This is a genomic window from Agromyces sp. CF514, assembly GCF_900113185.1.
Lineage (GTDB): Bacteria > Actinomycetota > Actinomycetes > Actinomycetales > Microbacteriaceae > Agromyces.
Genome location: NZ_FOZD01000001.1, coordinates 284,480 through 342,150, shown reverse-complemented (window position 1 = coordinate 342,150; position 57,671 = coordinate 284,480). Strand labels below are relative to the sequence as shown.

At 71.6% G+C, this 57,671-nt stretch carries 46 protein-coding genes (2 of these 46 running past the window's edge); 16 read left to right on the top strand and 30 right to left on the bottom strand.

The window, feature by feature from the left end; translation table 11 throughout:
* Window positions 1-360, top strand: the 3' portion of a protein-coding gene (locus BM342_RS01545; protein WP_255368451.1) for an HAD hydrolase-like protein. Its footprint begins 327 nt before the window's first position; only the last 360 of its 687 coding nucleotides appear in the window; its start codon lies beyond the left edge, outside the window; the stop codon is at window positions 358-360.
* Window positions 361-398: 38 nt separating this feature from the next.
* Here BM342_RS01545 and BM342_RS01540 read toward each other — a convergent pair whose 3' ends face one another.
* On the bottom strand, window positions 399-1,334 hold the full coding sequence (locus tag BM342_RS01540; RefSeq protein WP_143109725.1) for a hypothetical protein: 936 nt from the start codon (window positions 1,332-1,334) through the stop codon (window positions 399-401).
* Window positions 1,335-1,555: 221 nt separating this feature from the next.
* Here BM342_RS01540 and BM342_RS01535 point away from each other — a divergent pair, with 221 nt between their 5' ends.
* Complete coding sequence (locus tag BM342_RS01535) at window positions 1,556-4,366, top strand: immune inhibitor A domain-containing protein (RefSeq protein WP_092963773.1); 2,811 nt, start codon at window positions 1,556-1,558, stop codon at window positions 4,364-4,366.
* A 115-nt stretch (window positions 4,367-4,481) separates the two neighbouring features.
* Here BM342_RS01535 and BM342_RS01530 read toward each other — a convergent pair whose 3' ends face one another.
* Complete coding sequence (locus tag BM342_RS01530) at window positions 4,482-5,123, bottom strand: TetR/AcrR family transcriptional regulator (RefSeq protein ID WP_092963772.1); 642 nt, start codon at window positions 5,121-5,123, stop codon at window positions 4,482-4,484.
* 121 nt (window positions 5,124-5,244) lie between these two features.
* On the opposite strand from BM342_RS01530, the gene pepT reads away from it, so the two are divergent.
* The gene (gene pepT / locus BM342_RS01525; protein WP_092963771.1) at window positions 5,245-6,552 is read left to right on the top strand and encodes a peptidase T; all 1,308 of its coding nucleotides are present in this window, start codon (window positions 5,245-5,247) and stop codon (window positions 6,550-6,552) included.
* Window positions 6,553-6,621: 69 nt separating this feature from the next.
* Here pepT and BM342_RS01520 read toward each other — a convergent pair whose 3' ends face one another.
* From BM342_RS01520 to BM342_RS01510, 3 genes are all read right to left on the bottom strand, one after another.
* A complete protein-coding gene (locus tag BM342_RS01520; protein WP_255368450.1) occupies window positions 6,622-7,131 on the bottom strand; it encodes a GNAT family N-acetyltransferase in 510 nt (169 codons plus the stop codon).
* Window positions 7,128-7,655, bottom strand: a complete 528-nt coding sequence (locus BM342_RS01515) for a glutathione peroxidase (RefSeq protein ID WP_092963770.1) — start codon at window positions 7,653-7,655, stop codon at window positions 7,128-7,130. Before BM342_RS01515 ends, BM342_RS01520 begins: the two co-directional genes overlap by 4 nt.
* Window positions 7,656-7,880: 225 nt before the next feature.
* Entirely contained in the window at window positions 7,881-10,958 is a 3,078-nt protein-coding gene (locus BM342_RS01510; protein ID WP_177232010.1) for a helix-turn-helix transcriptional regulator, read from the bottom strand.
* Between the two features lie 172 nt (window positions 10,959-11,130).
* On the opposite strand from BM342_RS01510, the gene BM342_RS01505 reads away from it, so the two are divergent.
* Window positions 11,131-11,616, top strand: a complete 486-nt coding sequence (locus BM342_RS01505) for a LysM peptidoglycan-binding domain-containing protein (protein WP_177232009.1) — start codon at window positions 11,131-11,133, stop codon at window positions 11,614-11,616.
* 232 nt (window positions 11,617-11,848) lie between these two features.
* Here the strand turns inward: BM342_RS01505 and BM342_RS01500 are convergent, their stop codons facing one another.
* On the bottom strand, window positions 11,849-12,562 hold the full coding sequence (locus BM342_RS01500) for a pyridoxamine 5'-phosphate oxidase family protein (RefSeq protein WP_218154877.1): 714 nt from the start codon (window positions 12,560-12,562) through the stop codon (window positions 11,849-11,851).
* Window positions 12,563-12,607: 45 nt separating this feature from the next.
* On the opposite strand from BM342_RS01500, the gene BM342_RS01495 reads away from it, so the two are divergent.
* Entirely contained in the window at window positions 12,608-14,179 is a 1,572-nt protein-coding gene (locus BM342_RS01495) for a MocR-like pyridoxine biosynthesis transcription factor PdxR (RefSeq protein ID WP_143109723.1), read from the top strand.
* Window positions 14,180-14,279: 100 nt separating this feature from the next.
* Here the strand turns inward: BM342_RS01495 and BM342_RS01490 are convergent, their stop codons facing one another.
* Both BM342_RS01490 and BM342_RS01485 read right to left on the bottom strand, forming a co-directional pair.
* On the bottom strand, window positions 14,280-14,495 hold the full coding sequence (locus BM342_RS01490; RefSeq protein ID WP_092963766.1) for a hypothetical protein: 216 nt from the start codon (window positions 14,493-14,495) through the stop codon (window positions 14,280-14,282).
* A 101-nt stretch (window positions 14,496-14,596) separates the two neighbouring features.
* The gene (locus BM342_RS01485; protein WP_092963765.1) at window positions 14,597-17,716 is read right to left on the bottom strand and encodes a glycosyl hydrolase family 95 catalytic domain-containing protein; all 3,120 of its coding nucleotides are present in this window, start codon (window positions 17,714-17,716) and stop codon (window positions 14,597-14,599) included.
* 176 nt (window positions 17,717-17,892) lie between these two features.
* Here BM342_RS01485 and BM342_RS01480 point away from each other — a divergent pair, with 176 nt between their 5' ends.
* The gene (locus BM342_RS01480) at window positions 17,893-18,285 is read left to right on the top strand and encodes a hypothetical protein (protein ID WP_092963764.1); all 393 of its coding nucleotides are present in this window, start codon (window positions 17,893-17,895) and stop codon (window positions 18,283-18,285) included.
* A gap of 84 nt (window positions 18,286-18,369) precedes the next feature.
* Here BM342_RS01480 and efeB read toward each other — a convergent pair whose 3' ends face one another.
* The 3 genes from efeB to efeU all read right to left on the bottom strand — a co-directional run bounded on the left by efeB (window position 18,370) and on the right by efeU (window position 21,898).
* Complete coding sequence (gene efeB / locus BM342_RS01475; RefSeq protein ID WP_092963763.1) at window positions 18,370-19,695, bottom strand: iron uptake transporter deferrochelatase/peroxidase subunit; 1,326 nt, start codon at window positions 19,693-19,695, stop codon at window positions 18,370-18,372.
* On the bottom strand, window positions 19,695-20,900 hold the full coding sequence (efeO, locus tag BM342_RS01470) for an iron uptake system protein EfeO (RefSeq protein ID WP_092963762.1): 1,206 nt from the start codon (window positions 20,898-20,900) through the stop codon (window positions 19,695-19,697). The genes efeB and efeO overlap by 1 nt, the downstream gene beginning before the upstream one ends.
* A 62-nt stretch (window positions 20,901-20,962) precedes the next feature.
* Complete coding sequence (gene efeU / locus BM342_RS01465; protein WP_092963761.1) at window positions 20,963-21,898, bottom strand: iron uptake transporter permease EfeU; 936 nt, start codon at window positions 21,896-21,898, stop codon at window positions 20,963-20,965.
* 194 nt (window positions 21,899-22,092) lie between these two features.
* Between efeU and BM342_RS01460 the strand changes: the two genes are divergently transcribed.
* Window positions 22,093-24,276: a S9 family peptidase gene (locus BM342_RS01460; protein ID WP_092963760.1), complete on the top strand. Its 2,184-nt coding sequence runs from the start codon at window positions 22,093-22,095 to the stop codon at window positions 24,274-24,276.
* A gap of 193 nt (window positions 24,277-24,469) precedes the next feature.
* Here the strand turns inward: BM342_RS01460 and BM342_RS01455 are convergent, their stop codons facing one another.
* Together BM342_RS01455 and BM342_RS01450 are read right to left on the bottom strand one after the other, a co-directional pair.
* Window positions 24,470-25,096, bottom strand: a complete 627-nt coding sequence (locus BM342_RS01455; protein WP_092963759.1) for a dihydrofolate reductase family protein — start codon at window positions 25,094-25,096, stop codon at window positions 24,470-24,472.
* A 105-nt stretch (window positions 25,097-25,201) separates the two neighbouring features.
* Entirely contained in the window at window positions 25,202-25,852 is a 651-nt protein-coding gene (locus tag BM342_RS01450; protein WP_092963758.1) for a hypothetical protein, read from the bottom strand.
* 123 nt (window positions 25,853-25,975) lie between these two features.
* Between BM342_RS01450 and BM342_RS01445 the strand changes: the two genes are divergently transcribed.
* Window positions 25,976-26,554, top strand: coding sequence for a GIY-YIG nuclease family protein (locus BM342_RS01445; protein WP_092963757.1), 579 nt, complete (start codon window positions 25,976-25,978; stop codon window positions 26,552-26,554).
* 8 nt (window positions 26,555-26,562) lie between these two features.
* On the opposite strand, the gene BM342_RS01440 is transcribed toward BM342_RS01445, so the two are convergent.
* From BM342_RS01440 to BM342_RS01425, 4 genes are all read right to left on the bottom strand, one after another.
* A complete protein-coding gene (locus BM342_RS01440) occupies window positions 26,563-27,495 on the bottom strand; it encodes an EamA family transporter (protein WP_255368449.1) in 933 nt (310 codons plus the stop codon).
* 119 nt (window positions 27,496-27,614) lie between these two features.
* The gene (locus BM342_RS01435; protein ID WP_092963756.1) at window positions 27,615-28,601 is read right to left on the bottom strand and encodes an epimerase; all 987 of its coding nucleotides are present in this window, start codon (window positions 28,599-28,601) and stop codon (window positions 27,615-27,617) included.
* A complete protein-coding gene (gene arr / locus BM342_RS01430) occupies window positions 28,601-29,011 on the bottom strand; it encodes an NAD(+)--rifampin ADP-ribosyltransferase (protein ID WP_092963755.1) in 411 nt (136 codons plus the stop codon). The genes BM342_RS01435 and arr overlap by 1 nt, the downstream gene beginning before the upstream one ends.
* Before the next feature lie 42 nt (window positions 29,012-29,053).
* The gene (locus BM342_RS01425) at window positions 29,054-30,601 is read right to left on the bottom strand and encodes an FAD-dependent monooxygenase (protein WP_092963754.1); all 1,548 of its coding nucleotides are present in this window, start codon (window positions 30,599-30,601) and stop codon (window positions 29,054-29,056) included.
* A 48-nt stretch (window positions 30,602-30,649) separates the two neighbouring features.
* Here BM342_RS01425 and BM342_RS01420 point away from each other — a divergent pair, with 48 nt between their 5' ends.
* Complete coding sequence (locus BM342_RS01420; protein WP_092963753.1) at window positions 30,650-31,630, top strand: cation diffusion facilitator family transporter; 981 nt, start codon at window positions 30,650-30,652, stop codon at window positions 31,628-31,630.
* A 39-nt stretch (window positions 31,631-31,669) separates the two neighbouring features.
* On the opposite strand, the gene BM342_RS01415 is transcribed toward BM342_RS01420, so the two are convergent.
* From BM342_RS01415 to BM342_RS01405, 3 genes are all read right to left on the bottom strand, one after another.
* A complete protein-coding gene (locus BM342_RS01415) occupies window positions 31,670-32,503 on the bottom strand; it encodes a DNA/RNA non-specific endonuclease (protein ID WP_092963752.1) in 834 nt (277 codons plus the stop codon).
* A gap of 74 nt (window positions 32,504-32,577) precedes the next feature.
* Window positions 32,578-36,426 carry an SCO7613 C-terminal domain-containing membrane protein gene (locus BM342_RS01410; protein ID WP_143109722.1) on the bottom strand — a complete coding sequence of 1,283 codons (3,849 nt, stop codon included), beginning with the start codon at window positions 36,424-36,426 and terminating at the stop codon, window positions 32,578-32,580.
* Between the two features lie 175 nt (window positions 36,427-36,601).
* The gene (locus BM342_RS01405) at window positions 36,602-37,708 is read right to left on the bottom strand and encodes a phospholipase D-like domain-containing protein (RefSeq protein ID WP_177232008.1); all 1,107 of its coding nucleotides are present in this window, start codon (window positions 37,706-37,708) and stop codon (window positions 36,602-36,604) included.
* 337 nt (window positions 37,709-38,045) lie between these two features.
* Here BM342_RS01405 and BM342_RS01400 point away from each other — a divergent pair, with 337 nt between their 5' ends.
* A complete protein-coding gene (locus tag BM342_RS01400) occupies window positions 38,046-39,476 on the top strand; it encodes a pyridoxal phosphate-dependent decarboxylase family protein (protein ID WP_092963749.1) in 1,431 nt (476 codons plus the stop codon).
* A gap of 54 nt (window positions 39,477-39,530) precedes the next feature.
* Here BM342_RS01400 and BM342_RS01395 read toward each other — a convergent pair whose 3' ends face one another.
* The 3 genes from BM342_RS01395 to BM342_RS01385 form a co-directional block, all read right to left on the bottom strand.
* Complete coding sequence (locus tag BM342_RS01395) at window positions 39,531-40,130, bottom strand: pyridoxamine 5'-phosphate oxidase family protein (protein ID WP_092963748.1); 600 nt, start codon at window positions 40,128-40,130, stop codon at window positions 39,531-39,533.
* 47 nt (window positions 40,131-40,177) lie between these two features.
* Entirely contained in the window at window positions 40,178-40,771 is a 594-nt protein-coding gene (locus BM342_RS01390) for a GNAT family N-acetyltransferase (protein WP_092963747.1), read from the bottom strand.
* Between the two features lie 140 nt (window positions 40,772-40,911).
* Window positions 40,912-43,251, bottom strand: coding sequence for an LLM class flavin-dependent oxidoreductase (locus BM342_RS01385; RefSeq protein ID WP_092963746.1), 2,340 nt, complete (start codon window positions 43,249-43,251; stop codon window positions 40,912-40,914).
* Window positions 43,252-43,328: 77 nt separating this feature from the next.
* Between BM342_RS01385 and BM342_RS01380 the strand changes: the two genes are divergently transcribed.
* A complete protein-coding gene (locus BM342_RS01380) occupies window positions 43,329-43,778 on the top strand; it encodes a winged helix-turn-helix transcriptional regulator (protein ID WP_092963745.1) in 450 nt (149 codons plus the stop codon).
* Window positions 43,779-43,791: 13 nt separating this feature from the next.
* Here BM342_RS01380 and BM342_RS01375 read toward each other — a convergent pair whose 3' ends face one another.
* Window positions 43,792-44,802, bottom strand: a complete 1,011-nt coding sequence (locus BM342_RS01375) for an acetylxylan esterase (protein WP_092963744.1) — start codon at window positions 44,800-44,802, stop codon at window positions 43,792-43,794.
* A gap of 119 nt (window positions 44,803-44,921) precedes the next feature.
* Window positions 44,922-45,851 (bottom strand): DNA-3-methyladenine glycosylase family protein, encoded by a 930-nt coding sequence (locus BM342_RS01370; RefSeq protein WP_255368448.1) that lies wholly within the window; start codon window positions 45,849-45,851, stop codon window positions 44,922-44,924.
* 80 nt (window positions 45,852-45,931) lie between these two features.
* On the opposite strand from BM342_RS01370, the gene BM342_RS01365 reads away from it, so the two are divergent.
* Window positions 45,932-46,648, top strand: coding sequence for an SOS response-associated peptidase (locus BM342_RS01365; protein WP_092963743.1), 717 nt, complete (start codon window positions 45,932-45,934; stop codon window positions 46,646-46,648).
* A gap of 116 nt (window positions 46,649-46,764) precedes the next feature.
* Here the strand turns inward: BM342_RS01365 and BM342_RS01360 are convergent, their stop codons facing one another.
* Window positions 46,765-48,060, bottom strand: a complete 1,296-nt coding sequence (locus BM342_RS01360; RefSeq protein ID WP_092963742.1) for a choice-of-anchor A family protein — start codon at window positions 48,058-48,060, stop codon at window positions 46,765-46,767.
* Between the two features lie 91 nt (window positions 48,061-48,151).
* Between BM342_RS01360 and BM342_RS01355 the strand changes: the two genes are divergently transcribed.
* Window positions 48,152-48,586: a pyridoxamine 5'-phosphate oxidase family protein gene (locus BM342_RS01355; protein WP_092963741.1), complete on the top strand. Its 435-nt coding sequence runs from the start codon at window positions 48,152-48,154 to the stop codon at window positions 48,584-48,586.
* 114 nt (window positions 48,587-48,700) lie between these two features.
* Entirely contained in the window at window positions 48,701-50,038 is a 1,338-nt protein-coding gene (locus BM342_RS01350) for an ion channel protein (RefSeq protein WP_255368447.1), read from the top strand.
* 68 nt (window positions 50,039-50,106) lie between these two features.
* Here BM342_RS01350 and BM342_RS01345 read toward each other — a convergent pair whose 3' ends face one another.
* A complete protein-coding gene (locus BM342_RS01345; protein ID WP_092963740.1) occupies window positions 50,107-51,924 on the bottom strand; it encodes a glycoside hydrolase family 3 protein in 1,818 nt (605 codons plus the stop codon).
* A 4-nt stretch (window positions 51,925-51,928) separates the two neighbouring features.
* Window positions 51,929-53,245: an MFS transporter gene (locus BM342_RS01340; RefSeq protein WP_092963739.1), complete on the bottom strand. Its 1,317-nt coding sequence runs from the start codon at window positions 53,243-53,245 to the stop codon at window positions 51,929-51,931.
* 138 nt (window positions 53,246-53,383) lie between these two features.
* On the opposite strand from BM342_RS01340, the gene BM342_RS01335 reads away from it, so the two are divergent.
* A complete protein-coding gene (locus tag BM342_RS01335) occupies window positions 53,384-54,661 on the top strand; it encodes a TetR/AcrR family transcriptional regulator (RefSeq protein WP_092963738.1) in 1,278 nt (425 codons plus the stop codon).
* 29 nt (window positions 54,662-54,690) lie between these two features.
* On the opposite strand, the gene BM342_RS01330 is transcribed toward BM342_RS01335, so the two are convergent.
* Both BM342_RS01330 and BM342_RS01325 read right to left on the bottom strand, forming a co-directional pair.
* Window positions 54,691-55,674 (bottom strand): alpha/beta hydrolase, encoded by a 984-nt coding sequence (locus BM342_RS01330; RefSeq protein WP_218154876.1) that lies wholly within the window; start codon window positions 55,672-55,674, stop codon window positions 54,691-54,693.
* Between the two features lie 61 nt (window positions 55,675-55,735).
* Window positions 55,736-57,238 (bottom strand): arylsulfatase, encoded by a 1,503-nt coding sequence (locus BM342_RS01325; RefSeq protein WP_092963737.1) that lies wholly within the window; start codon window positions 57,236-57,238, stop codon window positions 55,736-55,738.
* Window positions 57,239-57,344: 106 nt separating this feature from the next.
* Here BM342_RS01325 and BM342_RS01320 point away from each other — a divergent pair, with 106 nt between their 5' ends.
* Window positions 57,345-57,671: the 5' end (the start) of a formylglycine-generating enzyme family protein gene (locus tag BM342_RS01320; protein ID WP_092966355.1), read on the top strand. The gene runs 567 nt beyond the window's last position; the window shows 327 of its 894 coding nt (coding positions 1-327); the start codon lies at window positions 57,345-57,347; its stop codon lies off the right edge, out of view.

The window sequence follows — 57,671 nt, the reverse complement described above, 5'->3', positions numbered from 1 at the left end:
CACACCGCAGGCGTGCCGATCGCCCTCGCGACCTCGAAGCCCGAGACCATGGCGAACGCCGTACTCGAGAATGCCGGCCTCAGCCGCTACTTCACGGCCATCGCCGGCGCGAGCGACGACGAGACCCGCAGCACCAAGGCGGATGTCGTGGCCGAGGCGCTGCGACGCCTGCAGGCCGTGGGCATCGACACCGAGCACTCGGTCATGGTCGGCGACCGCGTGTTCGACACGCTCGGCGCCTCGGCGAACGGCGTGCCGACGATCCTCGTGGAGTGGGGCTACGGCTCTCCCGCCGAGGCCGACGGCGCGATGGCGGTCGTGCACTCGACCGACCAGCTGCGCGGGCTCCTGCTCGGCTGACGCCTCGGCCAGGGCGCGGTCCGGCCGCGCCCGGTCGGTCATCGGAACTGCAGGAGCTTGATCACGGCGTTCCGCGCCTGAATGAAGAAGTTGTCGCCGAACTCCTGCGCGACCACCCGCCACGACGACGCCGGGATCTTCACCTGCGCCTGTTTCGCGACTCCTTTGAAGTACTTCTTGCAAGCCGAGTAGGTCGCGAGACTCGCAAGCACGTCATCGTACGCATCAGCGGTCTGGTCGATCGCGAGCAGCGCTGCGGCGCCCTCGGATGCGCAGGCCTTCGCGCGTTTCACGATCCTGTACAAGTTCGATCGTTTCGTCGCGACATCGTCGGCTGCGGTGAGCGCACTGGCGAGCGTGATCATCGCCGCAGTCGCCTCGGCGTTGTATCGGAGCTCGCCCTCCGGGAACGGGTAGACCGTTCCGTCCCAGCTCAAGGGGGCGGGCATGTATGCGGTTTCATCCGGCTGAACGGGGAGGCCGGAATAGTCCCGATCGTTGGTCCACAGACGGGTGAAGTACGACTTCAGGTCCGTGAGCGACGGCCAGTCCTCGACCTCGATCGTCTCGGTCCAGGCATTCGGCGAGTACAGATCCAGTACCCACTCCGTATTGTTCGTCAGCGCCCATCGCGCACTCTGCCCGGCATCCTCCTCCTGCAGACACAACGTCGCAGCCGCGGCGACGGGAGTATCCACCGAGAAGCACTCGGAGTCGAAGAATGCAGTGCGAGTGATGCCCTGTTCGACGGGCGCACCGCCCAACGGAAGAATCAGGGCCAGCCCAGCCGCTCCGGCCGCCATCGTCAACATCGACATCGCGATTCCCTTCTTCGGGAGATGCCGCCCATGCTGCACCCTCGACGGGTGGATGCCGTCAGGGTATCCCCGGAGTTCTCCGGCCGCACCGGACGGCCCGGAATCGCCCGCGCGCCGAGGCGCGCGGCACCGCAGCATCCGCTCGATCCACGACATCCGTCATTTCGCGCGCCCTCGCGGCTCAGACGTGCGCAGGATGACAATCCTGCGCGCACGATCGACATCACAGGCCCTTCAACGCAAATATTCTGCGAATCCATAGGTTGAGGGTTTACCCCCCGAACAGGCCACAGATAGATTCCCCCTTACGTCCGCCCACCGACGGACGACGTCGCGGACGACGGCATTCCCCCGTCGGCCGCACCGAGGGGAGAAGAATGTCTGGAATCTCCACGCGCGCGAACAAGCGCGCGGTGGCGATCGTTCCGGTCATCGCTCTCGCGGCCGCCACGCTGGCGGCAACGGGAGTGGTCGGTTCGAGCGCATCAGCAGCACCAGCGGAGCCGCCGATCATCAGCGACTCCGAGTACTACATGAACTACGTCGAGCCGCGCGCCGAGGCCGCGTTCGGCGTGGACCAGACGGTCGACGCGGGGGTGACCGCGCAGGAGCAGCAGGCCGCACTCGTCAAGGCCGACGCACTCGAGCGCAAGTTCACGTCAGGCAACCCGGTCGCCGCCGCCGGACTCGCGAAGCTCGAGGCGAAGTCGATCAAGTCGGGCAAGAGCCCGAAGTGGCTGAAGAGCCTGTACAAGTCCGCCAAGCAGACGCAGACCGCGAAGCTGCTGACGATCCTCGTCGAGTTCGACGAGAACGCCGCAGACGACTTCACGGGCGTGCAGGTGCCGACCTCGTTCGGCGCCAGCGACTGCAAGCCGGGCGACGTGCAGAGCGGTCCGCTGCACAACAACCTGCCGAACCCGGCGAACCTCGCCAACCTCGACAACAACTCGATGTGGGTGCCCGACTTCTCGCCGAAGCACTACAACGACATGCTCTTCTCCAAGAAGGGCATCACCGAGCGCGTGCGCAAGGACCTCAAGGGCCCCGATGGCAAGAAGGGCATCGACATCTCGGGCTACACCATGAAGGCCATGTACGAGGAGATGTCGCAGGGCGCGTACACCGTGACGGGCACGGCCACGCCGTGGGTCAAGGTGCCGCACTCCGAGGCGTACTACGGCGCGAGCGTCTGCCACCTCAACGCCGACGGCGTCTACGAGGCCGGCGCGATCCAGGACATGCAGGGCCACCCCGACAACCCGCTCGGCGCAGGCCAGCTCCCGGTCGACGCGGTCGCCGCGCTCGCAGCGGCGCAGCCGGCCTTCCCGTGGGCCGACTACGACATCGAAGACCAGGGCGACCGCGACGGCGACGGCAACTACAACGAGCCCGACGGCGTGATCGACCACGTCGTGCTGGTGCACGCGGGTGCCGACAAGTCCGGCGGCGGCGGCGACGAGGGCACCTACGCCCTCTGGGCGCACTCCTCCGCTGTCGCGGGCGGCGCAGCCATCCCGGGCACGAACCTCAAGCTGTCGAACTACATCGTGCAGCCCGAGGACTCGGGCGTCGGCGTGTTCGCGCACGAGTACGGTCACGACCTCGGCCTGCCCGACCTCTACGACACGTCAGGTGTCGGCGACTCGGACATCGACTTCTGGGACCTCATGTCGTCGGGATCGCACTCCGGCCCGATCTTCCAGTCGATGCCGACCCACATGGGCCTCTGGGACAAGTGGGTGCTCGGCTGGGCCGACCCGAAGATCGTCAACCCGGGCGACAAGACGCAGTCGGTGCTGGTCGGACAGAACTCGCGTCCGCTCAAGGGCACCCAGGACGGCGTCAAGATCAACCTGCCCGATAAGACGACCACGCTGACGACGCCGCACAGCGGCGCGAACGCGTGGTACACCGGCGCAGACCAGGACTGGGGCGACATCCGCCTCGCTCGCACCGTCGACGTGCCTGCCGGCGCGACCGACGCGAAGTTCTGGATGTGGAACGACTACGTCATCGAAGAGGACTGGGACTTCGGCTTCGTCGAGGTCTCGACCGACGGCGGCACCACCTGGACCGACGTGAAGGTGCTGACCGAGGGCGGCGGCGAGGTCACCACGCCCGACGGGTACCCCGACCCCAACGGCAACCTCGCGACGTTCGGCGGCAAGAAGTACGGCCTCACCGGCACGTCCGACGGCTGGCGCCACGACTACATCGACGTCTCAGCCTATGCCGGGCAGTCGATCGGCGTGCGCCTGCGGCTCGCGACCGACGCGGCCTACCAGGACCGCGGCTGGTTCGCCGACGACTTCTCGCTGGTCGCCGACGGCACCACCACGTGGAGCGACGACGTCGAGTCCGGCGAGAACGGCTGGACCAAGACGGTCGCCTCGTGGGCCGGCACCACCGGCGCGGGTTGGCGCATCGACAGCGGCACCTCGACCCAGGCGCAGTACTACCTGGTCGAGTGGCGCAACTTCGACGGCTTCGACGAGGGCCTGAAGTACGCGTACGACACGGTCTACCAGACCGACGAAGGCGCCTGGAAGGTCGACAAGATCAAGTACAACGCGCCCGGCGCGCTGGTCTGGTACCGCGACACCACCTACGGTGACTCGAACCAGGTGCAGTCGAACCTCACGGCCCTGCCGAGCGGCGGAGCCAAGGGCGGGCTGTTGATCGTCGACAGCCACTTCGACCCGCTGCGACGCACGGGCGCCGCGGCGACGATCGACCCGTCGACGCTGAAGAACATGCCGTCGAGGGCGCAGTCCTCGAACGCGGCCTTCGGCGTGCAGAAGACGTACCCCTTCAAGGAGTGCATCACCGACGCGGCCCTCACCGAGTACTGCACGGACGTGCCGGCGCTGCCCGCCGTCAAGTCGTTCAGCGACCAGAAGGGCTGGGTGCCGGGACTGGAGCTCCGCAACGGCTCGCTGTTCTGGCGGTACGCGAACGGTTCGGTCGTGGTTCCCTCGGTCGACGGCGCGCCGTACACGACGCGCGTCGTCAACCCCGACGGCACGCCCGCGACCGGTGTCTACGGCACCGACCTCGGGTTCACCGTGCTCGGCACGGGCAACCCGGGTGACGCGGGCGTCGGCTACGGCACCGGCGTCGACGTGCAGCTGCCGCTGCTCGGCAACCGCGCCGCACTCGTGAAGATCACGGCCCCCCAGGGCTGATCCGAGCGGATGCCACGACGAGGCGTCGGCCCTTCGGGGTCGGCGCCTCGTCGCTTGTCGGGGCGGGCCCGCCGGTCGAGGAGCGAAGCGTCTCGGGACCAGCCGTTCTCCGCGACTACTCGATCGGCGAAGCCGGCCGGATGCCGAACCCGTCGAGCAGGCGATCGAGGTTCGAGGCGAAGGCGTCGCCCTGGGCGAGCAGTTCGGCTGCCTCGGTGAGCGGATGCTGCGTGGCCTCCGTCCAGAGGGGCGCCGGCGCATCGGCGGCGTCCGTGTCGGAGCCGGCCGCCGCGGCATCCAGCGTGATGGCGCCGAGCACGAGGGCGCGCACGGCGGCCGCTGCCCGCGCGGCGTCGGCCAGCGGCATCCCCTCGCCCGTGAAGCCCTCGATCAGCGTCTCGCCGAAGCTCAGGGCCTGCCGACCGTCGAGCGGCCCGCTCGCCACGAGCACGATCGCGCCCGGGTGCTCGGCGAACCGCGCGCGGAGGTCGGCGGCGAGGCGCTGCACGCGCACGCGCCACGGCGCGGACGGGTCGGATGCCGCGGCCAGGTCGAGCTTCGAGAACACCTGCTCGACCATGGCCCGCTGCAGCGCGTTCTTCGACGTGAAGTACGTGTACATGGCCGTGGGCGTCAGGCCGAGTCGCGCGGCGACCCCGCGGATCGAGACGGCGTCGCCGCCCTTCTCCTCGAAGATCTCGAATGCGGCGTCGACGATGTCAGCCTGGCTGATGCTGCGCCTGGGTCCGGGCTTCATGCGGTGGGGCTCCTCGGGGTCGCGACAACGCTACCCCGACGCGCCCGATCGGACCCGCGGCCGATGCGCTCGGGGCTTTCCCGCCCGTGTGCTCGGGTCGGCCCTGTGGCACGCTGGAGGGATGGCCGCCGCAGCACCCGCACCGTTCACGTCCCCCCTCGCCGAGTCGCTCGCACCCGAGCTGCTCGAGCGCTTCGACCGTTACGTGCGGGTCGGCACGCAGTCCGACCGCGACGGCAGCGCGACGCCGAGCTCCGCCCGCCAGTTCGACCTGGGCCGGGTGCTCGTCGACGACCTGCTCGCCCTCGGCATCGACGACGCGCGACTCGACGAGCACGGTTTCGTGTACGCGACGGTTCCGGCGACGATCGCGCCGGCTGACGGGCCGGTGCCCGTGATCGGCCTCATCGCGCACATGGACACGAGCCCCGACGCCCCTGGCGACGGCGTCGAGCCGATCGTGCATCGCGCCTACGACGGCGGCCGTCTCGAGCTGCCCCGCGGCGGCACGGTGCTCGATCCCGACGAGATCGTCGAACTGCGCGACCACGTCGGCCACGACCTCGTGACGAGCTCGGGCGACACCCTGCTCGGCGCCGACGACAAGGCCGGCGTCGCCGCGATCCTGACCGCCGTCGCGCACCTGCTCGCGAACCCCGAGCTGCCGCGGCCCACGCTGCGCCTCGCGTTCACACCCGACGAGGAGATCGGCACGGGCGTGCGCTCGTTCGACGTCGAGGGCTTCGGCGCGCTCTGCGCGTACACCGTCGACGGGTCCGAGATCGGCGAGCTGCAGGACGAGACCTTCTCGGCCACCGAGGGCATCGTCACGATCGAGGGCCACGAGGTGCACCCCGGATTCGCGACCGGCAAGCTCGTGAACGCGGCGCGCCTCGCCGCCGAGGTCGTGGCGGCACTGCCTGCCGACCTCACGCCCGAGCGCACCTCGGGCCGCGACGGCTTCATCCACGTCTACGAGGTGCAGGGCGGGGCGTCGCACGCCGTCGTCCGCACGATCCTGCGCGACTTCGATGACGAATTGCTGGCCGCGCACGGCGAGGTACTGCGCCGCACGGTCGACGAGGTCATGGCACGCGAGCCCCGCGCCCGCGCGACCGTCGAGATCACCGCGCAGTACCCGAACATGCGCACCTACGTCGACGCGTTCCCGCAGGTGACGGATGCCGCGGCGCTGGCGATCCGCGCAGAGGGCCTCGAGCCGCTCCGCACGTCGATCCGCGGCGGCACCGACGGCTCGCAGCTGAGCGCGATGGGGCTTCCGACGCCGAACCTCTTCACCGGCGGACACGAGTTCCACTCGGTGCGCGAGTGGGCATCGGTGCAGGAGATGGCCGCAGCGGCGGCGACCCTGGTGCGACTCGCCGAGGTGTGGACGACGCCCGAGTTCCGCGGTGCGACGCGCGGCTGACGCGCGGCGCACCGCCCGGGCCGCTGGCGCAGCGCGCACCGCACGGCGCACCGCGCAGCGCGCACGGGGTCAGCGCACGTAGCGCAGCTCGTGCACGTGCCAGTAGTCGTCGAACTTCTCGGTGCCGTCGGGCGCGAACCCGTTGCGCCGGTAGAACGCCTGCGCACGCGGGTTGTCGTCGAGCACCCAGAGGTAGGCGGGGCGACCGTCGAGCGCGGCGTCGACCAGCCCCTGCCCGACGCCGGTGCCGTGGTGCTCGTCGAGCACGTAGAGGCCCTCGAGTTCGAGGTCGCGCGGAGCGTCGGCATCGCGGCCGCCGCTCGTGTTCGCCCAGCCCACGACCTCGCCGTCGACCTCGGCGACCCAGACGCGCATCGCGCGGAAGCCGTCTGGCGGCGGGTAGAGGCCAGACGAGATCGCCGTGTGAGCGGTCCATGCGAGCACTCGATCGCGCATCGTCCAGTTCTCGACGACGTCGCGGGCGACCCGACCGGGTTCGACGTAGGTGGTCTGGTGGCTCCGCCAGTGCACGCTCGCGATCGCGGGAGCGTCCGCGACGGTCGCCGGCCGGACGATCACCGTTCCTCTGCGGGCTCCGGCTCGCCGAGGGCGGGCGCCTCCGCGGGAAGCGCGGCCTCGATCGCGGCGATCACCTCGGGCGCGTCGGGTTCGGTTCGCGGGCGGAACCGCTGCACGCGACGATCGGCGCCCACGAGGAACTTCTCGAAGTTCCAGCTGACCTTGCCGGCCTTGCCGTCGGCATCCGGAGTCTGCTTCAGCTCGGTGTAGAGCGGGTGCTCCTTCTTGCCGTTGACGCGCACGCGGTCGACGATCGGGAACGTGATGCCCCAGGTCGTCGAGCAGTACTCGCTGACGGCCTCATTGGTCGAGAGCTCCTGCAGGAACTGGTTGCTCGGGAATCCGATCACCGTGAACCCGCGGTCTCCGTACTGCCGCTGCAGTTCCTCGAGCTTGCCGTACTGGGGTGCGAGGCCGCAGCGTGACGCGACGTTCACGATCATGACGGCCTGCCCCTCGTAGTCGGCGAGGGAGGCGGTGCCGCCGTCCATCGTGGTGAAGGGGATCTCGTCGAGCCGGCTCATCGCGCCTCCGAACGTAGGGACAGGGGGTATGCACCAACGCTACGCCCGTCGGGGCGTCTGGGGCGCGGCGCGCAGTATTCTCCCAGCGGATGTCGCGGCCGACGCCTCCGCTCGCTCACCCCTGTCGCTCGCACCCGACCCCACCGCAGAGCGTCAGCGCACGAGCCTCAGCGCACGAGCGTCAGAACACGAGCTTCAGAGCGCACGAGCGAGAGCGCAGGAGGGTCAGCGCAGGGCGCCCGCGCGGTAGGCAGCCTCGGTGCGGGTGGAGGCGCCGAGCTTTCGGAGGATCGCGGAGACGTGCACCGAGGCCGTCTTGCCGCTGATGTAGAGCCGCTCGCCGATCTGCCGGTTGCTGAGTCCTTCGGCGATGAGCTCGAGTACCTGTCGTTCGCGGGCCGTGAGCTCTTCGACGGCGGCGGCGACCTCGAGGGCGTCGGCCGTCGGGGATTCGGCGATGCTCGAACCGGCGGGCTCGCCCGCAACGTTGGCGGCCCGCGCGGCGACCGATGCTCGAACGGCCGCGCCGCCGCCGACGCCCTCGAGCGCGAGTCCGGCGGCCGACGCGACGCGAACCACCTGGTTCGTGACGGAGGTGACCCCGCCGGCGACCGCGCGCTCGTGCGCGGCCTGGAGGCTCGCCCGAGCGGCCGCACGGTCGCCGGTGGCGAGCTCTGCCTCGCCGAGGCGCTGCAGGGCGTACGGCGCGAGGAAGTGGTGGGCTGCGGGGTCGGCGGCGTGCTCGACGGCGGATCGCCATGCGCCCGCATCGGTGCCGGGCACCCCGGCGGCCGCAGGCGGGGCATCGGCTGCGACCGCGAGCTCGGCGTCGAAGAAGGCGCGCCAGATCGGGGCGGTGGGCCAGAACGACATGCGGTCGAGCAGCTCGACGAGCAGCGGCAGGCTCGACTCGACCTCGTCGCCGAGCGCCTCGGCGACCGCGTCGCCCCGGCGGTTTCGCACGGCGGCGACCGTGCGAGCGGCGACCCAGAGGAACGGCAGCGTGTACCCGGGCGGCAGGGTGTGCTCCTCGTCGAGGAGGATACGAACCTCGTGCCAGGCTCGCGCCGGGTCGGCCTGCGCCAGTGCGATCTCGGCTGCGACGCGCCCGACCCCGAGCCGCGTCTGCATCTCGGCCGCCATGACCCGGGACATCGACGGGCGCAGCGCGCGGTGCATCTCGGAAGCGCGGTCGACCTCGCCGCGCCAGAGCGCGGTCCACATGCGGGCCCGGTTCAGGTAGACCGTGAACGGCAGCGGGGGGTCGAGTGCCAGGGCGCGCTCGGTGAGGAGCTCGGCGCGTTCCCACTCGCCGACGGCGAGCAGCGGGTCGACGGCGTTCGACGCGAGGATCACGCCTGAACTGCGTTCGACGCCCTGCTCGCGGGCGCGCTCGAGGCCTTCTTCGGCGAGGCGGATCGCCGCGTGGAAGTCGCCGATCAGGTAGTAGAGGTCGGAGGCGTTCACCCAGTAGCGGAGCAGCGCGGGACCGTCGTCTCCGGCGAGCTCGTGCGCCCGTTCGAGCAGGTCGAGCCCGCCCTGCACGTCGCCCGCCGCCGCGCGGCTGATGCCCGAGATGTTCGTAGCGGTGGACGCGAACCTCGGGTTGCCGAGGCGCTCGGCCGCCTGGAGCGCGCGCTCGGAGACCTCGATCGCGTCGTCGAGCCGGGACTCGATCATGAACCGGCCCGCGAGCGCGATGAGCACGGTGGTGCGCAGTTCGTCGCGACCCTCGTCGCCGAGCGCCTCGAGCGCCTGTTCGAGCAGGGGGATGGACCCCTGGCGGCCGACGTTGGCCAGGTAGAGGCCCACGTCGCGCAGCAGCCGGGGGTACTGGGGGTCGTCGCGGGCGCACTCTTCGAGTGCGGCCCGCACGAGGGCCAGACCGCGTTCGCCCTCGCCCGCGTTGCGCAGGTGCGAGGCCGTTCGGCCCATGAGCTCGAGCTTGCTCATCTTCGCCGTCGCCTCGGGGTCGGGCACGACGTCCCAGAGGCCGAGGGCGCGTTCGCCCAACTGCGCGGCTGAGCCGTACGCCGCGGCAGCGCGAGCCTCGGCCATGGCCTTGAGGGTCGCGGGGAACGCCCGGGCCGCGTCGTTCGCGCCGAGCCAGTGGAAGGAGATCTCGGCGGCCAGGCGCCTGGTGCCCTGCGCAGCGTCTTCGTAGGCGCGCGCGTAGCGACCGTGGAAACGGGCGCGCTCGCCGGGCAGCAGGTCGGCGAGGATCGCCTCGCGTACCAGCGCGTGCCGGAACGCGTACTCGTCGCCCTCGATCGTGAGCACGCCCCCGAGCACCGCTTCGCGGGCCGCGGAGTCGATGCCCTCGTCGGTGCCGTCGTGCACGGCCACGAGCAGGGCGTGCGGCACCCGGACGCCGCCGATGGAGATGAGGCGGAGCAGTTGCTGCGTGGAGTCGGACAGTGCCTCGTACCGGGCGAGCAGCAGATCGCGGAGCGTCTCGGGCACCTCGGCGTCGTCGCGGCAGCCGTCGAGGCCGATGAGCTCCTCGATGAGGAACGGCACGCCGTCGCTGCGACGCACGATGGTCTGGACCGACTGCGTGGTCGGGTTGACGTCGTCTGGCATGAGCGACGCGACGAGGGCCTCGGCGTCGTCGGAGGCGAGCCTGGCGAGCTCGCGGCGATCGACCCAGCGGTCGCGGTCGGCCTCGGCGAGGAACGCCCGCACCGGGTGGCCCCGCGTGACGTCTTCGCTGCGATAGGTGAGCACCGTGAGCACACGGCTCGACCCGAGCGCTCGCATGAGGAACCGCAGCAGTGCGAGGCTCGCGGCGTCGATCCAGTGCAGGTCTTCGAGCACGAACACGATGGGCTGGTCGTGCGACAGCGTCTCGAGCAGCACGGCGATCGCCTCGTGCAGCTGCCCTGCGGCGGTGTCGCCGCGGATCGCGCCTGCGGTGCCTGCTCGGGCCGCATCGAGATCGGCCCCTTCGAGCCCCGCGGATGCCGCGAGCTCGGGCAGCAGCGCGATGAGGGCCGCCCGACCGGGGCCGACCGCCTCGAGCACGCGTTCGGCGCCCTCGTCGAGGACGAGGGCGCGGAGTGCCGCCTTGACGGGCGCGTAGGGCGCGGCCACCGTACCGAGATCGACGCACTGGCCGACCACGAACCGCGCCCCGTCGCCGACCTGCCTGGCGAACTCGCGCACGAGCCTGGTCTTGCCGATGCCGGCCTCGCCGCCGATGATGACGGTGAACGGCGCACCGGTTCGAACCTCGTCGAGGGCGGTGAGGAGCCTCGAGAGGTCGGCGTCCCGGCCGATCATGGCCGGCGCAGACGTGGTCACCTGTTCATGCTGCCACGGCCCACCGACACTCGCGCGGGCGTTCGCCGACCGCGGAGAACCGATTCGGAAGGACTCTTGCGCGAACGCGCGGCATCCGCGAGTCTGGCTGACGGTGCGCCCCGAAGGAGGGGCACCGAACGACAGGCCCGGGCGACGGGCGGACGGGGGTGGCATGCATCGACGACTCGGCGGTGCAGCGGCATCCGCACTCGTGATGGCGGCCGGCACGACCCTCGTGTTCAGCGCCTGCGCGCCGACGCCGACGCCGCCGCCCGTGACGATCATCGCGACCGTCACCGCCACGCCGGAGCCGGCACCCGAACCGACGCCGATGCCGACTCCGGTCGCCGAGGCGCCCGCCGAACCGGCGCCCGCGCCGGCACCCGCTCCGGTGCCGAACGAGCCCGCCCCGGTGATCGAGCCCGGACCTGCGGTCGACCTGGGCGCCCGCGACGGGGCGAACGGCACGCCCGTCGTCGACGGAACGGGCATGCCGACGAGCTATACGGTCGTGTCGGGCGACAGCTTCTTCGACATCGCCCAGCGCTTCGACCTGCCGCAGCAGCAGTTGCTGCGCATGAACCCGCAGGTGCACGACTTCGGCGAGGCGGTCTACATCGGCGACGTCATCAACCTCGACTGGACGAAGACGGGCTGAGCGCCGGCGGCATCGGGCAGCGGCACCGGGCAGCGCGACGGCCGGCCGCCTCTGCGACCGGCCGCGGCACGGGTTCAGCGGGCGAGCGTCGGAGTGCGGCGGTAGCCGTCGCGGGAGAGGTCGACGAAGGTCGAAGCGACCCCGGCGACCGCGAGAACCGCGAGCGCGATCAGGAACACGAACATGGCGCACCTCCTTCCGAACGATCTCGACCCCGGGCATTCCCCAAGGCCTATGGCAGTCTGCGATCCGGGGCCGGCGGCGTCGTCAGAGCGACCACCGAATCCGGCGTCGGGGCGTGCACCGACGTGAGCGCCGAACGCTCGGGTGCTCCCCAGGTGCGCGTCAGCGGTACGACGCCGGCCCAGACGTCGTGGTCCTCGCCGTCGTCGGGCGCCTCGGAGACGCCGGCCGCACGCACCTTCATGACCACGTCGTCGAGCTTCAGGCGCAGCACGCGCGTGGCCGCGACCTCCTTGCGGACCATGGCGCGCACCTCGGCGGGGCGCCCCGGCATGAGCCGTTCGGACAGCGCGAGCAATGCCTCGTCGGCCTCGACTCCGTCGACCGCCTCGAGCACGCCGTAGACCACCGCGCTCCGGTAGTTCATCGAGCTGTCGAAGAGCGAGCGCGCGTAGACGAGCCCGTCGAGCGCCGTGACGGCGAAGGCGACCGTCGACCGCTCGGCCGCGGCGCGCAGTGCGAAGCCGCCGCCGGTCGATCCGTGCACGAGCACGTGGTCGCCGACTCGCGCGAAGCCCATGGGCACGACGATCGGCGTGCCGTCGACGACCGCGGCGAGGTGTCCGACCAGCTCTTCGTCGAGCAGGGCGTCGACGGCGGCGCGGTCGACGACCTGGCGCTCGGAGAGTCGGCGGATGCGGCGGAGGGAGCCCTGCCCGGTGGTGTCGGGCACCGGGTCGGTGAGGAGGTCGGAGGTCATCATGGTGCCCAGTCTTCGCCTCCACTGGACTTGCATACAGTCCAGTTCGTGCAACACTGTGCATACCAGTTCACGATCGGAGGGCACATGGACGGCCCGCTCCTCGCCATCGACCGCCTCGACGAGCGACCGGTCGTCGAGCAGATCGTCGAGGCCATGCGCGACGCGATCCTCACGGGCGCGCTCCGACCCGGCGACCGCGTCGCCTCGACCCGCGTGCTCGCCGCCGAGCTCGGCACCGCCCGCAGCTCGGTCGTGAGCGCCTACGAGCAGCTCGCCGGCGAAGGGTACGTCGAACTGCGCCAGGGCGCGCCGACGCTCGTCGCCCAGCTCGGCGGGCGCACCGACGCCGGCCATGGAGCGACGGATGCCGCGCGCAGGCGCCGACCCGCGGCATCCGCCGCTCCGGCGATCGAGCGCTCGCCCGCGGGCCGCGCCGAACGAACCGCGGGCGCGCTCGGCGCGAGGCCCGCACCCCGACTCGACCTGCGGCCGGGCCGCCCGTCGGTCACCCGCCTCGACGAGCGGGCGTGGCGATCGGCCTGGCGACATGCTGCGGCGGCCGAGGTGCCGGTCGACGATCCGCCGCGGTTCGGCGAACCGAGGCTGCGCGCCGCGATCGCCGAGCACGTGCGCCACGCCCGGGGCTTCGCATGCGACCCCGACGACATCGTCGTCACGGCGGGGACGAGCGAGGCCGTCGGCCTCATCGGCACGGCGCTGGGCGACCGCCTCGGCGCGCGCCCGCTCGTGGCCGTCGAGGATCCGGGCTACCCGAACGCGCGCCAGGTGCTCGCGCGGGCGGGCGCCGACCTCGTGCCGATCCCGGTCGGCGAGCACGGCCTGCGGCTCGACGCCCTGCGAGGCCTCGACCGCCCGGCCGATGCGATCCTCGTGACGCCCAGCCACCAGTACCCGCTCGGCGGCCGCCTGCCCGTGGCCGCCCGCCTCGACCTGCTCGAGCACGCGCGCCGCACGGGTGCCGTCGTGCTCGAGGACGACTACGACAGCGAGTTCCGCCATGTCGGGCCGCCCATGCCCACGCTCGCGTCGCTCGACGGATCCACGGCCGATGCGGACGCCGCCGTCGAGGCGCGCGAGAACCGCCGCGTGGTGCTCATCGGCAGCTTCTCGAAGGTCATGACCCCGTGGTTGCGCCTCGGCTACGCGGTGCTCCCCCACGACGAAGCCCTGCGCGCCGCGATCGCGGTCGTGCGCGAGGAGAGCCCCTCGCCCGTGCCCGGCATCGTGCAGCTCGCCGTCGCGCACCTGCTCACGACGGGCGTGCTGCGGCGGCACATCGCCGCGACCCGACGCGACTACGCCCACCGTCGGAAGCTCGTGCTCGCCGCGCTCGGCGACCTGCCGGGCACGCAGCTCGTCGGCCTCGACGGCGGGCTGCACGCCGTGCTGCGGCTGCCGGGTCACGACGCCGTCGACGCCGTGACGCGCCGACTGGACGCGGCCGGCATCGCGGTCGCACGCCTCGACGAGTACTCGGCCTCGGCCGGCGACGGGCAGCCGGGCATCGTGCTCGGCTACGCCGGCGTCGGCGACCGCGAGCTCGCCGACGCGCTCGCGCTCCTGCGTGCCGCGGTGCTCGCCGCGCCTGCCGGCTGACGGGCGGCCGTTCTCCGGTCGCCGCCGACGACGCGCCCATGCGCGCCGCGTGGGACCGGCGAGTCGTGCTCCTGATCCGGAGTTCGGCCGCCCCGCGAGTTCAGAACGCGACCCGGGGCGACCGCGGAAACCGGGGCCACCGGCCGCGCCGGCTCGCCCGCGCGCGCTGCGCCTCGACGATGAGCGTGGTCGCCTGCTCGGCGTCGGCCTGTGCGCGGTGTTCCGACACGAGCCGGTGCCGTGCGGCGATCGCCTCGGAACGCCCGGCATCGGCCGCGTACTGGTCGAGTGCGATCATGGCTGCTGCGTGGTCCATGGGGTTCCTCCGAGGTTCGCTTCGTGGTCACGAATCTCCTCTCTGAGGTGCATGCCCCCCATCGGACGATCGCCCTATTCCGAGGCGGCGCAGCTGAGTCCTCAGGTTCGGGATGCCTCGAAGGGAACCTCCTCGGTGATGTAGTGGCCCCCCGTGCCGTCCCAGTGGTATGCGGCCACCGTTGCGGATCCGGCGGGGATCGAGGTCTCGCGCGTGGCGAACACGTGGAACGCCGAGGCGCCGGGCTGCACCTTGGTCGCCTTGAACGTGCCCCACTCGGTCGTCAGGCGGATGTCCGCCCACACGTTGCCCGTGTTCTTCGCCCGGACGGCGAGCTGCACCTTCCCGGCGATGCGTCGGGGCTCGGCCGTCGACGTGACCTCGAGGTCGATCGGCGGCCTGGGCGACTCGGGGACGACCACTCGGCGTTCGCCGTTGACGACGACCGTCACCGGCCCCGTGCGCCGGGTGCGGTCGGCGAGGATGCGGTACTCGGTGACCTCGCCGTCGACCCACGCGAGGTCGACGCGGTAGCCGCCGCGAGCGCGCAGGCCGCTGAACGAGCCACGGGCCGCCCATGCGGCCGGCAGGGCGGGGAGCAGCCGGATCGTGCCGTCGTGGCTCTGCAGCAGCAGTTCGACGAGCGCCCCCGTCATGCCGAAGTTGCCGTCCATCTGGAACGGCGGATGCGTCGCCCACAGGTTCGTGAGCGTGTTGTGGCGGAAGAGCCCGCGCACCATCGTGTACGCCTTCTCGGGCTCGCCCAGACGCGCGAACAGCGCCGTGCGCCACGGCCAGGTCCACGAGCGCCGGCTGTCGCCGCTGACCGAGTCGACGGTGATGGCGCCGCCGTCGGGCACCCCGCAACGGGCGTTGAGCGAGACCAGCGCGGCCGCCGCGAGCTCGGGCGTCTGCTCGACGGTGATCTGGTGGCCCGGATACACCGCGAAGAGGTGCGAGGTGTGGCGATGCAGCGCGTCGATGCCGTTCGCCGATCCGGTGCGCACGTCGCGGTCGGCCTGCCATTCCTGCAGCTGTCCCCAGCTCCCGATCCGGTTGCCCGCGAGCTTGCCCAGCATCTCGGCGACCTCGTCCTGGAAGGCGGTGTCGACGCCGAGCACGGTCGCCATCTCGAGGTAGTCGGTGAACAGCTCCCAGATGATCTGCTGGTCGTGCATGACCCCGTCCTCGCGCGGACCCTGCTCGGGCGACCAGCCGTTCGGCGCGTAGAGCCTGCCGTCGGACTTCTCGACGAGCTCGTGCTGCCAGAACCGGCAGATCTCCTTCACGAGCGGGTAGTACCGCGCGAGGAACGCGGCGTCCTGCGAGAACTTCCAGTGCTCGAAGAGGTGCAGGGCGTACCAGGCGCTGGAGATGGTGTTCCACTCCCAGCCGTTGCCGCCGAAGATGCTCTGGCTGGTGCGCGCGGTCCATCCGGGCACGTCCTGGCCGAAGGCGTTGCGGGTCGCGACCCGACTCGGCACGGCGACCTGCTCGATGAAGTGGGCGAGCGCCTCGTGGCTGTCGCCCAGGTCGGTGGTCTCGGCCGCCCAGTAGTTCATCTGGACGTTGATGTTCGTGTGGTAGTCCGACCCCCAGGCCGGCTGGTTCTCGTTGTTCCACAGGCCTTGGAGGTTCGCGGGCAGCCCGTCGCGACGCGACGACGACGCGAGCAGGTACCTCCCGAAGTGGAAGTGCAGCTGCTCGAGCTCGGGATCCGCCGCGGTGCCGTCGGAGTAGCGCACGAGCCGCTCGTTCGTGGGCAGCGCGACCACGGCGTCGTCCGAGACGCCCCAGTCGACCGCGACCCGCCCCATGACCTCCCCGAGATTCGCCGCCGCCGCGTCGAACAGGCTCTCGAACGATCGCGACGCGAGCCCGTCGAGGGCGCCGGCCGCGGCGGCCGCGGGAGCGATGCCCGATCGCCAGCCCGCCGCCGCGTCGAGCTTGTAGTCGGTGCGCAGGTCGATGCGGAGCTCGAGCGTGTGCACGCCCGAGACGGCGATCGACGTGCCCGCCCTGCTCGCCGTGCCGCCCTCGACGAGCACCCGCACCTCGGCGGCGTGCCTGAGGTGGTTGCGCATCTCGCCCGCGAACGACAGGCGGTCGCCCGCTTCGGCGGCGACGGTCGCAGGGGCGGTGATGGGGTTGTCGCCGGTCTGGGCCGACGCGAGCGAGACCGTGCCGGTGAGGCCGGCGGGGTCGTCCGTGCGGTACCTGATCACCAGCACGTCGTCGGCACGGCTCGCGAACGCCTCGCGCACGTGGCGGCCGGCGTCCGTCGAGTAGGTCGTGGAGTGCAGGCCGGTCATCGGGTCGAGGAAGCGGCGGTAGTCGGCGGGCACCGGGCCCTGTCCGCCGGCGAACGCGACGCCCGCGAGCGCGATCTCGGCGACCTGGAAGTGACTCGTCCCGAGCTTCGGCACGAAGACGAACCGGTAGTACCGGTACGCGGTCGTGTTCGACGCCGTGAACTCGAGCTTCTGGGCTCGCGCCGTGAAGGGCGTCGACGCATGCTGCCGGGTGTCGATCGCGGTCCACGTGCTGCCGTCTTGGGAGGCTTCGAACCTCCAGTCCTGCGGGTCGCGTGCCGGCACGTCGTTCGCGCTGGTGAACGAGTAGGCCGAGACGACCTTGGGCTCGGGCAACGCGACCTTCCAGGTCAGCTGCCACGCCGTGGTGCCGTTGCCGGGTGCGATGACGCACCACTTGGAGCTCGGCGACCCGTCGTAGGTCTTCGCCTCGGTCTCGTTCCCGGAGGAGTTGACTCCGCCCCCCAGGTCCGCCGTGACGACGGGCGGGGGCACGGCCGCGCCGAGCACCACCTCGAGTTCGCCGAAGTTCCGGTAGGAGCCGAATCCGGTGACGCCGGTGTCGTACGCGCCGTCCCAGTCGTTGGCGCCGCCCCACAGGCTCTGCTCGTTCAGCTGGATGCGGTCCCGGTCGACGCCCGCGTAGAGCATGGCACCGAGTCGCCCGTTCCCGATGGGCAGTGCGGAGGTCGACGTGAGGCGATCGCCGGTGCCGGTGGTCACCCAGCCCGTCGACGGCAGCCGGTACCAGAGCGACCTGCGGGGCACGGGCGGAACCTCGAGCACGCCCGGAGCAGCGGTGGGCACGGCGGCACCGGCGGAGCCGGGTGCGGCGGTCCAGGTCGCGAGGAGTGCGCCGGCCGCACCGCCTGCGATGAGGAATCCGCGACGCGAAAGGGCCAGGGTCATAGGGCTGTCCACAAAGATCTCCGTCTCTTCGTTGGGAGGAGTGCACCCGAGTCAAACATCCGATGTGTAGCGGGCGCAACCCCGAAAAATCGAACGTGAGCTGCGTTTGCAGCAGAACACATCAGACGTATGGCGGTCTCGGTGAACGCCCGTGCGGCACCCGATAGGGTCGGCGCATGGATGTCGCGACGGTCACCCTCGAGCCCTGGAGCCCGTGGCCGCTCCTCTTCCCGCTGCTCGCCGTCGTCGCCGGGGCGGCGCTCACCTTCCTGGGGCAGCTGCGCGGCCGTCGGTGGATGCGGGACATCGGCGCGATCGTGCTCGTCGCCGGCGGACTCACCGCGGTGCTCCTGCTCGCGTTCCTCTCCGGCACGTGGGACCAGGCGCAGCGCAAGGACGCCCTCATCGACCTCGGCTACGAGCAGCCGACGTTCGGCGGCGGCACCGGCATCGTCGGCGGGCAGCCGGGCGACATCGACTTCACTGCGGTGCGCGACGGCGAGCCCGTCACCGGCACGCTGCAGTGGCAGGGCGACGACCAGTGGCTGGTCGTCGAGGGCTCCGGCTGAGCGTCGAGGGCTCCGGCTGATCGGCAGCCCGCCGGTTCAGGCCTCGAGGCCGGCCGAGGTCGGCCGAGGCCGGCCGAACGCGGCTCAGGCGAAGAGCGCCTGCCCCACGTACTCCCCCGAGCGGATGCCGCCGGGCACCGCGAAGATCGCCGAGCCGACGTGCTTGAGGTACTCGTTGAGCCCGTCGGCCGCGAGGCTGCGCTGCACGGTGATGAACTGCTCGGGCGAACGCTGGAACGACAGGAAGAACAGGCCCGCGTCGAGGCGCCCGAGCTCGTCGTTGCCGTCGACGAAGTTGTAGCCCCGGCGCAGCATGCGCACGCCGCCGTTCACCGTGGGGTGCGCGAGCTTCACGTGCGAGTTCGTGTCGATGAGCTGCGCTCCGGTGGGTCCCTCGGCCTCGAAATCGGGCTCGGTGAACTCGGTTCCTCCTGAGAGCGGTGCGCCGGACCCCTTCGCCCGGCCGACGAGCATCTCCTGCTCGCCGAGCTGCACGCGGTCCCAGTTCTCGATGATCATGCGGATGCGTCGGGCCACGAGGTACGAGCCGCCCGCGAGCCACGCGGGATCGTCGGATGCCGCGACCCACACCTGCTCGGAGACATCCGTCGTCTCTTCAGCCTTGATGTTCGCCGTGCCGTCCTTGAAGCCGAAGAGGTTGCGGGGCGTCTGCTGCGAGGTCGACGTCGACGACGTGCGGCCGAAGCCGAGCTGCGACCAGCGCAGGCTCGCTCGCCCGAACGCGATGCGGCTGAGGTTGCGGATCGCGTGCACGGCGACCTGCGGGTCGTCGGCGCACGCCTGGATGCAGAGGTCGCCCCCGCTGCGCTCGGGCTGCAGCGCATCGCCCTGGAATCGCGGCAACGGCTGCAGACCGGCGGGGCGGCGGGCGGCGAGGCCGAAGCGGTCGACCCCGTCGGCATCGCCGAACAGGCCGGGGCCGAAGCCGAACGTGATCGTCAGGCCCGAAGCGGGCAGGCCGAGCGCCTCGCCGGTGTCGACCGGAGGCGCGTAGTCGGACCCGCCGACCGCGCCGCCCTCGACGACCTCGAGCCCCTGCGTGAGGCGCGCCGCGGCATCCGTCCAGTCCTGCAGCAGCTCGATGAGCCCGGCGCGGTCGAGCGTGGTCGACACGTCGAAGGCGGCGAAGTGCAACCGGTCTTGGGCTGCCGTCACGATGCCCGCCTGGTGCTCGCCGTAGAAGGGGTAGACGGATGCCGCGCCGCTGCCGGCCGCGTTCGCCGCACCGGTCGACATGGCCACGCCGACGCCGGCCGCACCGGCGGCGACCCCGACCGCCGCACCCGCCGCGCCCGCGCCGAACAGCCCGAGCAGGTGTCGGCGGCTGACCCCGGACTGGGGATCGGCGGCGGCCTGCTCGGGCTGGTCGGGTGCTGCGGGTACGGTCATCAGACCCCGAGGATAGTGCTGGTCAGCTGGGAGAGCGGCTCCGAGAGCGCGTTGACCTGGTCGCTCAGGGCCTTCTTGTCGGCGTCGGTCAGCTCGGCGTAGTTCACGAAGCCCTCGTCGAGCGAGCCGTAGGTGGCGAGCAGGTCGTTCAGCGCACTGAACTGCGCGTCGATCTCGGCTGCGAGCGCCGTGCCCTCGTCGCCCTTCGACTCGGCGAGCGCGCGCACCGCGCCGAACGCGACGTACGCGCCCTGCACGTTGGCCTGGAAGTCGTAGAGGTCGGTGCCCGACCACCAGTCCTCTTCGCCGGTGATCTTGCCGGCGGCGACCTCGTCGAGCAGCGCGATCGCGCCGTTCGAGATGTCGGCGAGGCTGACCGCGAAGTCGTCGGCCGTGACGAGCTCGTGCAGCTGGGTCACGTTCTCGACGAGGCCGTCGGCGTACGCCTGGCGCTCCTCAGGGGTCGAGGGCGCCCAGTCGAGGAACGCGTCCTGGCCGTCGGAGTTCAGGTCGCCCGGGGCCGGCGGCCAGAGGTCCTTCTCGATGCGGTGGAAGCCGGTCCAGTCGATGCCGTCGGCCACGGCGTCGACCTCGCGGAAGTCGATCTTCGGGTCGAGGTCGCCGAACGCCTCGGCCGTGGGCTCGATGCGCTCGTAGGGCACGCGGGTCGTCGCGAAGAGCGCGCGAGCCGTCTCGTCGTCGCCCGCGGCGTAGGCATCGGCCAGCTGCTGCACGAGCGGGAGCAGCTCGGAGGTCTGCGAGCGCACGTACGCGAGGTACTCGGTCACGGCCTGGTCGCTGAGCGCCTGCTCGTCGGACGAGACCTTCGAGGCCTCCCCCGAGACGGTGAAGGCGGCGAGTCCGATAGGTGCGCCCACCTGCTGGAACTTGCAGGCCGTGTAGTAGTCGCCGGGTTCGAGCTGCGCGACGAAGTCGACCGTCTGGCCGGGCGTGATGTTCTCCTTCTCGCCCACGATGCGCAGCTGGTCGTCGGCGAGGATCTCGAACTCGTTGACGTCGGAACCCGTGTTCTCGAGCGTGAAGGTCACGGCGCCCGCGTTCGCGGTGTCGACCGCGACGGCGCATCCGTCATCGGTGATGTCGACGGCGATCGCCTCGGCGAGGTCGGCCTTGGCCACGCATCCCGAGAGGGCGAGCGCGAACATCGTCGCGGTGGCGGATGCCGCGAGGACACGTCGGTTCATTGGTGCTCCTGATCTGGGTGGGGGTGAAGTGCGAATGCGGTGCTGCGGATGCCGCGGGCCGGTCAGGTGGCGTCGGCCGCGGCGGGTGCGATGGTCGGTGCCGGTGCGATGGTCGGTGCCGGCGCCGCGGCCGGAGTCGGAGCCGGTGCGGAGGACGCCGTGACGGCTGCTGCCGAGGCCGCCGCCCGCGCACGGCTGCGTCGGCGCAGCATGAGCAGGTACAGCGGCACGGTGATGGCGACGTAGGCGACCCAGGCGAAGACCTGCGCCCACGTCGGCTCGGGCGAGAAGTTGAAGATGCCCGCGAGCACGGTGCCGTACCAACTGCCGGGCGGCACGATGGCGACGAGGCTGTAGGCCGACGTTCCCCAACCCGGGATGACCGAGGCCTCCTGCAGGTCGCCGATGCCGTAGGCGAGCACGCCCGCGGCGACGAAGATCAGGAACAGGCCGGTCCAGGTGAAGAAGCGGCCGAGGTTGAAGCGCACGAGCCCGCGCGAGATGCCCCACGAGATGACGACCGCGGTGAGGATGCCGAGCACGGCGCCGAGCGTCGCGAAGAGCGGGTCGCTGCCGCCGGCGGCGTTGGCCCAGACGAAGAGCGCGGTCTCGATGCCCTCGCGGCCGACCGAGACGGCCCCGAGCACGACGAGGGCGAACCACGAGCGGTCGATCGCGGCGTCGACGCTGCTGCGGAGCTCCTTCGAGAGCGCGGCACCGTGCGTGCCCATCCAGAAGGTCATCCAGGTGACCATCGCGACGGCGACGATCGAGAGCACGCCGCCGAGGATCTCCTGCGCCTGGAACGTCATCGCGTACGGACCCCACGTGAGGGCCGCGCCGACGCCGAGGGCCACGGCGATCGCGAGTCCGATGCCCAGCCAGAGCCGGCCGAGCAGGTCGCGGCGGCCGAGCTTCGCGAGGTACGCGACCAGGATGCCGACGACGAGGCCGGCCTCGAGGCCTTCGCGGAGGCCGATCAGGTATGTCGCGAGCACAGACGTCTCCAAGGAGAAAACAGGGGGTGGGTTGAGCTAAGGCTAGCCTTACTTCGCGCGATTGCAAGTTCGGATTCCTCACCAAGGCCGACGCACGGCCGGCGCACGGCCGGCGCACGACGGGTTTCGTGAGTGCCTCCGCCCGCCACCGGCATCCGCTGGGCACCTCGGGGCGATGCGCGTAGCGTGGACCCGTGCTGACTCCGCCGAAGACTCCGAAGCGCCCCACCGAACGCACGCACCACGGCGACACCGTGGTCGACCACTACGAGTGGCTGCGCGCGAAGGAGGATCCCGAGGTGCTCGCGCACCTGCACGAGGAGAACGCGTACACGAACGCGCGCACCGAGCACCTCTCGCTCCTGCAGGAGCAGCTCTTCGAGGAGATCCGGGCCCGCACGAAGGAGACCGACCTCTCGGTGCCGACCCGCGAGGGCGACTGGTGGTACTACACGCGCACCGTCGAGGGGCAGCAGTACGGCATCCACTGCCGGGCGCCGATCGCCGGCCCCGACGACTGGGAGCCGCCCATGCTCGAAGCTCCGGATGCCGCGGGCGGGCCCGATGCGACGGCCGCCCCGGGTGCCCCGGCCTCCGTGTCCCTGCCCGGCGAGCAGGTGCTCCTCGACGACAACGTCGAGGCCGAGGGCCACGAGTTCTACTCGCTCGGCAGCTTCGACATCACCCCCGACGGGTCCACGCTGCTCTACGGCACCGACGTCGAGGGCGACGAGCGGTACACGCTGCGCCTGCGCGCGCTCGACGACAGCGGCCGCGAGTTCGACGACGTCATCGAGGGCACGGCGGGCGGCGCGACGTTCGACCCCTCCGGCCGGTTCGTCTTCTACGCGACCGTCGACGAGTCGTGGCGGCCCGACACGATCTGGCGCCACGAGGTCGGCACCGCGGCACCCGACGACGTCAAGGTCTTCCACGAGCCCGACGAGCGCTTCTGGCTCGGCGTCGGGGTCACGCGCAGTCGCCGCTACCTCGTGATCGAGGCGGGCTCGAACATCACGAGCGAGACGCGCCTGCTCGACGCCGACGACCCGACGGGCGAGTTCCGCGTCGTGTGGCCGCGCAAGGACGGCGTCGAGTACGACGTCGAGCACGTCGTCGCCGGCGGCAAGGACCGCCTGCTCATCGTGCACAACGACGGCGCCGTGAACTTCGAGCTCGTGAGCGTCGCGGCCGCCGACCCCGGGGGGCCGCGTCGCATGCTGCTGCCGCACAGCGAGGCCGTGCGGATCGAGGGCGTCGACGCCTTCCGCGACTTCGTGGCGCTCGAGTACCGACGCGACGGCCTCTCGCGCGTCGCGATCGCGAAGCTTCCGGCCGCCGGGATCCCCGCCGACGCCACTCCAGACGACACCCTGCACGAGCTCGCCTTCGACGAGGAGCTGTTCGCCGTCGGCCTGCGCGGCAACCCCTCATGGGAGCAGCCCCTGCTGCGCCTCGGGTACACGAGCTTCGTCACCCCGTCGACCGTGCTCGACCTCGTCGTGGCGACCGGCGAGCGTCGCCTGCGCAAGCGCCAGGCCGTGCTCGGCGACTACGACGCCACCCGCTACGCGCAGCGCCGCGAGTGGGCGACGGCGAAGGACGGCACCCGCATCCCGATCTCGCTCGTCTACCGGCACGACCTCGTCGACCTCGGCGAGCCCGCGCCCACGCTGCTCTACGGGTACGGCTCGTATGAGGCATCCATGGACCCCGGGTTCGGCATCCCCAGGCTCTCGCTGCTCGACCGCGGCATGGTGTTCGCGATCGCCCACGTGCGCGGCGGCGGCGAGATGGGCCGGCTCTGGTACGAGCACGGCAAGAAGCTCGAGAAGCGCAACACCTTCACCGACTTCGTGGCGGCGGCCCGGCACCTCATCGAGCAGGAGATCACGGCCCCCGACCGGCTCGTCGCGCAGGGCGGCAGCGCCGGCGGCCTGCTCATGGGCGCCGTCGCGAACATCGCCCCGAAGTACTTCTCGGGCATCCTCGCCGAGGTGCCCTTCGTCGACCCGCTGACCTCGATCCTCGACCCGTCGCTGCCACTCACGGTCATCGAGTGGGACGAGTGGGGCAACCCGCTCGACGACGAGGAGGTGTACCACTACATGAAGTCGTACTCCCCCATCGAGAACGTGCACGAGACGCACTACCCGCCGATCCTGGCGGTCACGTCGCTGAACGACACTCGCGTGCTCTACGTCGAGCCCGCCAAGTGGGTCGCCCGCCTTCGCGAGGTCGGGGCCGACCCGCTGCTCAAGATCGAGATGGCGGCCGGGCACGGCGGCGTCTCTGGCCGCTACTCGGCGTGGCGCGAGCGCGCGTTCGCCTACGCGTGGGTCATCGACAAGGCGGGGGCGCACCCGAGCGGCGAGTAGCCGGCCGGCACCGGGTGCCCGGCGCGCGGCCACGCGTCACCTCCGGTGCCGCACCCGACCCGTCGACGCCACGTCAGGCATTCGCGCACTGCTCAGGCCGATCCCGCGGCGTTCGTCCTGAGCTGCGTACGACTGCCTGAATCGGATGCCGCGGCGAGCCACTCCACGAGCGGATGCCGCGGCATCCGCTCGCTCAGCGCACCACCTCGTACGTGATGTGCGTCGCGAGCGGTGTCGCGAGCACGTCGATCGGCCGGAGCGCGATGCCGTCTTCGCCGCCGACCGTCACCCCGTCGAAGAGCCGTTCGCCGGCGCCGAGGGTGATCGGCGAGACACTCAGCACGAGACGGTCGAGCAACCCGGCGAGCAGCGCCTGCCGCACCGTGCTCGCGCCGCCCGCGATCGAGATGTGCCCGTCGGGGCCGGCCGCCTCACGGGCTCGCCGGAACGCCTCCTCGATGCCCCCGGTCACGAAGTGGAACGTCGTGCCGCCCTCCATCTCGACCGGTTCGCGCTCGTAGTGCGTGAGCACGAACACGGGCGAGTGGTAGGGCGGGTCCTCGCCCCACCACCCCTTCCACTCGTCGTCGGGCCAGTCGCCGCGGATCGGCCCGAACATGTTGCGCCCCTGGACGACGGCGGCCACGCCCAGGATCGTGTCGATGATCGGCTGGCTGGAGTCGGGGTCGTCGAACATCCAGGCGTGCAGGCTCTCGCCGCCCTCGCCCAGCGGGTTCTCGAGGGTCTGGTTCGGCCCGGCGACGAAGCCGTCGAGCGAGATGGTCAGGGTCGCGACCACGAGGCCGTCGTCGATGCTCATGCGCGCGACGCTACTCCGGGCCGCCCACACCGTGAAGACCAGTCCTCGCGGAGTTCGGGCGACCAGTCGGGGTGCGTTCGGCGCCGTGACGGGCGCGGGCGACCGCTACCAGCCGCCGAAGGCGTCGTCGAGCGCGTCGCGCTCCTCGCGCCGCTGCCGCACCTCGTCGAGGTCCTTCAGCAGGTCGAACGCGACACCGGCCATGCGGTCCTCGCGCTCGGCGATGTAGGTCTCATCGACCTCGATGTCGGGCCAGTCGCGCGCGAGACGCTGCTCGATCGCGTCGGAGAGCTCGGCCCAGGCGTCTTGGCGGGCCCGCTCGGCGAACTCGGCGAGGTACTCGGGATCGCCCCGCAGCTCGCCGAGTCGCGCCGCGACGGCCTCGTTGACGCGCTCGCGCAGCCGCAGGTTCCACGAGTCAGAGCGGTGGTAGTCGTGCTGGTGCGCCGATCGCCCCTCGCGCTTGGCCGCCGACTCGCGCTCGGTCTCTGCCCACTCGGCGACCTGGTCGAACTCGTGGATGAGCTCGCGCAGCACCTCGCGGGCCTCGGCCGACGCCCGGTCGGCGTCGAACGGCTCGTCGCCGCGCAGCGCGCGCACGATGATGCGGTTCTTCAGGGCCATGCGTCCGGCGGCCTCGGCCACCAGGAGGCCTTCGTTGTAGGTCTCTTCGAACGTCAGCGGCTCGGCCTCGGGCAGGGCGCTGCGGTCGAACGGCTTGAACCGTCGACGCTTGCGCTTGCCCCACCACGCCATGCCGTTCGCCTCGCTTTCGAACGCCTGCTTTCGACGGTCCGTTCGGTCGAAGATCGAGCCTACCGCGGGCGGGTGACGCGGCGGCAGCCCGCCGGTGTGGGTGGTGCGACGTAGCGTGCAGGCATGGATCGAGCGGATGCCGCGGGCAGCACCTGCGGACTCCTCGACGCGTCGGGCGCGGCGTGCGGGGCTCCTTCGGCGGCCCCGCAGCTGCGGCTGTGCGCCTCGCACCTGCTCGAGGCCTACGAACTCGTCGCCGCCGAGGTCGGCGTGACCGACCTCGCCCCCTCGCCCTGCCCGGCCTGCGGATGCCGGGTGGGCGTGCGCTACCCGTCGGGGTGGCTGTGCGCCGACTGCGAGTGGCGTCTGGGCGAGGCGCCCGACGGCGACCTGGACCCCGTGCGCGTCGAGGTCGTCTACTACGTCCGGTATCGCGACCAGGTCAAGATCGGCACGTCCGCGAACCCCCGACAGCGGCTCGCGAGCATCCCCCACGACGAGGTGCTCGCGTTCGAACCCGGAGGGCGACGCCTCGAGCAACGCCGGCATGCGCAGTTCGCCGAACGCCGGTTCGCGGGCACCGAGTGGTTCGCAGCACACGACGAGCTGGCAGAGCACATCGCCGAGTTGGCCCTCGGCGTCGACGACCCGTGGGCGCAGTACGACCGCTGGGTCAGCCGACGACACGCGGTGCGTGGCTGACGGCGGGCCTAGGCCATACCCTCCGCGGTCTGCTCGAGGTCGGACTTCGGCCGGTCGCGCTGGGTGGCGATCGCCGTGCCTGCAGCCCCGCAGACGATCGCGATCGCGACGACCTCGACGAGGGTGAACGTCTCGGAGAGCACGAGCCAGCCGAAGATCGCGGCGATCACCGGCCCGAAGCTCGTGATGATCGCGTAGAGGCGCGGCGTGATGCGCCGCAGGATGAACGTGTCGAGGCTGTACGGCAGCGCCGACGACAGCACGCCGACCCCGAGCAGCAGCAGCACGACGCCCCAGTCGAACGCGCTCGCGTCGAAGGTCGCGATCGCGAACGGCACGAGCAGCGCGAGGCTCACGATGCTCGCGACGGTGAGGCCCTCGAGTCCGGGCAGGCCGACGGCGACGCGTCGCGTCAGCAGGATGTACAGCGCCCAGGTCGCGGCGGCCGTCAGCGCGAGGGCGACGCCCCAGGGGTCGATGGCCGCGGCATCCGAGGATCCGGGTCCGATGAGCAGCACCACGCCGAAGCCCGCCGCGAGCGCGCAGACGCCGTCGAGCCAACGCCGCGAGGTCGCGAGCGCGATCGCGAGCGGACCGAGGAACTCGATCGTCGCCGCGATGCCGAGGCCGAGCAGGTGCACGGCCTCGTAGAACGAGACGTTCATGACCGCGAGCACGACGCCGAGTGCGATGGCGGGCCACAGTCGCGACCAGGTGAGCTCGGCCCGCTTCGGCCGATAGAACGGCAGCACGGCCACGAGCATCACGAGCTGGCGCACCGCGACCACGACGAACGAGCCGACCACCGGAATGACGAGGCCCGCGAGCGACGAACCGAAGTTGATCGACACCTCGGTGCCCAGCTGCGTCGCGGCGCCCGTGAACCGGCGGCGCTGCAGCGCGGCATCCGTCATGGTCGTGTGGTCGCTCTCGTTCGGCACCAGACGACGATACGTGCAATTCCGAGGGGCGGATGCCGCGGGCGCCCGTTCTGCGCGACGCAGCCGTTCCGACCGCCGCTCGGCGCGAAGGGCAGGCGGTGCGCGGTGCGCGGGATCGCTCAGCGAGCCGTCGCGTCGTCGATCGCCGCGCGCAGATCCGGGTACCGGAACGCGAAGCCGGCATCGGCGAGGGCGCCCGGCACGACCCACCGGCTCTTGAGGACCAGCTCGGGCTCGGTGCGCAGCGCCCACATCGCGGGCTCGAGCATCCACCGCCAGGCCGGCAGTCCGACGCGCGCGCCGACGCTCTCGCGCATGAGCCGCATCACGGTGCGGTTGTCGGCGGGCTCTGGGCTCGCGAGGTTCACCGGCCCCGAGAGGTCGGTCCGCTCGCGGAGGAACCGGATCGCCTCGACGACGTCGTCGAGGTGGATCCAGCTGAACTTCTGGAACCCGCGCGTGCGATGCCCCCGGCTCCGGCCGTCGCCGGTCGGGTGCGGTCCGATGCCCCGGTAGCGGCGGTGGGGGAACCACCAGCCGTCGATCTGCGGCCCGCCGAGTCCGACGCGGGCGAGGGTGGCCAGGGTGTTCGTGGCCGGACCATCGCCCACCACGATGGCCATCCTGAGGGCGATGCGACGGGTCCGCGGCAGCGCGCCGTCGAAGAACTCCCGCTCCCACTCGCGCGCGACGTCGACCGAGAACCCCTCGCCGTACTCGCCATCGGCCTCGGTGTTCGGGCGATCCATGGCGTGCCGGTAGATCGTCGCGGTCGATGCGTTGAACCAGACCGACGGAGGGTCGGCGACCGAACCGACGGCCGTGCGCAACGCGCGCGTGGTGTCGACGCGCGACCGCAGGATCTCGTCTCGATTCGCGTCGGTGTAGCGGCAGTTCACGGACTTGCCCGCCATGTTCACGAGCACGTCGGATCCGTCGATCGCCGCGGCGATGCCGGCCGTGTCCGACCAGGTGAGCTCGCCCGAGCGCCCGATGCGCCGCACGACGTAGCCGTCGTCGATGAACGATCGGACGATCGCCGCCCCGACGAATCCGCTCGCGCCCGCGACCACCGCCACCGGCTTCTGCGGCGTCGGCTCCCCCATCAGTTGATGATCTCGCCCCGCGCATCGGCGGCGAGCTCGGCCAGCCGGTCCCTCCACGTCTGGAGCGCCTCTGGCGTCAGCCGCGTCCAGTCGACGATCTCGCCCACGACCCGGAGCGGCGCGCTGCTGCGGTACGAGCGGGTCGGGTTGCCCGGGAACTTCTTGTCGGTGACGTTCGGGTCGTTCTCGAACGGACCCGTCGGCTCGACCTCGTAGACCCGCGGCTCGCCGTCGCCGGCCGCGAGCTCGGCGGCGAGCCCGGCGCCGTCGCGCAGCGCCGTGAAGTAGATGTGGTTCATCACGACCTCGGGTCGGTAGTTCGACCGATACCCCGCCGTCAGGAGGTCGCCGACCCCGAGATCTGCCTTCGTGCCGTGGTAGAACGGCCCATCATCCAGCGCTTCGTCCACTGCGCCAGTGTAGGCCGCCGACCCTCGGCGGCGGGGCCCAGCTCAGCGACCGGCCAGCCTGGCCCGAGCCGCCTCGAGCGCGGCGCCGGTCGCGGGCGAGGGCACCTCGGCGACGACGAAGCCGTCGCGTCGCACGAGGTAGAGGCGGTCGTGCCGGAGGCGCCGGCGGGGATCGCCGCCGAACGCGTGCCCGTCGACACCGAGTTCCCGGGCGACCCGCTGCACCGCGCGATCCGGCACGCCGTAGCCGTGCACCTGCCACCGCATCGCCCGCAGCGCGTCGAAGTTGTCGCCGGTCCACGGCAGGCGCACGCCGAGCACGCCGTCGTCGGGTCGCCTCGGCTGCACGGCGACCTCCGGCATCCGATACCGGATGCGGGTCTGCGACACGAAGCCGAACGCGCGCGGCAGGCCGACCAGGCGCGGGAGCACGCGCACCGCAGCGGGTCCGACCAACGGGATCACCCGCGAGCGAACCGACCTCGCCACCGGTGAGTCGCTCGTCACGAGCCCGAACAGCCGATCGGTCGTCTCGACCAGGGTCTTGCCGACCGGGCGACGCTCGGCCTCGAACCGGTCGAGCCGCGATTCGGGCATGCCGCGCTCGAGCACGTCGGCGAGCGCGCACGCGAGGTTGTGCGCATCCTGCAGGCCGGTGTTCATCCCCTGCCCGCCGACCGGCGAGTGGATGTGCGCGGCATCGCCGACCAGGAAGCACGGCCCTTCGCGGAAGCTCGCCGCGAGCCGGTGGTGCAGTCGGTAGGTCGTGAACCAGGCGGACTCGTCGTACTCGACCCCGAACTCACGGCGGAACACCGCGCGCGACTCCGCTTCGGACGCCTTGCCGTCGGCTCCGAGATCCTCGTCGCGCACGACCCCGATCAGCCGCGCACGGTCGCCGCCCATGCCGAACCCGAGCATGAGGTGCCGCTCGCTCACCCGCACGTTGATCGCCTGCGGCTCGAGGCCGCGCGCGCCGACGGCGTCTGCGAGCGTGAAGGTGAACGCGTTCGTCTCGCCCTCGAACGGGATGCCGAGCGCGCGCCGCACCGTCGAGTGCGCGCCGTCGGCCCCGATGCAGTAGCGGGCCCGGACCGCGAGCGTTTCGCCCGCCTTCGACAGGGTCGCGATGACGGACGATGCAGGCTCGCCCCCGTCCACCGGCTCGCCTCGCGCGACCTCGAGCCGGTCGAGGCGGTGCTCCCACCTCACCTCGCGCCCGAGCTCTCCGAGGGCGTCGACGAGGAGCCGCTCGTTCGCGGACTGCTCGAACACCGTGATCTCGGGGAACGGCGTGACGTCGCGACCCGCCAGCGCGAGGTCGAGGCGGCCGAGCTCCCGATGGCCTGCGCCCGGGATGAACGTCGTGGCGGGCGAGCGCCGTTCGAGCACCCGATCGACGAGTCCGAGCTGGTCGTACAGCTCCATCGACCGCGCCTGCACGACGAGCGCCCGGGACTCCACGGTGGGGCCGGCCTTGCCGTCGACCACGATCGCATCGACGCCGAGCCGGGCCAGGCAGACCGCCGCCATGAGACCGCTGGGGCCGGCCCCCACGATCAGCACGTCGGTTCGAACCTCGCGGCTCATGGGTTCCACTCTCGCACCGGCGAAGCCCTCGGTGCCAGACTCTCACCCGTGGGGGACACGGATTCGGACCGGTCGGCGAGCGCCTCGGCGGGCGGCGACTCGCTCGTCACGGTCATCGTCGCGCTCATCGCGAACGCGCTCATCGCGGTCGCGAAGTCGGTGGCCGCAGCGTTGACGGGCTCGGCGTCGATGGTCGCCGAGGCGGCGCACTCCTGGGCCGACACCGGAAACGAGGTGCTGCTCGTGATCGCCGAGCGGCGATCGGCGAGGCCGGCCGACCCTCGGCATCCGCTCGGCTACGGCAAGGACGCCTACGTCTGGTCGATGTTCGCCGCGTTCGGACTGTTCGCGGTCGGCGCGGCCGTGTCGATCCAGCACGGCATCGCGGAGCTGATCGACCCCGAGCCCGCGGGCGACTACGTGATCGCGTACGTCGTGCTCGGCATCTCGTTCGTGCTCGAGGGCATCTCGTTCCTTCGGGCCTACCGGCAGGCCCGCACCGATGCGCATCGACAGCGTACCGGCACCCTGCACCACGTCGTTCGCAGCTCCGACCCGACGCTCCGGGCCGTGTTCGCAGAGGATGCCGCCGCGCTGATCGGCCTCGCGATCGCCTTCGTCGGCATCCTGCTGCATCAGCTCACGGGCTCCCCCGTGTACGACGCCCTCGGGTCGATCGGCGTCGGCGTACTGCTCGGGGTCGTCGCGGTGCTGCTCATCGCGCGCAATCGGGCGTTCCTCATCGGCGAGGCCGTCTCCGACGAGGTGCGCGACGCGGCGCTCCGCGGGCTCCTCGCCTCGCCCTCGATCGAGCGGGTCTCGTTCCTGCACCTGGAGTACATCGGCCCCGGCCGGGTGCTGCTCATCGCGGCCGTCGACCTCGTCGGCGATCGCAGCGAAGCGGATGCCGCGCGCGAGCTCCGTGCGCTCGAGGCCGGCCTGCAGGCCGACGCCCGTGTCGGCCTCGCGTCGCTGACGCTCGCCGCGCCGGGCGGCCCGTCGCTCGTGCCGGGCGCGGCGCAGCCCTGAGCGCACGTCGTCGGAGTGCCGACGGCGAGCCCTGACCCGTCAGAGCAGGATGTCGGATGCCTCGGCGAGCCGTCGCCACCCGGCGGCCGCGACGGTCTGCGGCAGCACGTCGGCGGCCACGAGGTCGGGCATCGCGAGCCCGGTGATGGCCGCGATGTCGGCGATCGGCACCTGGAACGCACGGAACGGCCCGAGCGGCGGCACCTCGCCCGGCGCGGTCGCGACGGCCTGGCTCGTGTCGACGAGCGGGGTCTGGTCGAGCACGAATCCGGCTGCGGCGAGTTCGCCCGCGACCTGCTCGCCGGGTTCGCCCGGGTCGGCGGCACGGTTCCACGCCGCGATCTTCCAGAACCGCAGGGGGATCCGGATGCCGCGGTACGGCGGATCGTCTGGCCCGAGCACCGGCGCGGTGAACACGCTGAGCCGCAGCCGGTTGGCCTCCGCGTGCTCGAGCACGTGGTCTTCGAGACCCAGCCACAGTTCTTCGGACTGGTTGAAGCCCCCGGCCTGCGGGGCCGCGTTCGTGAAGTGGAAGGTGTCGCTGTTCGCACGCGTCGCGACCTCGCGAGTGCCCCACACCGGGTCGCGTCGTCGCACGAGGTGGCCCCGGTCGAGGTCGTTGGCGGCGTAGACGGCCGGCCCGGTCTGCCAGTCTTCGGGCACGCGCTCGTCGAAACGCCAGTCGTCGCCGCGGGCCAGGTCGAGGAGCGACGCCCCGTCGATGTTCACGCCCGTGACGCGCGCGAGCCGGCGCACCGAGTCGAGCACGACGGTGAAGTGCACGTAGTCGAGGCTGACGGATGCCGCGGCATCCGCCCCGATCACGCGTGGGAGCGCGGCGCCGACACCGAGGAAGCGTTCATCGAAGCCCATGCGCCAACCAGATCACACGCCGCCGACATGCCGACGGCGGCGCGCGGCCGGCAGGCGCCCGTGCGCGCGCGGCCTCACTCGAGCTCGCGCAGCCGTGCGGCGACGCCGCGACCCTGGGTGGTCTTGCGCTCGGCGCCGACGGCGATGGCGAGGAGCACCGCACCGGCGGTCGCGAGCGTGATCCACCAGGGCATCGCGCCGACCGTGCGGTCGATCTGCGCGGCGAAGACCACGATGTTCTCGATGGGCAGCACGACGAGTCCGAGGATGAACGGCGCCGCGAGCTTGCGCGCCGAGCCGACGAGGATCAGCACCAGCGCGAAGGCGATCACCATGATCGGCCGGTAGAGCTGCGGATCGGTCGCCGTGGCGAGCACCGACGGCAGCAGCGTCAGGACGATGCCCGGGGCCAGCAGCCGCCACGAGCCGCGGAAGCCGACCGGCCACGAGTCGAGCGTGGCCTTCGGCGCGCGCCAGCCCTCGCGAGGACGCAGGCACGACATGCCGGCGACGAGCACGGCGAGGCCCAGCGGCAGCGAGAACACCTCGACGCGCAGGTCGCGCTGGCTCCAGCCCGAGACCCCGGCCGCCCACGCGAGCGCGTAGACGAACCAGAACGGCGGCAGCACGGGCTCGTGCATGCGGTCGCGCGCGGCGAACACCACCGCGGTGACGAGCAGCACGGCCATGAGCGCCCACAGCGTCCAGATCGAGAACCAGTCGCGCTCGGTCGCGAAGATCGGGCCCAGCGCGAGGTAGACCAGCGCAGGAGCCCCGAACCAGCGCTTCGGGGTGAGCGGAGCGGCGGCCTCGGGACCGTGCTCGACATCGTCCGACGCGTTCGACGCGGTGAGCCCGACCGACCCCGCGAGCCCGGCCGACCCGACGAGCCCGACCGCGCCGAGTCCGGCGAGGAGCGCGGCGAGCACCGCGACGGCCAGCACGGGCGCCATGACGGGCGCGGTCCAGTCGGGCGCCGCGTCGGCACCGAGCGCCCAGCGCACGCCCTGGATCGCTCCGGCCGAGGCTGCGACGATCGCCGATGCGAAGACGAGCGGGCGCACGACGCGCAGGCGTCGCATGCGCTCCCCGGTGCCGGTGCCGAGAAGGGCACCGGCGGCGAGCAGGAGCATTGCGGCGGCCAGGAGCCCCAGCGTGCGCCAGGGTGCCACGACGGACTCGGAGCCGAGCGCGGCGAGCGCCACGAGCGAGGGCAGCAGCGCGACCGCGAGGCCGCTGGCGAGGAGCTCGCGGCCTCGCCCGCGGCGTGCCAGCATGACCGTCGCCACGGTGATCGCCGCGACGGCCGGGGGCAGGGTGTACGGCTCGATGACGGCGACCCCCTGGATCGCCCAGACGCACCAGAGCGCACCGGTCCAGCTCGCGGCGGCGAGCCACCAGCCGTACCGTCGCCCGGCGACCACGCGCACGGCCGCTGCGCCGAGGCCGATGATGACGAGCACGACGGCGGCGGTGCCGAGTCCGGCCGCATCGCGCAGGAGCGACAGCACGACGGCGACGGCCGCCGACACGAGCGCGCCGACCTCGAACCAGAGGCGTGCGGATGCGGCATCCGCCGCCGCGATCTCGCTGCGGAGCATCGCGCGTTCGAGCACGACCGTGAGCGGCAGGGCCACCGCGACGATCGCGGCGACGATGGGGAGCGCGACCGGCGAGCCGCTCGAGTCGAGCGTCGCTGCGCCGAGGCAGACGACCACCACCGAGAGCGCCGGCACGATCATCGCCGCAGCCGCCGAGCGAACGAATCGGTTGAGGCCGGGCCGGCGGGTGAACACGAGCGCGACGGCGAGGGCCGCGATGACGCCCGTCGAGAGCGCGGTCCACCCGCTGCGCTCGACGAGCACGGTCGCGACGCCCACGAGGAACGGCACGAGCGTGACCACGAGGATCGCGTACCAGGAACGTGCATCGAGGCGACGCACGAGCGTCGCGGCGAGGGCGACGAGCGCTGCAGTCGTGGTCGTGAGGCAGAGCACGGCGACCGTCTCGACTCCGGCTCGACCGAGGGCCGTGGCGAGCAGCACGAGCGCGTACGCGTACGCGACGCCGAGATGCACTGGCCGCACCGGAGCCGGAACCGTGCGGGCCACGAGCAGCAGCACCACGACGATGACGGCCCCGAGCGGAACCGTGATCGCGGCGTCGGCCCAGCTGAGCAGCGCGGCCACGAGCAGCGTCAGGTGCGCCGCCGTGATGAACGGCGCCCGGATCGCCCCCGGGGCCTTCGAGATCGGCGAGGCCGGCACGACCACGGCGAGTGCGGAGAGCACCGCGACTGCGATGCCGAGGCAGACCTGCGTGACGATCAGCAGCGCGGGCCAGGCGATGAGCTGGAGCGCGGCCGCTCCGGCGAGCCAGAGCGCGAGGGCGGCGAACCCGGTGCCGCTCCACGTGCCGACCTCGGCGAGCCGATCGCGGCGCGTGCGCCACGCGAGCACGCCGACGCCGAGTGCCGCTGCGGCGACGCCGAGCAGCGCAGCGAGCGCCCATGCCGACGCGTCGTCGGTGAAGAGCTCGACCCCCAGACCTCGCGCTTCGCCTCGGCCCGGTTCGGGCAGGGAGCCCACGAAGAGCACTCCGACGCGCGCGAGCACGAGCGTGAGCATGCAGACGCCGAACGACGCCGTCACGAGCAGCACGCCGAGCGCCCCGCCGCGCAACGGTTGCGCGAGCAGGCCGCCGACGTTCGGCACGAACGCGACGACCGCCACCGCGATCGCCGCAGCGAGCGGGATCAGCGTGAGCAGCCACATCGAGTGCTCGTCGGGCAGGGCGAGCATGAGCGGCGTGATCGCGACGGCGCTCGTGCAGAGCACACCGCCCATCGCGCTCCAGAATCGTCGGGACCCGGTGCCGACCGCGACGATCGCGCAGGCGCCGAGGGCGAGCAGCAGCAGCACGCGGCCGAGCTCGCGTTCGGGCGTGCCGCCGAGGAATGGCAGCTGCGCGAGCACGAGTGCGATCGCGGTCAGCTGCAGCGCGGTCATGGTCACGCGCTCGGTGCGGATGCTGCCGCCGAATCGGGGCGCCGCCCGAGGCGCGAGCAGGTTGGCCGCGAGGGCGACGGCGCCGGCCGCGACGTGGCCCCAGGCGACCGCGAACTCCGCGCCCGCGTAGCCGAGGAACGCCGGCGTGAGCACGAGTCCGACGAGCGCAGACCAGAACCAGGTGCGCATGCGGGTCAGGAGTCCGATCACGAGCAGGAGCACCGAGGCCACGAACGTACCGAGGGCGGCGAACACCCACCCGCTCACACCCGATGGGGCCGCGTCGGCGAGCATCTGCACGTCGAGCGCGAGGAACACCATGCCGAGCGCCCCGATGGCCTCGCCCGAGAAGACGACGCCGCGCGAGCGCAGCAGCCAGGCGCCGACGAGGAACACGACTGTCACGCTCACGAGCACGAGCGTGCGCACGACCTGGGTGATCTCGGGGTTGAGGAACGTGAAGACGATCGCCGCGACGGCGAACAGCGCGGCGCCGGCGACGGCGAGCACCGATTGCACGCTCGTCTGGCTCTCAGGGCGAGGGGCGGATGCCGCGGGCACCCCGATCGCGGGTGCGGGCGCCGAGCCCGGGGCGACGAACGCGGGCGACGCGACGGACGCGGGCGACGCGACCGACGCGGGCACGGTCGCGGGCGACGGAGCGTCGACCGGGGCGTTGGGCACCGGAATGGGGGCGGCATGCGTGGCGGTCGGCAGCGCGGCGACGAGCCGATCGCGCTCGAGCAGGGCCGCCGCGGCGCGCTGCGAGGCCTCCATCAGGGCGACGGCTTCGGGCCCGCGCAGGTCGGCACGGCAGTTCGCGCAGACGGCGCCCGCGAGGGGTGCCCGACAGCGGGGACACTCGGTCGCGGCGGTCAGGTACGCCGCCGTCTGCTCACTCCACGTGGACGCCATCCGCGCAGTCTATTGAGCGGCCGATGCGGCGCTCCAGAGGCGCACGCACCCCAAGACGGGTCGCGCACGAGCAGCGCCGGGGAGGGCGAGTCGGCGGCAGCGCGTGAGCCCGCGCGACACGGCGCGACACCCGCGCGACACGGCGCGCCGCGGCATCCGCTCGCTCCCGAACCGCTCAGGCCGGGATCGGCTCGGCGAGTTCGGCGATGATGCGGTCGATCTCGGTGAGCGCATACGTCGCGAGCGCCCGCTGGGCGACATCCGTCGGCGTGCCCTCCGGCTCCTCGAGGTCGCCGATGACGACGATGTTCTCGTCGTTCAGGGTGTTCGCGGGGGCCGTGTAGTTGAAGCTGCCGACGATCAGCACGCGCTCGTCGAGCACCATGAGCTTGTGGTGCAGCTTGCGCACGCCCGTGCCGAGCTTGGTCGTGTAGAGCTCGACCGCCCCGCCCGCGAGGCCCTTGGTGGCCGCCCACTTGGCAGCGCCCTGGCCGCGGTCGAGCACGCCGCGCATGCGCGCGACGAGCGGCCGAAGCCGGATCATCGTGTCGTCGATGCCCGACGACTGCGCGAACGTGAACATCGCGAAGTCGATCGACTGCTTCGCCTTCAGCATCTGCTTCATGATCTCCATCTCGGGGCCGTGCCGCGGCGCGAAGAGCGGCTTCACGCGCACGGCGGGCAGTCCGAACTCCGACGGCTTGGGCTCGACGCGCTCGTGCAGGTCGCCGAAGGTGCCCGAGCGCATGCGGTCGAACTCGACCAGGTACTCGGCCGCGGGTCGCCGGCCGTGCAGCACCACGATGTGGTTGAGGTTCTGCCCCTTTCCGGCTCCGGATGTCGCGTTGGTGCCGGTGTCGGTTCGCGTGAAGTTCGTCGAGCCGGTGAGCACGGCTGCGGTCGGCTTGCCCGCGTCGCGCACGATGAACTTCTGGTGGAAGATCTTGGGGTTCAGGTCGCTGACGACGTCGACGCGCGACTTGAGCAGGGCCGCGAGCAGGAACCGGTTCTCGTCATGGGCGCCGACGGTGGTCCACGGGTCGGCGATGGCCTTGTCCTCGGTGAGGTAGTCGCCCTCGAGGATGAGGCGCACGCGCACCCCGCGCTTCGTGGCGTCGACGATCGCCTCGGCGATCGGGCGCGAGTCGATCTCCTGCACGGCGATCGCGAGCGTGTGCTTCGCGCCCGCGAGGAAGTCGCGGATCGCGAGATCGAGGTCGTCGGGCCCCCCGACCGTGGTCGGGCCGAGGTAGAGGTCGACTCCGCCGATGGTGACCGGCATGGCGCACTTCCTTCCTTGAGGTTTCCTCAGCAGGCGTTCTACGCTCATCGTGCACCCGCCGGATCAGGGATGCCACGGAGGCGCCGACCCCGGGCGCGGACCCCGCCCGGCGACCGCCCGCGACGCATGGGTCGCGTGCGACATCCGCTCGCTCGATGCCTCGAAATGACGTGCGCAATGTTGCGCCGCAATGCGCACTATCGTTCGAATCAGCACACTCAAACACATGAATACTGCGCCCCATGCCGTTCTCGCGCGTGTTTTTGCAATGGCCCCCGCCTGTGTGCGACGCTGCTCTCAGCTCGCCGAACCCCGCGCGAATCCGAAGGGAAGCACCATGAACACCGACCACCGCTCCGCCACCGGTTCGGCACCGGCCGACCCCACCCGCATGCACGCCTTCACCGACGAGACCGAGGCCATCGTCGACCTCGTGCTCGACTACTCGCGCCGCCGCATGCTCTCCGAGGACACCCCCCTCGACAAGCCCTTCTCGCCCGCCGAGCTCAACCGCCTCGCCGGCCGCACGATCGACGAGCAGGGCATCGGCGCCCGCCGCGCCCTCGCGATCTTCGAGCACGTGCTCGCCCCCGCCTGCATCACGACCGACCACCCGCAGTACCTCTCGTTCATCCCGATCGCCCCGACGAACGCGGCTTCGGCGTTCGACCTCGTCGTCTCGGCGTCGGCCATCTACGGCGGCTCCTGGCTCGAGGGCTCGGGCGCCGTGCACGCCGAGAACGAGGTGCTGCGCTGGCTCGCGAACGAGTTCGGGCTGCCGGCCGGAGCAGGCGGCGTGTTCGTGCAGGGCGGCACGCTCGGCAACCTCTCGGCGCTCGTCGCGGCGCGCGAGAGCGCACGTGCCCGCCTCGCCGAGGCCGCCGCCGAGAGCGGCGACCCCGTGGCACCCGCCCCCCGCTGGAAGGTCGTCTGCAGCGCAGAGGCGCACTCCTCGATCGCGTCGGCCGCACGCGTCATGGACGTCGACATCGTCAAGGTCGCGCCCGGCCCCGACGGGCAACTGCGCGGCGACGCCGTGCGCGAGGCGCTCGAGGAGCACGGGGCATCCGTCTTCGCCGTGGTCGCCACGGGCGGCTCGACGAACTTCGGCATCGTCGACGACGTGGCCTCGATCGCCGCCCTGAAGGACGAGTACGACTTCTGGCTGCACATCGACGGCGCCTACGGACTCGCCGCCATGCTCTCGCCGCTCGCACGCGACCGCTTCGAGGGCGTCGGGCGGGCAGACTCGGTGATCGTCGACCCGCACAAGTGGCTCTTCGCGCCGTTCGACGCCTGCGCGCTCATCTACCGCGACCCGAACCGCGGCCGCGCGGCGCACACGCAGCACGCCGAGTACCTCGACACGCTCACCGAGACGACCGAGTGGAGCCCGTCGGACTACGCGATCCACCTGACCCGGCGCCCGCGCGGCCTGCCGATGTGGTTCTCACTCGCGACCTACGGCGGGGCGGCCTACCGCGAGGCGATCGGCTCGTCGCTGCAGCTCGCGCAGGACATCGCCGCCGAGATCCGCCGTCGGCCCGGCTTCACGCTCGTGCGCGACCCGCAGCTCTCGGTCGTGGTCTTCGAGCGCGACGGCTGGACCCGCGAGCAGTACGCCGCCTGGTCGGCCAAGCTCCTCGACGACCAGCTCGCCTTCGTCACCCCGAGCTCGCACCTCGGTCGCCCGAACACGCGCTTCGCGATCGTGAACCCGCTCACCACGTTCGAGCAGCTGGTGGGCATCCTCGACACCATGGAGTGAGCGGATGCCGCGGCATCCGTCCCGTCGATGGGCGAGCGGATGCCGCGGCCGGCTCTACTGCCGGCCCGCGACCGTCGGCTCGATGCCGTCGCCGCTCTCGGCCCCGCCCCCGGCGACGAGCCCGGGCAGGTGGTCGACGCTCCACGAGTTCTTCTCGACGCGGTAGGCGTCCATGCCCTCGACGCCCTTCTTCTCGGCATGCAGCCGGATCAGGTCGCGTTCGCCACGCTGCTCCATGACCGGAACGCCCCACCCGCACGAGTCGCTCACCCGGGTCACGTCGACGACGATGACGGCGCGGGTGCTCGGGTGCTCGGGGTGCAGCGCGACGACCTCGTCGAAGAGCGGGTCGCCGGGCAGGTGCACGGTGCCGCGTCCATGCAGCCGCACGATGCGCGGCCGCGCGTCGAACGAGTTGAACATCAGGCACACCCGCCCGTTCTCGTTCAGGTGCGCGATCGTCTCGATGCCGCTGCCGGTGTAGTCGACCCACGCGACGCGGCGCGGGCCAAGCACGCTGAAGGAGTCGTGGCCACGCGGCGACAGGTTGACGTGACCGTCTTCGCTGAGCGGCGCGGTCGCGACGAACCACATGGGCTGGGCCTCGATCCACGCCTGCAGTCGGTGGTCGATCGAGTCGAAGAGCTTGCCCATGTCCGCAGCCTAGCCATGTTCGTCGGCGGGCCTGCGCGAGCCAGGCGTCAACCGCTGGCGGGCGGAACCGTCTTGCGCATCACGGTCTTGCTCTTGCCGATGTGACGCTCGAACGTGAAGCCGGCCTTCTCGAACATGGCCCTCGTGCCGTTGTGGAGGAACGACGACGACGTCTTCTTGCCGGGGACGAGTTCGTTCGGGAACGAGACCACCTCGCCCCCACCGGCCTCCGCGATCAGGTCGAGCGCGCCGTCGAGCGCCTCGCGTGCGACCCCCGAACGACGGTGGTCGCGGTCGACGAAGAAACAGGTGATGCGCCACGGCGCCGGGTTGGCCTCACCGGCGTCGTACTGCTTGCGGTGGTAGATGTTCGGCAGCTCGACCGGGCTGCCGAACTCGCACCACGCGATCGCGTCGTCGCCGTCGAAGACGAGCGCGGCGTGCGCGACGCCCTCCGCGACGAGTCGCTGCTTGAAGGTCGGCCGGTCGACGTCGTCCTTCGCGGTCAGCTCGGTGTCTTCGTGGAAGTACGAGCAGTAGCACCCGCCCCACACCCCGTTGTGCTTCTCAGCGAGCGCCAGCCACGCCGGAAAGGTCTCGGGCGTGAGCGGCCTGATCACGTGCTGAGTCGTCTCGGTCATGCCACCCGCCCATCGTGTCGGCCCCCATTGCCGGTTACACGATACCCGGGCCGTCCGACACGCGAATGCCCGGGCGAGCCGACCGGAGACCGGCCGACCGAGCGAGGCAAGCGAGGCGAGCGGATGCCGCGGCGCACCGCCTACACGATGTTCGCGTTGTCGCGGAAGAGGTTGCCGGGGTCGACCTCGCGCTTGATCGCCCGCAGGCGCTCGAGCGTCGCGGGCGGGAACGCGGCGGCGAGCTGCTCCGGCCCCTGCTCGGTCTCGAAGCTGAGGTAGGCGCCCGACATGTGCGGCGCCATGAGCTCGGCCCACAGCTCGCTCGTGCGGTTGCGCGGCGAGCCGATGGCCGAGACCGAGAACTCCGCCTCGCGGTGGCCGTAGGCCGTGGCATCCGCGGGCACGTCGTGCACGGCACCGCCGGCCGAGCGGATCTGGAAGAAGGGCGTCGCGCCGCTCTCGAGGAACCGAGCCGTGTCGCGAGCGAACTCGGGCGTCATGCGGCCGATGAGCCCGGACTTGGCGGTCGGCTCCCCCTGACCGGCATGCGCCGTGTCGGCCGCGTTGGAGATGATCGCCTCGTACGTCGTGAGGCTCACCTGCTGGCCCACGAGCGGCGCGACCTCGGCGAGCGGCTGCAGCCTCGCGAGGATCGTGTCGGGGTCCGGCGAGTCGACGACGACCATGATCTGGGCGATCGGGGGCTGCCCCGGCCGGGTCGCGCCCATGAGCAGCGCGCTCGTGACGTCGCGCGGCGAGTCGACGAGCCAGTCGCCCCACGCCTGCAGGAACTCCGCCGTGTCGCTCGCATCGAACGCGAGCTGCGCGAAGCCGACGTCACCGATCTCGTCGACCTCGAACTCGAACGCGGTCACGACGCCGATGTTCGCGCCCGCGCCGCGCACGGCCCAGAAGAGGTCCGGATGCCGCGTGGCGTCGGCCCGCACGATCGAGCCGTCGGCCAGCACGAGCTCGACGGCGCGCACGTGATCGATGGTGAGGCCGTGCTCGCGCACCAGCCAGCCGATGCCGCCCGCCGTCGCGAGGCCGCCGACGCCCACTCCCCCGTAGTCGCCCGAGCTCAGCGCCCAGCCGTGCGGGGAGAGGAACGCGGCGACGTCCATCCAGCGCGCGCCGGCCTCGATGCGCACGAGCCGGCGCGACTCGTCGAGCACCTCCATCGCGTTCATGCGCGAGAGGTCGAGCACGATGCCGCCGTCGTTCGTCGAACGGCCGCTGATGCCGTGGCCCCCGCTGCGCACGCCGAAAGGCACGTCGGGGTTGGCGCGCACGAACGCGAGTGCGTCGGCGACCTCTTCAGGGCTGCCGGCCTGCAGCACCAGGCCGGGCGAGCCGCCGCGCATGTACGTCGACTTCACGCGCGAGTAGCCGGCGTCGCCCGGCTCGATCGCATGCGCCGCGAGCGACGCCGGCACGGCCTCGTAGTCGATGCCGTCTCGGCGCTTCGCGCGCACGGCGGTGCTGCGCAGCTGGCCCGCGATCGCGACCGGGCCGCCCATGGCATCCGCTCGGCCGTCGCCGGCTGAGGCACCGGATGCCGCCTCGCTCGCGAGCTCGCGCGCCACCGCTTCGCGCAGTGCAGGCGCGACCTCCTCGGCGAAGTGCACGATCGTGCCGGGGTCGTCGCTCGCGAGGATGAACGTGCCGATGCCCTCGTCGAGCACGAGCTGGAGCAACTGCTCGACCCACTGCTCGGCCGGGCCGTCGAACGCCCCGCCCCTGCCGGCGCCGCCCGAGCCGCCCGCGCGTCCGCTCGTGAACCGGCCGTTGATGTTCAACAGGCGCCGGATCTCGCGGGGGTCGCGCCCCGCGGCGAGCGCGGCCTCGTCGATGGTGCGGTTGCCGCGCTCGAGGTCGCCGGGCTGAAGGTAGCCGTACGACGGCAGCCAGCCGTCGCCCTTGCGGCCGATGAGCCGCAGCATGCGGGGCTTCAGCGCGCCGATCCAGATCGGGATGTTGTGGGCGGGCGCCGGGCCGCGCTTCGCGCCGTTCACGTGGTGGTACGTGCCGTCGACGACGAACCGCGCGTGCTCGTCGACGTCCCACGTGCCCCGGATCACGTCGATCGCCTCGCCCAGCGCGTCGACCGCCTGCCCGGGCGTGAGCTTGGCGCCGCCCATCGCGGCGATCGGGTCCCAGAAGCCGCCCGCGCCGAGCGCGAGGTCGAAGCGTCCGCCCGAGAGCAGGTCGAGGCTCGCCGCGGCGCGTGCGAGCACGGCGGGCGGGCGCAGCGGCACGTTCGCGACGTTCGCGGCGACGTGGATGTGCTCGGTGCGCGCCGCGACCCACGTGAGCAGCGTCTGCGTGTCGTGGAACGCCGGCTGGTACGGGTGGTCCTGGAAGGTCACGAGGTCGTAGCCCGAGGCCTCGCTCAGCTCGGCCAGGCGCACGGCGGCCTGCGGCGGATCGTTCCTCGGGGTGATGAAGGTCCCGAACTGCAGGTCGTGTCCGTAGTGCATGCTGCTCCCGTCGTGTCGCGCTCTCGAGCCTCTCGTACCGGCATCCGCTCGCGCAATCGCTGGTAAGCTGCTTACTTATGGTTAGTCATGCGGATGCCCCGGCGAACGCGGCGCACGAGACGGGCGTCGACCTCGTCGCCGACCTCGCGGCCCACCGCGCGCGGCTCGAGCAGTTCGGGCACATCGACGAGGCGGCGTGCCGCCGGTTCCAGCGCTCGGTCGAGTTCGCCGGCCGCAAGTGGAACGGCGCGATCCTGCTCGCCGGCGTGCGAGGCGCCCGGCGGTTCAGCGAGTACCGGTCCACCGTCGACGGCATCTCCGATCGACTGCTCGCGGCCAGGCTGAAGGAGCTCGAGGCCGAAGGCGTGATCGAGCGCCACGTGAAGGCGACGACGCCCGTCACCATCACGTACACGCCGAGCGCATCGGGCCTGCAGCTGATCGAGCTGCTGCAGCCGCTCGTCGAGTGGGATGCCGTGCACACCGCCGCGCGCGCCGTCGGCGACGCGGCCCGCGACGCCGGCTAGCGGGAGCCTCCGACTAGCGTCCGAATTGCTCGGCGAGCCACGACGCCTGCCGCGGCCAGTGGGCGCCGGCGCCGCCCTCGTGCTCGTTGAACGGGTACTCGACGATGTCGGCGACCGACTCGGCACGGCCGCCCGCGGCATCCGCCCGCGAACCCCAGGCGTTGCGCGCCGCATAGACGGTCGACGGCGGGCAGACGGGGTCGAGCAGGGCGACCGAGAACAGTGCCGGCGCCGTGGCCCGTGCGGCGAGGTTCACGCCGTCGAAGTACGAGAGCGTCTCGAACACCCGCTCTGCGGCATCCCGGTGCACCGACAGGTACTGCACGATCTCCTGGTACGGGAAGCGGTCGGTGAGGCCGACCGCCCGCTCGAAGTGGCAGAGGAACGGCACGTCGGGCATCGCGCCGACGAGCCCTTCGGACAGCCCGGCCGCCGCGATCGCGATGCCACCGCCCTGACTGCCGCCGCAGACGCTCACCCGCTCGGCGTCGACCTGCGGCAGCGAGCGCACGGCGTCGATCGCGAGCACCGCGTCGGTGAACACGCGCCGGTAGTAGTAGTCGGCGGGATCGAGGATGCCGCGGGTCATGACCCCTGGCACCGCCGGCGTCGACCCGTGCGGATCGGGGGTCGACCCGCCGGTGCCCCACGTGCTGCCCTGTCCGCGCGTGTCCATGACGAGGTGCGCGTATCCCGCGCTCGCCCACTCGAGGTGCTCGTGCGGGAGCCCGCGTCCGCCGCCGTACCCGAGGTACTGCACGACGGCGGGCAGCGGTGCGGATGCCGCGGCACCCGACGGCACGATGAACCACCCGCCGACGGGGTCGCCGCCGAACCCGCTGAACTCGACGTCGTACACCTCGACCGTCGCGAGCCCCACGTCGAACGGCGTGAGCTTCGGAGGCACGGCGAGCGAGCGCGACTCGGCGAGCGTCGTGCGCCAGAACTCGTCGAAGTCTGCCGGCTCGGCGACTGCGGGCCGGTACTCGCGCAGGTCGGCTGGGCTGAGGTCGAAGCGGGGCATCGGCGTCCTCTCGAACTGACTTCGGGTGGGCTCTACGGATGCCGCGACGCACCGACGCGGCGACGCTCAGCGTATCCGAGCGCGCCCCGCGCATCCGAGCGCGGCGGAGTCGGCGGGAGTCAGATCGCGCGATGGTCGACGAAGGGCATGCGCGGGCCGCGCTTGGGCTTGCCCGCGACGCCCGCCGCGCCCAGCAGCCGCACGACGCGCTGGCGGTGCCCGGCCCACGGCCGCATCGCCTCGACCATCTCGTCGTCGGTCATGTCACGGCCCCACAGGGCATGGCCCAGGTAGTTCGCCAGGTGGTAGTCGCCCACCGCGAGGGCGTCGGGATCGCCGAAGGCGCGCTGGGCGACCTCGGCGGCGGTCCACACGCCGACGCCGGGCATGACCATGAGGCGCGCCGCGGCATCCGTCGGGCTCATGGTGCTCGCCTCTTCGAGACGCGCGGCGTGACGTGCAGCGGTCACGATCGTGCGCGACCGCTGCGGGTCGACGCCGGCGCGATGCCACTCCCACGACGGGATGCGTCGCCAGACCTCGGCCGTGGGTGCCAGCTTCATCGGGCGCCCGAGCCCCGGCGGAACGGGACCGGGTGCCTCGTCGCCGAACCGGCGCACGAGGGCACGCCAAGAATCATGGGCCTGCAGCGTGATGACCTTCTGCTCGAGGATGGCGGGCACGAGCGCCTCGAGCACACGCCCGGTGCGCAGCATGCGGATGCCGGGGAACCGCCGATGCGCCTCGGCGAGCAGCGGGATGATCGGGTCGAACGACGCCGGGTCGTCACCGTCGCCGAGCACGACGGGCGCCTCGGCGACCGCGTCGGCCGCACCCGGACCCCACGCCTGCGCGCGAAGCTCGTCGGCGCCGACCTGCGAGTACCGCACCGTCGCGTCGCCCGAGGGCGTGCGCGTGGTGCGCCAGAACGAGCCGTCGGCACCCCGGTGGAACGTGGGGTCGCCGGCGCCGCGCCGCAGCACGCCGACGGTCCTGCCGAGATCGGTCGGATGCCGCGGGGTCCACGTCATGGCCTGGTCCGCGATCACGGGCTCAAGTCTGGTCCCGCCCGCTGACAGCCTCCGCAGAACACGGGCCGGATGTCGGCGGCCGGGTGCAGACTGGGCGCATGTGCGGGCGCTTCGCGAATGACGCAAAGGTCGACGAACTGATCCAGGAGTTCGTGGCAGCAGGCGGCGATTACCGCGACTGGCGGCCGCAGTACTCGATCGCGCCGACCGAGGTGATCCCGATCGTTCGCGAGCGCGCCGACCGCGACACCGGCGAGATCACGCGAATGCTCGACGCCGCGGCCTGGAACTTCCATCCACCGTTCCTCAAAGACGCGAAGCGGCCGCAGTTCAACACCCGCATCGAGACGGTCGCCACGAACGGACTCTGGAAGGGCGCGTTCGCGTCGTCGCGCTGCCTCGTGCCGATGCGCGGCTACTACGAGTGGACGGGCGAGCCGGGCAAGAAGCGCGCCTGGTTCCTGCACGGAGACCGGCCGCTGCTCGCCGCGGCGGGCATCTACACGGTGCGCAAGGTCGACGACGAGTGGCGGGTGTCGACCTCGATCATCACGCGAGAGGCGAAGGACGCCTCCGGCGAGGTGCACGATCGCATGCCCGTGTTCCTCGAGGCCGACTTCTGGGGCGAGTACCTCGACCCGGCCAAGCTCGACGAGGGCGGCAAGGCGCGCATGGTCGATCAGCTGGCCGCCGAGTCCGACAAGGTCGCGTCGACCATCTCGGTCTACGAGGTCGACCGCCGGGTCAACAACTCGCGGGCCGTCGATCCGGCCGACGCGACGCTCATCGATCCGCTCGACGACGCGACGGCCTGACACGTTCGGTCGGCCCCCGATCGCCGCCGATTCGGACGTCACCGACTCGCCGGAGTCACGACCGAGCCGTGAGTGGGTGCCGTCGGGTCGACCGACCGGACGGCACCCGCGCCGCCTCAGGCCCGGCGTCGGCGGGTCGAGAGCACCGTCACAGCGCCCGCAGCGATGAGCGCGGCGCCGCCCGCCAGCAGGGCACCGGCCGGCGAACCCGACTCCGCGAGCCCCGGAGCGGGAGTGGGCGTCGTCGTCGGAGTCGGCCCGGGAGTCGGCGTCGGGCCCGGAGTCGGAGTGGGCGTCGGGGTCGGAGTCGGGGTCGGGGTGATCGGCGTGGCGCAGTCCTGGGCGCCCGAGAACGGGTACGCGTGCATCTCGACGCCGGTCGCCGTCCCCGCCGGCGACCGGTGGATCAGGTCGCCGGCGACCTCGACCCGCCCATTCGTGCCCGCGATGGAGATGGTCGTGCTGCTCGCGGGATTGCCGACGAGGATCGAGCCGGGCAACTGCGCCCCGCCCGTGATGTCGACGGTCGTGGCATCCGGGTAGTTCGTCACGATGAATTGCGAGCGCGTGGGATCGAAGGTGTTCGATCCGTTGATGAACCAGCTGTTCACGTTGACGTCGGCGTCGTCGCCCATGACGTTGATGATGACGGTGGAGTCGGCAGGCACGTCGACTCCGGTGACGGCGACCTGATCGGCGCCGAGTCCGCCGTCGACCGAGAACACCTGCACCGCGCTCGACCCGTCGCCCGTGAATGTCGCCATGCCGCCTGCGACGGTGACCGTTCCGGTGGCGGCGAGGTCGGCGTAGCACTGCGACAGCGCCGTGATGTTCGCCACGCGTTCGGCGAAGGCCTGCGCGCCGGGGCCCTGCGCGACGGTCGCGCCCGGCTGCGTGCTGATGCTGCCGCTGCTCGAGCCGCCGAACTCGACGTTGCCGATGATCGACGTGAAGCTCGGGAACCCGGTGTCGCCACCGACGATGAGGTTGGTGCCGGGTGCGACCACGATGTCGCCGCCGACGGTCAGCATCGTCGAGCCGCTGGGCGGAGGCACGCGCGACCCGACCCCGGCGACGCCGAGGTTGTACGAACCCGGTGTGGTGAAGGTCGCATCGCCGAGCACGACGACGTTGCCCTCGGTCTCGGCGGCGGACGGCTCGGCCGTGAAGTCGCCTCCGACGAAGACGTTGACACCGTCGTCGAATCCGGTCACCTCGCCGTTGTTCGGGACGTTCCATGAGGTGGGACATGCGTCGCCGAGGCACGGGTCGAGCGGCGTGTTGTCGTCGACCTGCACGGCGAATGCCGCGGGAATGGACGTGACGACGAGCGCGACGCCCGCGAGCGCCATCACCCCACCAGTGACTCGTCTGGCGACGCGTGAACGTCGCGATGCGATTCGGGTCTGCATCGACGTGTCCTCCCCCCGAGGATCAGTGCATACGTCCCGACAGCCTATCCGGGGCGTCCGGCCCAGGGGTGCGCAGCCCTAGCATGAGGCCATGGATCACTCGGAGATGATCGCCTACGTCCGCGCCAACGGCGATGCCGTCGTCAGCACGATCGGCCCTGACGGCGCGCCGCAGTCCGCGTACCTCAGCATCACCGCCACCGACCGGGGCGACCTCGTCTTCAATGCGCGCGGCGGCTCGCGCAAGATCGCGAACCTCGGGCGCGACGGTCGCGTCGCGATCGTGGTCGGCGGTGCCGAGAAGACGACGCTGCAGGCGCAGGGCGTCGCCGAGGTGCTCGTGCCCGGCAGCGACGAGGCCGCTCGCGCAGCCGAGGCGTACGGCGCGGCCTTCCCGTGGTTCGGCTCCTCCCTCACGAAGAGCGAGTTCGAACTCGTGCTCGTCCGGCTCGAGTGGGCCCGATACGGCGACTACCGCGGGGGTCCGCCCGTCTCGATCGAGGTCGACCTGGCCGACCGCACCTGACGCGGGCGGTTCGAGCGACGGATGCCGCGGCATCCGTCGCCGCCGGAATCGAACGTCGCTCTCGCGCACGCGGTCGCGGGTCGGGCAGGATGGGCCTGACGCGGGGAGGGCGACGTGAGCGACACCGGAGCATCAGAGCCGAGCGAGGCGCGGGGAGCGACGCAGGACGCGGCGCCGACCGCCGGGCCGAGCGTTCGGCAGCTGCTCGTCATGTCCGTGCCCGCGATCGCCATCGGCGTCGGGTCGGCCGTGACGCTCTGGGTGCTGAACAGCGTCGCGGGGCTGCTCGAGACGTACCTCTGGCAGACCCTGCCCGCGGTGTTCGGCGCCGACGAGTCGACGCCGTGGTGGATCTTCACCATGCTCACCCTGATCGGTGCGGCGGTGGGCCTCGTGGTCTGGCTGGTGCCGGGCCACGGCGGGCCCGACTCGGCGACGACCGAGCTCAGCGGGCCCTTCCCCGGGCTCAAGGCCCTGCCGTCGATCGCCCTCGTCGTGGTGCTGGGCCTCGCGGGCGGCGTGAGCCTCGGCCCCGAGAACCCGATCATCGCGATCAACGCGGCGCTGTCGATGGCGCTGCTCGCCAAAGCTGCGAAGGTGCCGCAGCAGCTCATCGCCGCACTGGCCATCGCCGGGACGATCGGGGCGCTGTTCGGCACGCCGGTCGCAGCGGCGCTCGTGTTCACCGGCATGGTGGGCGCGATGAAGTCCGGCGGATCGCTCTGGGATCGGCTCTTCCTGCCCCTCGCAGCCGCCGGCGCGGGCGCCGCGACGATGGACCTGCTGGGCGGCGAGGCCATCGCCTTCCACCTCGAGCCCATGGGCGCACTGCAGCCGATCTACCTGCTCACCGGACTCGTGATCGCCGCGGCGGCCGCACTGCTCGGCATCGTCGGAGCATGGGTGTTCCCGTACGTGCATCGCGCGTTCCACGCCCTGCGGAACCCGTTGATCATCACGACGCTGGGCGGCGCGGTGCTCGGCCTGCTCGGCGTCCTCGGCGGTCCGATCACGCTGTTCAAGGGGCTCGAGCAGACCGGTGAGCTGCTCAAGAACCCCGACGACTACACGCCGGGCCAGCTGGCGGCCTTCGCGGGCATCAAGATGGTCGCGATGCTCATCGCGGCGAGCGCCGGGTTCCGCGGCGGCCGCATCTTCCCGGTCGTCTTCGTGGGTGCTGCGCTCGGCCTGTTCGGTTCGGCGGTGATCCCCGACCTGCCGATTTCGCTCGGCGTGGCGTGCGCCATCATGGGCGTCACGCTGGCCGCCACGCGCGACGGCTGGATCTCGATCTTCATCGGGGTCGCCCTCGTCGGCGACGTCGCGGTGATCGCCCCGCTCTGCCTGATCGTGCTGCCGGTCTGGCTCATGGTCACGAAAGCCCCCGAGCTCCTCATCAAGCCCAGGCCGGCCGGGGTCTCGGTGCGCAATCCCGACCGCCCGCACGCCTGACGACCCGCGAGCCCGACGACCGGACGCGACGGATGCCGCGGCAGCGTGCCGCGGCATCCGTCACCGTCCTACAGGCTGATCCCGTGGCCGAAGCGGAACAGCGGGTCCTTCGTGTCGAACGGCACGTCTTCGCGACTCGCCTCGACGGCGGCCATGCTCGACGGCAGGTCGAACGGCAGCTTGCCCTTCGCCTCGGCCGCGCCGGTGAGCACGTCGAGCACCGCGCGAGCGCTGGCGCCGTAGTTGCCGACGATCGCCGCGGCGTCGTCGACGAACGGCGTGAGGATCGCCGGGCGGTCGAGGTGCACGTCGATCACGGTCGGCACGGCCGCCGCGACCTCGCGCAGGTGCGCGACGGCCTCGTCGGTGAAGGCGAGCGAGCCCTGGTGGAAGAAGTTCTCGAACGTCGACGAGCGCACCTCGAACGGGGCGTGCGTGCGGATCACCGCGACATCCGCTTCGACCGGGGTCTCGACGACGGTGCCGTACTCGGCGGCCACCTCCTCGTCGATGCCCTCGACGTACAGGCGAAGTCCGCGCGCCAGGGGCAGCGTCGGCGCACCGGCATCCGTCGCCGTGTTCGTCAGCACCGTGATCGAGGCGCGCTGCGCGGCCTCACCGGCGGCGACGAACTCCTCGGAGCCGACGACGCGACCGGCGTGCTCGACGTCGACGTAGGGCTGGTCGAAGAGGCCGAGCACGAACTTCTCGCGCAGCAGGCGGCGGGCCGAGACATCCAGGCGCTCCTCGCTGATGTCGCCGGCCTCGACGAGCTCGACGAGCAGCTCGGGGATCGCCTCGCCGCCGAACTGGTCGACGCCCGCCTCGAGCACCTTGATCACGCGCTCGCGCGGCGTGAGGTGCTCGACGCCCCAGGCGCGTGCCGGGAACGGCTCGCCGAAGATCTCGGCATCGCTGATGAGACCCCAGTCGGTGCACACGATGCCCTCGAAGCCGTAGCGCTCGCGCAGCAGGCCCGTGACGACCGACTTGTTGAAGCCGAATCCGACCTCCTCGTACTCGGTGCCGACGGGCATGCCGTAGTAAGGCATGATCTGGCGGGTGCCGGCCGCGAAGGCGTCTTCGAACGGCTTCAGGTGCAGCTCGAACTCGCCGCCGGGGTAGACCTGTTCGCGGCCGTGCTCGAAGTGCGCGTCTTCGCCGTCCATCTGGGGGCCGCCGCCCGGGAAGTGCTTCGTCATGGTCGAGACGGAGCCCGGGCCGAACGACGCGCCCTGGAATCCGCGGATGTAGGCGGCGCCCAGCTTGCCCGTGAGCTCGGCGTCCTCGCCGAACGTCGCGACCTGACGGCCCCAGCGCGGCTCGGTGGCGAGGTCGATCTGCGGGTGCAGCGCGACGCGGATGCCGACGGCGGTGTACTCCTGGCGAGCGATGTCGCCGAAGCGCTCGACGAGCGCCTCGTCGCGGATCGCCGCGAGGCCGATGGTCTCGGGCCAGCTCGAGAACGGGCCGGAGAGCATGCCCGCGAGCGGGTTGTCGCTGAACGAGTGGCGCGGGTCGGTCGAGATCGTCACGGGGATGCCGAGGCGGGTCGACGCGGCGAGTTCCTGGAGCGTGTTGTGCCACTTCGCCATGAGCTCGGCCGACGGCGCTGAGCCGAGCACGTTGAAGTGCGTCATGCCCTTGCCGATGACCTGGTCCTCGTTCGACGGCAGCCCGAACATCGGGTTCGCCTCGGCGAGCTCGCCGTCCTGGCTCATCGCGATCATGGTCTGGAAGAAGAGCCCGGCCTTCTCCTCGAGCGTCATCTGGCCGAGCAGGTTCTCGACGCGCTCGTCGACGGACAGCGACGCGTCGCGGTAGGTCGGGTCGACGGGGCGATCTGCGGATGCCGCGGCATCCGTGGTCTCGATGGTGTCGGTCATGGTGTTACTTCACTCCCTTGATTCGGTAGACGAGGACGGCGCCCGCGAGGGCCACGAGTGCGCCGAAGAGGTAGAAGGTGCTGTAGCCGCCGAGCGACGTGGTGGCACCGAAGGCGATGATGGCCGGGGCGACGACGGGGGCGATCGACTGCGGCAGCGCGTTGGCCATGTTCAGCACGCCGAGGTCCTTCGCGGTGTCCTTCTGGTTCGGCAGCACCTGGGTGGCGAGGGCGGTGTCGACCGACATGAACGAGCCGGCGCCGAACCCGATGATCGCCTGCGCCACGAGCACCACGGGGATGCTGGGGGCGAACGCGAGCACGACGAGGCCGAGCACCATGACGCCGCCGGCGACGGCGACGAACGGACGGCGCTTGCCGATCTTGTCGGAGAGGATGCCGCCGATGGGGCCCGAGAGCGCCATGGCCGCCATCGACGCGAGGTTCGCCATGAGGATCGTGCCGATCGCGTCCTGCTCGCTGAGGCCGAACTGCTCGGTCAGGTAGAAGGGCAGGAACGTGGCGATGCCGGCGTAGCCGAACATGATGAGGAACTTGGTGAGCCAGGTCCAGCCGAAGTCGGGGTGCTTGCGCGGGTTGAAGACGAACGAGCCGAAGAACTCCTTGACGCCGTAGCGCTCGGCGGGCTTCTCGGCGAGCACGCGGTCCTTCAGCACGAAGACGAAGATCGTCACGAAGACGGCGGCGATGAGGCCGGGCACCACGAACCGGGTGAGGTCGTCGGCGAGGAAGTTCACGAGGAAGCTGCCGCCGAGGATGCCGAGCGGGGTCGTCAGCCCGATGATGCCCGAGACCTTGCCGCGCGAGTTGACGGGCACCTGGTCGGGCACGGTCGCGGTCGAGGCCGCCATGACGCCGTTCAGCGACGCCTGCACGATGCACCAGGCGAGCAGCACGATCCAGACGTCGGTCGCGACGCCGATGAGGGCGAAGGCGGCGAGGCCGACGAGCACGCCGCCGAGCATCCACGGGCGACGCATGCCGAAGCGCGAGACGGTGCGGTCGGAGAGGCGGCCGACGAGCGGGTTGCAGACGAGGGCGAAGAGCGCGCCGACGCCCATGATGAGGCCGAGCGCGTTGGTCGCCGCCTCGGGCGAGTCGGTGATGTGCTGCACCTTGAAGGCGAGCGAGACCAGCACGGGCGTGAGCAGGGCCATGTAGAGGCCGAAGTTCGAGAGCGCGAGCGTGGGGATGTAGCCCCGAGGGGTCTTGCCCGTCTGGCCGGCCGCGCCGGTGCTGTCGGCGGCTCCGGGCAGTTCGGGGCCGGGTGCGCCCGGGGTGATGAGCGACGACTCTGTCATGGGATTTCCTTCCGCGAAAACCGAGCCGTCTTTGGCTCTCGCACGAGGGTACATCAAATCCGACCGATTGGTAACTGAATTTCGAACGCCTGGTAACAGGCTGTGGGAGGATGGGCCGACGACGAATCGGGGGCTGGCATGACGAAGGCGATCTCAGCGGATGCCGCGGCGCCCTCGGCGCGTGCAGCGGCACCCGAGCGCGCGCCCGCGCCGACGAACCGCGCCGCGACCACCGCCCGCACGCGCGCGAACATCCTGGCCGCTGCATCGCGCCTCTTCATCGAACGCGGATTCGGCGCCGTCTCGGTGCGCGACATCGCGGCGGAAGCCGGGCTCTCGCACCCCGGCGTGGCCAAGCACTTCGCCTCGAAGGACGACCTGCTGCTCGCCGTGGTCGACGAACTCGCCCGACCGAACGAGGCGTGGTTCGCCGACCTCGAGCACGGCGTCGACACGTTCCCCGAGGTGGCGCGGCACAACGCGACGATCGAGGGCTACCTGCCGCTCTTCAGCACGCTCGCGGGCGAGGCCACGAGCGACGCGCACCCGGCTCACGAATACTTCCGCGAACGCCACTCGGGCATCCACGTCGATGCGGCGGCGATCTTCCGAGAGGCGATCGAGGCGGGCGAGCTGCCCGCGGCCACCGACGCGATCGACGAGTCGATCCGGCTGGCGGCCGCGTGGGACGGCCTGCAGCTCATCTCGCTCTACCTGCCCGGGCGGTTCGACCTGCCCCTCGTGCTGCAGGCGCACCTCGACCGGCTGCGTGGCGCGGCTCCCCCGCACGGGCTCGTGCCGTCATCGCCCGCCGGGCCGCCCTTCGACGCCGAACCCGTCGAGGGCGGGTACGCGCCGGGGCGAGCACGCCGACTGCAGATCGTCGCCGACGCGTCGACGCTCTTCGCGAACCGGGGATTCCACGCGACGAGCCTGCGCGAGATCGCCGAGCAGGTCGGCATCGGCAAGTCCACCCTGCTGCACCACTTCTCGAGCAAGGAGGAGCTGCTCGGCGCCGTCATCGCCCGACGCGACGCGACCATCGACATCCGCTCGGAGTTCGCGATCACCGGCGACCCGACCGAGATGCTCGACGGCCTCGTCGACTCCGCGCGGCTCGCGAGCCGGGTCGAGCCCGGCCTCATCGAGCTGTACGCCGTGCTCTCCGCCGAGGCGGCCGCGCGGTCGCATCCGGCGCACGACTACTTCGAGCGCCGCTTCGACTGGGCCATCGCGCGATTCACCGCGTTCTTCGAGGCCGCGGCGCCGGTGCTTCGCGCCGACCTCGATCCGGCGTTCGAGGCGCTCTGGCTCGTCGCGCTCTGGGACGGCCTGCAGCTGCAGTGGCTCTACGACCCCTCGGCCGTCGACATCGGCGACCAGCTCGCGGCGCATCTCGCGCAGCTCGCCCGCTGACGCGGCATCCGCTCGCGGCATCCGCTCATTCAGTCGACGGATGCCCCGGGCCGGGCGTCGAGCTCGCCGGCACCGGTCGGCGCCGCGAGCTGCCGCGCCAGCCAGTCGCGCGCTCCGACGAACAGGTGCTGGGCGAGCTCGGTCTGGCCGCCCCACACGTCGAACCCGTGCGGAGCGGCCGCGACCACGTCGGAGGATGCGACGACGCCCGACTCGGCGAGCGCCTGCGCATACGCGAGGTCCTCGTCGGCGAACAGCTCGATGTCCGTCCACGTGAGCCACGCAGGCGGCAGCCCCGACAGGTCCGTGCGACGAGCGGGTACCGCGTACTCGGGCACGTCGGCCGCGCCGGGCTCGACGCCGAGGTACGAACGCCACCCGACGAGGTTCGAGCGGTTGTTCCAGACCAGGTGGTTCCGCGCGTCGCGACTCCGATCGGCGGCCGTGCGGTCGTCGAGCATGGGACAGAACAGCCACTGCGCGGCCGGCACCTCGCCCTCGTCGTGCAGGCGCTGCACGAGCGCCGCAGCCAGTCCGCCTCCCGCGCTCGCCCCGCCGACCGCGATACGGGCGGGGTCGACGCCGAGCTCGCCGGCGTGCGTCTTCACCCAGAGGTACGCATCGCGCACGTCGTCGTTCGCCGCAGGGAAGGGATGCTTCGGCGCGAGCCGGTAGTCGACCGACACCACGACCGCGCCGACCGCACGGGCCGTCTCGCCGCAGAACCGGTCGTCGCCCGCGGCGGATCCCATGACGAGCCCGCCGCCGTGGATCCACAGCAGCGCCGATCCGTTCGGCTCTTCTGGCGTGAAGACGCGCACCCGCACACTGCCCTCGTGCACGACCCGGCGCTCGACGCCCTCGACGTGGGTGCCGGGCTGCAGCCGCGATGCGCGACCGATGATCGCGAGCATGATCGGGTTCTCGAGCTTGAGCACCGGCACCTTGCCGAGCGCCGCATGCAGGCTCGGATCGATCTCGTCGATCGTCATCGCGGCGGTCTGGTCGGGCACGGGCGTCTCCCTCGGGTCGGTGCCCGAAACTCTACGTCCTCGCGCGTGCCTCGCGGAACGGTCAGGACGCCCCGGATGTGGCCGTTTCCAGACGCTCCAGCACCTGGTCGATCGTGAACGACGCCGGCTTCTGGCGCGGCGGGAACTCGATGAGCGTGCTGAGCATCTTCGTCACGTACGCCTGGGCCGGGATGAACAGGAAGATGTGCTCGAGCACCCAGTCCCAGTAGGTGTTCGACGTGATGTCGGCCCGCTCGTAGGGGTCGGTGCGCAGGTTGAACAGCTTCGGGAACCGCAGGTGCACGTACGGCTCCTGCCAGACGGCGAGCGTTCCGACGGCGCGCTGCTCGAGGAACACGACCTTCCAGTTGTCGAACCGCATCGCGGTGAGGTCGCCGTCGTCGGAACTGTAGAAGAAGTGCCGACGCGGGCTCTGATCGACCTCGCCCGTGATGTAGTCGAGCTGGTCGTGGCCGTCGAGGTGCGCCTTGTATGGCGTGCCGTGCAACTCGCCGCCCTGCGCCAGCCGCTCGGCGATATCCGTGTCGCCCACTGCCGCGAGCAGGGTCACGAACCAGTCGTTGTGGCTCACGATGCCGTTCAGCACCGTGCCGGCGGGGATGTGCCCGGGCCAGCGCACCATCGCGGGCACGCGGTACGCGCCCTCCCAGTTCGAGTTCTTCTCGTTGCGGAACGGGGTCATGCCGGCATCCGGCCAGCTGTTCATGTGCGGCCCGTTGTCGGTCGAGTACATGACGATCGTGTTGTCGGCGAGGTCGAGCTCGTCGAGCAGGTCGAGCAGCGACCCCACGACGTCGTCGTGGTCGAGCATGGTGTCGTGGTACTCCGACTGCCATCGCCCGGCGCGGCCCTTGCTCTCGGGCTTGGTGTGGGTGCGGAAGTGCATGTGCGTGGAGTTGAACCACACGAAGAACGGCTGGTCGTCGTCGGCCTTGGCGCGGATGAAGTCGGCGGCCGCGTCGCGGAACTCCTCGTCGACCGTCTCCATGCGCTTCTTCGTGAGCGGCCCGGTGTCCTCGATGCGCTGCGTGCCGTCGTCGTTCGCCCAGGAGTGGATGACGCCGCGCGGGCGGAACTTCTCACTGAACCCCGGGAACTCCTCGTCGGTCGGGTAGTCGGGGTGCTCGGGCTCCTCCTCGGCGTTGAGGTGGTACAGGTTGCCGAAGAACTCGTCGAACCCGTGCGCGGTCGGCAGGAACTCGTCGCGGTCGCCGAGGTGGTTCTTGCCGAACTGGCCCGTCGCGTATCCGTGGTGCTTGAGGGCGTCGGCGATCGTCGGGTCCTCGGCGCGCAGGCCGAGGTCGGCACCGGGCATGCCGACCTTGGTGAGGCCCGTGCGGTAGGGATTCTGGCCGGTGATGAACGCCGCGCGTCCGGCGGTGCAGCTCTGCTCGCCGTAGTAGTCGGTGAACCGCACGCCCTCGTCGGCGATGCGGTCGATGTTCGGGGTGCGGTACCCCATGAGGCCGTCGGAGTAGGCGCTCAGGTTGGTGATGCCGATGTCATCGCCCCAGATGATCAGGATGTTCGGCTTGTCGGACATGCGTTCCCCCATCGATGTCGGGTTGGGCGACCGCTCCCCGATCCCCCGACGGCCAGTCAAGCACCGGCACCCCCGCCGCGGCTACGGTGGAAACGTGGCCGACGACATGGTGCTGATCACCGGGGGAACCTTCCGCATGGGCAGCGACGAGTTCTACCCCGACGAGCGACCCGTGCACGAACGGGTGGTCGAGGACTTCCGCATCGACCGGTATGCGGTCACGAACGAGGAGTACGCCCGGTTCGTCGACGAGACGGGCTACGTCACGGTCGCCGAACGCCCCATGGATCCGCGCGACTTCCCCGGTGCCGACCCCGCCGACCTCGTGCCCGGCGCCATGGTGTTCACGCCCACCGCCGGCCCGGTGGACCTCCGCAACTGGCGCAACTGGTGGCGCTGGCAGCCGGCGGCCTACTGGCGCGCCCCGTTCGGA

Coding starts and splice junctions, on each gene's coding strand:
- BM342_RS01540 (WP_143109725.1), bottom strand. CDS start 1,334: ATGTCGTGGATCGAGCGGATGCTGCGGTGCCGCGCGCCTCGGCGCGCG.
- BM342_RS01535 (WP_092963773.1), top strand. CDS start 1,556: ATGTCTGGAATCTCCACGCGCGCGAACAAGCGCGCGGTGGCGATCGTT.
- BM342_RS01530 (WP_092963772.1), bottom strand. CDS start 5,123: ATGAAGCCCGGACCCAGGCGCAGCATCAGCCAGGCTGACATCGTCGAC.
- pepT (WP_092963771.1), top strand. CDS start 5,245: ATGGCCGCCGCAGCACCCGCACCGTTCACGTCCCCCCTCGCCGAGTCG.
- BM342_RS01515 (WP_092963770.1), bottom strand. CDS start 7,655: ATGAGCCGGCTCGACGAGATCCCCTTCACCACGATGGACGGCGGCACC.
- BM342_RS01505 (WP_177232009.1), top strand. CDS start 11,131: ATGCATCGACGACTCGGCGGTGCAGCGGCATCCGCACTCGTGATGGCG.
- BM342_RS01500 (WP_218154877.1), bottom strand. CDS start 12,562: ATGATGACCTCCGACCTCCTCACCGACCCGGTGCCCGACACCACCGGG.
- BM342_RS01490 (WP_092963766.1), bottom strand. CDS start 14,495: ATGGACCACGCAGCAGCCATGATCGCACTCGACCAGTACGCGGCCGAT.
- BM342_RS01485 (WP_092963765.1), bottom strand. CDS start 17,716: ATGACCCTGGCCCTTTCGCGTCGCGGATTCCTCATCGCAGGCGGTGCG.
- BM342_RS01480 (WP_092963764.1), top strand. CDS start 17,893: ATGGATGTCGCGACGGTCACCCTCGAGCCCTGGAGCCCGTGGCCGCTC.
- efeB (WP_092963763.1), bottom strand. CDS start 19,695: ATGACCGTACCCGCAGCACCCGACCAGCCCGAGCAGGCCGCCGCCGAT.
- efeO (WP_092963762.1), bottom strand. CDS start 20,900: ATGAACCGACGTGTCCTCGCGGCATCCGCCACCGCGACGATGTTCGCG.
- BM342_RS01455 (WP_092963759.1), bottom strand. CDS start 25,096: ATGAGCATCGACGACGGCCTCGTGGTCGCGACCCTGACCATCTCGCTC.
- BM342_RS01450 (WP_092963758.1), bottom strand. CDS start 25,852: ATGGCGTGGTGGGGCAAGCGCAAGCGTCGACGGTTCAAGCCGTTCGAC.
- BM342_RS01445 (WP_092963757.1), top strand. CDS start 25,976: ATGGATCGAGCGGATGCCGCGGGCAGCACCTGCGGACTCCTCGACGCG.
- BM342_RS01435 (WP_092963756.1), bottom strand. CDS start 28,601: ATGGGGGAGCCGACGCCGCAGAAGCCGGTGGCGGTGGTCGCGGGCGCG.
- BM342_RS01425 (WP_092963754.1), bottom strand. CDS start 30,601: ATGAGCCGCGAGGTTCGAACCGACGTGCTGATCGTGGGGGCCGGCCCC.
- BM342_RS01415 (WP_092963752.1), bottom strand. CDS start 32,503: ATGGGCTTCGATGAACGCTTCCTCGGTGTCGGCGCCGCGCTCCCACGC.
- BM342_RS01410 (WP_143109722.1), bottom strand. CDS start 36,426: ATGGCGTCCACGTGGAGTGAGCAGACGGCGGCGTACCTGACCGCCGCG.
- BM342_RS01405 (WP_177232008.1), bottom strand. CDS start 37,708: ATGCCGGTCACCATCGGCGGAGTCGACCTCTACCTCGGCCCGACCACG.
- BM342_RS01400 (WP_092963749.1), top strand. CDS start 38,046: ATGAACACCGACCACCGCTCCGCCACCGGTTCGGCACCGGCCGACCCC.
- BM342_RS01395 (WP_092963748.1), bottom strand. CDS start 40,130: ATGGGCAAGCTCTTCGACTCGATCGACCACCGACTGCAGGCGTGGATC.
- BM342_RS01390 (WP_092963747.1), bottom strand. CDS start 40,771: ATGACCGAGACGACTCAGCACGTGATCAGGCCGCTCACGCCCGAGACC.
- BM342_RS01385 (WP_092963746.1), bottom strand. CDS start 43,251: ATGCACTACGGACACGACCTGCAGTTCGGGACCTTCATCACCCCGAGG.
- BM342_RS01380 (WP_092963745.1), top strand. CDS start 43,329: ATGGTTAGTCATGCGGATGCCCCGGCGAACGCGGCGCACGAGACGGGC.
- BM342_RS01375 (WP_092963744.1), bottom strand. CDS start 44,802: ATGCCCCGCTTCGACCTCAGCCCAGCCGACCTGCGCGAGTACCGGCCC.
- BM342_RS01365 (WP_092963743.1), top strand. CDS start 45,932: ATGTGCGGGCGCTTCGCGAATGACGCAAAGGTCGACGAACTGATCCAG.
- BM342_RS01360 (WP_092963742.1), bottom strand. CDS start 48,060: ATGCAGACCCGAATCGCATCGCGACGTTCACGCGTCGCCAGACGAGTC.
- BM342_RS01355 (WP_092963741.1), top strand. CDS start 48,152: ATGGATCACTCGGAGATGATCGCCTACGTCCGCGCCAACGGCGATGCC.
- BM342_RS01345 (WP_092963740.1), bottom strand. CDS start 51,924: ATGACCGACACCATCGAGACCACGGATGCCGCGGCATCCGCAGATCGC.
- BM342_RS01340 (WP_092963739.1), bottom strand. CDS start 53,245: ATGACAGAGTCGTCGCTCATCACCCCGGGCGCACCCGGCCCCGAACTG.
- BM342_RS01335 (WP_092963738.1), top strand. CDS start 53,384: ATGACGAAGGCGATCTCAGCGGATGCCGCGGCGCCCTCGGCGCGTGCA.
- BM342_RS01325 (WP_092963737.1), bottom strand. CDS start 57,238: ATGTCCGACAAGCCGAACATCCTGATCATCTGGGGCGATGACATCGGC.